Origin of the sequence: Nitrosomonas nitrosa (genome assembly GCF_003051105.1) — a bacterium.
In the GTDB taxonomy this organism is placed as follows: domain Bacteria; phylum Pseudomonadota; class Gammaproteobacteria; order Burkholderiales; family Nitrosomonadaceae; genus Nitrosomonas; species Nitrosomonas nitrosa.
Window position 1 is genome coordinate 115,343 of record NZ_QAOO01000002.1, and the last position, 57,671, is coordinate 173,013.

At 50.0% G+C, this 57,671-nt stretch carries 48 protein-coding genes, 2 tRNA genes, 1 pseudogene and 1 riboswitch (1 of these 52 cut by a window edge); of the genes and pseudogenes, 39 read left to right on the forward strand and 12 right to left on the reverse strand.

Annotated elements, in window-relative coordinates; all coding sequences use genetic code 11:
- Both carB and greA read left to right on the forward strand, forming a co-directional pair.
- On the forward strand, nucleotides 1-1,650 hold the 3' portion of the coding sequence (gene carB / locus C8R30_RS01500; RefSeq protein ID WP_107789371.1) for a carbamoyl-phosphate synthase large subunit. The gene continues 1,548 nt to the left of window position 1, outside the view; the window shows 1,650 of its 3,198 coding nt (coding positions 1,549-3,198); its start codon lies beyond the left edge, outside the window; the stop codon is at nucleotides 1,648-1,650.
- Between the two features lie 222 nt (nucleotides 1,651-1,872).
- Complete coding sequence (gene greA, locus C8R30_RS01505) at nucleotides 1,873-2,349, forward strand: transcription elongation factor GreA (protein ID WP_090665732.1); 477 nt, start codon at nucleotides 1,873-1,875, stop codon at nucleotides 2,347-2,349.
- 137 nt (nucleotides 2,350-2,486) lie between these two features.
- On the opposite strand, the gene C8R30_RS01510 is transcribed toward greA, so the two are convergent.
- Entirely contained in the window at nucleotides 2,487-2,810 is a 324-nt protein-coding gene (locus C8R30_RS01510; RefSeq protein ID WP_090665730.1) for a YhbY family RNA-binding protein, read from the reverse strand.
- A 41-nt stretch (nucleotides 2,811-2,851) separates the two neighbouring features.
- Here C8R30_RS01510 and C8R30_RS01515 point away from each other — a divergent pair, with 41 nt between their 5' ends.
- The 6 genes from C8R30_RS01515 to cysG all read left to right on the forward strand — a co-directional run bounded on the left by C8R30_RS01515 (nucleotide 2,852) and on the right by cysG (nucleotide 10,667).
- Nucleotides 2,852-3,472 carry an RlmE family RNA methyltransferase gene (locus C8R30_RS01515; protein WP_107789372.1) on the forward strand — a complete coding sequence of 207 codons (621 nt, stop codon included), beginning with the start codon at nucleotides 2,852-2,854 and terminating at the stop codon, nucleotides 3,470-3,472.
- Nucleotides 3,473-3,633: 161 nt separating this feature from the next.
- On the forward strand, nucleotides 3,634-5,538 hold the full coding sequence (gene ftsH, locus C8R30_RS01520) for an ATP-dependent zinc metalloprotease FtsH (RefSeq protein WP_090665727.1): 1,905 nt from the start codon (nucleotides 3,634-3,636) through the stop codon (nucleotides 5,536-5,538).
- 129 nt (nucleotides 5,539-5,667) lie between these two features.
- Complete coding sequence (gene folP / locus C8R30_RS01525; RefSeq protein ID WP_090665725.1) at nucleotides 5,668-6,483, forward strand: dihydropteroate synthase; 816 nt, start codon at nucleotides 5,668-5,670, stop codon at nucleotides 6,481-6,483.
- A 29-nt stretch (nucleotides 6,484-6,512) separates the two neighbouring features.
- Nucleotides 6,513-7,877: a phosphoglucosamine mutase gene (gene glmM, locus C8R30_RS01530; protein WP_090665723.1), complete on the forward strand. Its 1,365-nt coding sequence runs from the start codon at nucleotides 6,513-6,515 to the stop codon at nucleotides 7,875-7,877.
- 183 nt (nucleotides 7,878-8,060) lie between these two features.
- On the forward strand, nucleotides 8,061-9,011 hold the full coding sequence (locus tag C8R30_RS01535; RefSeq protein ID WP_090665822.1) for a PstS family phosphate ABC transporter substrate-binding protein: 951 nt from the start codon (nucleotides 8,061-8,063) through the stop codon (nucleotides 9,009-9,011).
- Nucleotides 9,012-9,257: 246 nt separating this feature from the next.
- Nucleotides 9,258-10,667, forward strand: coding sequence for a siroheme synthase CysG (gene cysG / locus C8R30_RS01540; RefSeq protein ID WP_090665721.1), 1,410 nt, complete (start codon nucleotides 9,258-9,260; stop codon nucleotides 10,665-10,667).
- A gap of 11 nt (nucleotides 10,668-10,678) precedes the next feature.
- Here the strand turns inward: cysG and sbcB are convergent, their stop codons facing one another.
- The 4 genes from sbcB to metK all read right to left on the reverse strand — a co-directional run bounded on the left by sbcB (nucleotide 10,679) and on the right by metK (nucleotide 15,991).
- Nucleotides 10,679-12,151 (reverse strand): exodeoxyribonuclease I, encoded by a 1,473-nt coding sequence (gene sbcB / locus C8R30_RS01545; protein WP_090665718.1) that lies wholly within the window; start codon nucleotides 12,149-12,151, stop codon nucleotides 10,679-10,681.
- A 49-nt stretch (nucleotides 12,152-12,200) separates the two neighbouring features.
- Complete coding sequence (gene metF, locus C8R30_RS01550; RefSeq protein ID WP_107783169.1) at nucleotides 12,201-13,046, reverse strand: methylenetetrahydrofolate reductase [NAD(P)H]; 846 nt, start codon at nucleotides 13,044-13,046, stop codon at nucleotides 12,201-12,203.
- Between the two features lie 206 nt (nucleotides 13,047-13,252).
- On the reverse strand, nucleotides 13,253-14,659 hold the full coding sequence (ahcY, locus tag C8R30_RS01555; protein ID WP_107783170.1) for an adenosylhomocysteinase: 1,407 nt from the start codon (nucleotides 14,657-14,659) through the stop codon (nucleotides 13,253-13,255).
- Nucleotides 14,660-14,676: 17 nt separating this feature from the next.
- A riboswitch (S-adenosyl-L-homocysteine riboswitch) is annotated at nucleotides 14,677-14,756 on the reverse strand.
- Between the two features lie 71 nt (nucleotides 14,757-14,827).
- Nucleotides 14,828-15,991, reverse strand: coding sequence for a methionine adenosyltransferase (metK, locus tag C8R30_RS01560; protein WP_090665820.1), 1,164 nt, complete (start codon nucleotides 15,989-15,991; stop codon nucleotides 14,828-14,830).
- 218 nt (nucleotides 15,992-16,209) lie between these two features.
- Between metK and gltX the strand changes: the two genes are divergently transcribed.
- From gltX to hemB, 7 genes are all read left to right on the forward strand, one after another.
- Complete coding sequence (gene gltX / locus C8R30_RS01565) at nucleotides 16,210-17,604, forward strand: glutamate--tRNA ligase (protein ID WP_107783171.1); 1,395 nt, start codon at nucleotides 16,210-16,212, stop codon at nucleotides 17,602-17,604.
- Between the two features lie 53 nt (nucleotides 17,605-17,657).
- Nucleotides 17,658-17,733 (forward strand) — tRNA-Ala (locus C8R30_RS01570).
- A 29-nt stretch (nucleotides 17,734-17,762) separates the two neighbouring features.
- Nucleotides 17,763-17,838 (forward strand) — tRNA-Glu (locus C8R30_RS01575).
- 86 nt (nucleotides 17,839-17,924) lie between these two features.
- On the forward strand, nucleotides 17,925-18,914 hold the full coding sequence (locus tag C8R30_RS01580) for a biotin--[acetyl-CoA-carboxylase] ligase (protein ID WP_090665712.1): 990 nt from the start codon (nucleotides 17,925-17,927) through the stop codon (nucleotides 18,912-18,914).
- Between the two features lie 11 nt (nucleotides 18,915-18,925).
- Nucleotides 18,926-19,681 carry a type III pantothenate kinase gene (locus C8R30_RS01585; RefSeq protein WP_107789373.1) on the forward strand — a complete coding sequence of 252 codons (756 nt, stop codon included), beginning with the start codon at nucleotides 18,926-18,928 and terminating at the stop codon, nucleotides 19,679-19,681.
- A gap of 10 nt (nucleotides 19,682-19,691) precedes the next feature.
- Entirely contained in the window at nucleotides 19,692-20,318 is a 627-nt protein-coding gene (gene yihA / locus C8R30_RS01590; protein WP_107783173.1) for a ribosome biogenesis GTP-binding protein YihA/YsxC, read from the forward strand.
- Between the two features lie 178 nt (nucleotides 20,319-20,496).
- Nucleotides 20,497-21,504: a porphobilinogen synthase gene (gene hemB, locus C8R30_RS01595; RefSeq protein ID WP_107789400.1), complete on the forward strand. Its 1,008-nt coding sequence runs from the start codon at nucleotides 20,497-20,499 to the stop codon at nucleotides 21,502-21,504.
- A gap of 48 nt (nucleotides 21,505-21,552) precedes the next feature.
- Here hemB and C8R30_RS01600 read toward each other — a convergent pair whose 3' ends face one another.
- The gene (locus C8R30_RS01600; RefSeq protein WP_107783247.1) at nucleotides 21,553-23,868 is read right to left on the reverse strand and encodes a penicillin-binding protein 1A; all 2,316 of its coding nucleotides are present in this window, start codon (nucleotides 23,866-23,868) and stop codon (nucleotides 21,553-21,555) included.
- Between the two features lie 245 nt (nucleotides 23,869-24,113).
- On the opposite strand from C8R30_RS01600, the gene C8R30_RS01605 reads away from it, so the two are divergent.
- Genes C8R30_RS01605 through C8R30_RS01625 form a run of 5 tightly spaced genes read left to right on the forward strand, consistent with a single transcriptional unit; the run spans nucleotide 24,114 to nucleotide 29,102 of the window.
- Nucleotides 24,114-25,211 (forward strand): pilus assembly protein PilM, encoded by a 1,098-nt coding sequence (locus C8R30_RS01605; protein ID WP_090665706.1) that lies wholly within the window; start codon nucleotides 24,114-24,116, stop codon nucleotides 25,209-25,211.
- Nucleotides 25,208-25,795, forward strand: coding sequence for a PilN domain-containing protein (locus tag C8R30_RS01610; protein ID WP_107789374.1), 588 nt, complete (start codon nucleotides 25,208-25,210; stop codon nucleotides 25,793-25,795). Before C8R30_RS01605 ends, C8R30_RS01610 begins: the two co-directional genes overlap by 4 nt.
- Nucleotides 25,796-25,813: 18 nt before the next feature.
- On the forward strand, nucleotides 25,814-26,440 hold the full coding sequence (locus C8R30_RS01615; protein ID WP_107789375.1) for a type IV pilus inner membrane component PilO: 627 nt from the start codon (nucleotides 25,814-25,816) through the stop codon (nucleotides 26,438-26,440).
- The gene (locus tag C8R30_RS01620; protein WP_090665700.1) at nucleotides 26,437-26,967 is read left to right on the forward strand and encodes a pilus assembly protein PilP; all 531 of its coding nucleotides are present in this window, start codon (nucleotides 26,437-26,439) and stop codon (nucleotides 26,965-26,967) included. Before C8R30_RS01615 ends, C8R30_RS01620 begins: the two co-directional genes overlap by 4 nt.
- Entirely contained in the window at nucleotides 26,964-29,102 is a 2,139-nt protein-coding gene (locus tag C8R30_RS01625; protein WP_107789376.1) for a type IV pilus secretin PilQ, read from the forward strand. Before C8R30_RS01620 ends, C8R30_RS01625 begins: the two co-directional genes overlap by 4 nt.
- Nucleotides 29,103-29,135: 33 nt before the next feature.
- On the opposite strand, the gene trmL is transcribed toward C8R30_RS01625, so the two are convergent.
- Both trmL and C8R30_RS01635 read right to left on the reverse strand, forming a co-directional pair.
- On the reverse strand, nucleotides 29,136-29,606 hold the full coding sequence (gene trmL, locus C8R30_RS01630; RefSeq protein ID WP_090665695.1) for a tRNA (uridine(34)/cytosine(34)/5-carboxymethylaminomethyluridine(34)-2'-O)-methyltransferase TrmL: 471 nt from the start codon (nucleotides 29,604-29,606) through the stop codon (nucleotides 29,136-29,138).
- Nucleotides 29,607-29,615: 9 nt separating this feature from the next.
- On the reverse strand, nucleotides 29,616-30,281 hold the full coding sequence (locus C8R30_RS01635) for a ComF family protein (protein ID WP_258191907.1): 666 nt from the start codon (nucleotides 30,279-30,281) through the stop codon (nucleotides 29,616-29,618).
- Between the two features lie 150 nt (nucleotides 30,282-30,431).
- Here C8R30_RS01635 and bioB point away from each other — a divergent pair, with 150 nt between their 5' ends.
- Genes bioB through bioD form a run of 5 tightly spaced genes read left to right on the forward strand, consistent with a single transcriptional unit; the run spans nucleotide 30,432 to nucleotide 34,970 of the window.
- Complete coding sequence (gene bioB / locus C8R30_RS01640; protein WP_107789378.1) at nucleotides 30,432-31,451, forward strand: biotin synthase BioB; 1,020 nt, start codon at nucleotides 30,432-30,434, stop codon at nucleotides 31,449-31,451.
- A 5-nt stretch (nucleotides 31,452-31,456) separates the two neighbouring features.
- Entirely contained in the window at nucleotides 31,457-32,623 is a 1,167-nt protein-coding gene (gene bioF / locus C8R30_RS01645) for an 8-amino-7-oxononanoate synthase (protein WP_107789379.1), read from the forward strand.
- A 12-nt stretch (nucleotides 32,624-32,635) separates the two neighbouring features.
- Nucleotides 32,636-33,394, forward strand: a complete 759-nt coding sequence (gene bioH / locus C8R30_RS01650) for a pimeloyl-ACP methyl ester esterase BioH (protein WP_107789380.1) — start codon at nucleotides 32,636-32,638, stop codon at nucleotides 33,392-33,394.
- Entirely contained in the window at nucleotides 33,384-34,265 is an 882-nt protein-coding gene (gene bioC, locus C8R30_RS01655; RefSeq protein ID WP_090665685.1) for a malonyl-ACP O-methyltransferase BioC, read from the forward strand. Before bioH ends, bioC begins: the two co-directional genes overlap by 11 nt.
- Before the next feature lie 39 nt (nucleotides 34,266-34,304).
- On the forward strand, nucleotides 34,305-34,970 hold the full coding sequence (gene bioD / locus C8R30_RS01660) for a dethiobiotin synthase (RefSeq protein ID WP_107789381.1): 666 nt from the start codon (nucleotides 34,305-34,307) through the stop codon (nucleotides 34,968-34,970).
- Nucleotides 34,971-34,983: 13 nt separating this feature from the next.
- On the opposite strand, the gene pip is transcribed toward bioD, so the two are convergent.
- On the reverse strand, nucleotides 34,984-35,946 hold the full coding sequence (gene pip, locus C8R30_RS01665) for a prolyl aminopeptidase (protein ID WP_107789382.1): 963 nt from the start codon (nucleotides 35,944-35,946) through the stop codon (nucleotides 34,984-34,986).
- 161 nt (nucleotides 35,947-36,107) lie between these two features.
- Here pip and C8R30_RS01670 point away from each other — a divergent pair, with 161 nt between their 5' ends.
- From C8R30_RS01670 to C8R30_RS01685, 4 genes are read left to right on the forward strand one after another with little or no spacing between them, the layout of a single operon-like run.
- Nucleotides 36,108-36,365: a hypothetical protein gene (locus C8R30_RS01670; protein WP_420812378.1), complete on the forward strand. Its 258-nt coding sequence runs from the start codon at nucleotides 36,108-36,110 to the stop codon at nucleotides 36,363-36,365.
- On the forward strand, nucleotides 36,358-37,515 hold the full coding sequence (locus C8R30_RS01675; RefSeq protein ID WP_107789383.1) for a patatin-like phospholipase family protein: 1,158 nt from the start codon (nucleotides 36,358-36,360) through the stop codon (nucleotides 37,513-37,515). The genes C8R30_RS01670 and C8R30_RS01675 overlap by 8 nt, the downstream gene beginning before the upstream one ends.
- 5 nt (nucleotides 37,516-37,520) lie before the next feature.
- Complete coding sequence (locus C8R30_RS01680) at nucleotides 37,521-38,243, forward strand: TerC family protein (RefSeq protein ID WP_090665677.1); 723 nt, start codon at nucleotides 37,521-37,523, stop codon at nucleotides 38,241-38,243.
- A 40-nt stretch (nucleotides 38,244-38,283) separates the two neighbouring features.
- Nucleotides 38,284-38,709 (forward strand): universal stress protein, encoded by a 426-nt coding sequence (locus C8R30_RS01685; RefSeq protein WP_090665675.1) that lies wholly within the window; start codon nucleotides 38,284-38,286, stop codon nucleotides 38,707-38,709.
- Here the strand turns inward: C8R30_RS01685 and C8R30_RS15700 are convergent.
- The gene (locus C8R30_RS15700; RefSeq protein ID WP_146162667.1) at nucleotides 38,702-38,941 is read right to left on the reverse strand and encodes a hypothetical protein; all 240 of its coding nucleotides are present in this window, start codon (nucleotides 38,939-38,941) and stop codon (nucleotides 38,702-38,704) included. The genes C8R30_RS01685 and C8R30_RS15700 overlap by 8 nt on opposite strands.
- 11 nt (nucleotides 38,942-38,952) lie before the next feature.
- Between C8R30_RS15700 and C8R30_RS01690 the strand changes: the two genes are divergently transcribed.
- Complete coding sequence (locus tag C8R30_RS01690; protein ID WP_107789384.1) at nucleotides 38,953-41,328, forward strand: GspE/PulE family protein; 2,376 nt, start codon at nucleotides 38,953-38,955, stop codon at nucleotides 41,326-41,328.
- 97 nt (nucleotides 41,329-41,425) lie between these two features.
- Nucleotides 41,426-41,650: a hypothetical protein gene (locus tag C8R30_RS01695; protein ID WP_146162668.1), complete on the forward strand. Its 225-nt coding sequence runs from the start codon at nucleotides 41,426-41,428 to the stop codon at nucleotides 41,648-41,650.
- Between the two features lie 291 nt (nucleotides 41,651-41,941).
- On the opposite strand, the gene C8R30_RS01700 is transcribed toward C8R30_RS01695, so the two are convergent.
- Together C8R30_RS01700 and glnE are read right to left on the reverse strand one after the other, a co-directional pair.
- A complete protein-coding gene (locus C8R30_RS01700) occupies nucleotides 41,942-42,385 on the reverse strand; it encodes a pilin (protein ID WP_107789386.1) in 444 nt (147 codons plus the stop codon).
- A gap of 190 nt (nucleotides 42,386-42,575) precedes the next feature.
- Nucleotides 42,576-45,389 (reverse strand): annotated as a pseudogene (gene glnE / locus C8R30_RS01705) (bifunctional [glutamate--ammonia ligase]-adenylyl-L-tyrosine phosphorylase/[glutamate--ammonia-ligase] adenylyltransferase); the annotation flags it as partial.
- A gap of 376 nt (nucleotides 45,390-45,765) precedes the next feature.
- Here glnE and C8R30_RS01710 point away from each other — a divergent pair.
- From C8R30_RS01710 to pssA, 8 genes are all read left to right on the forward strand, one after another.
- Nucleotides 45,766-49,641 (forward strand): YhdP family protein, encoded by a 3,876-nt coding sequence (locus C8R30_RS01710; protein WP_107789388.1) that lies wholly within the window; start codon nucleotides 45,766-45,768, stop codon nucleotides 49,639-49,641.
- A 182-nt stretch (nucleotides 49,642-49,823) separates the two neighbouring features.
- Nucleotides 49,824-50,669, forward strand: a complete 846-nt coding sequence (locus C8R30_RS01715) for a carbon-nitrogen hydrolase family protein (RefSeq protein ID WP_090665813.1) — start codon at nucleotides 49,824-49,826, stop codon at nucleotides 50,667-50,669.
- A 24-nt stretch (nucleotides 50,670-50,693) separates the two neighbouring features.
- The gene (tldD, locus tag C8R30_RS01720; protein WP_090665665.1) at nucleotides 50,694-52,142 is read left to right on the forward strand and encodes a metalloprotease TldD; all 1,449 of its coding nucleotides are present in this window, start codon (nucleotides 50,694-50,696) and stop codon (nucleotides 52,140-52,142) included.
- Between the two features lie 305 nt (nucleotides 52,143-52,447).
- On the forward strand, nucleotides 52,448-54,151 hold the full coding sequence (locus tag C8R30_RS01725; RefSeq protein WP_090665663.1) for an acetolactate synthase 3 catalytic subunit: 1,704 nt from the start codon (nucleotides 52,448-52,450) through the stop codon (nucleotides 54,149-54,151).
- 2 nt (nucleotides 54,152-54,153) lie between these two features.
- Nucleotides 54,154-54,645, forward strand: coding sequence for an acetolactate synthase small subunit (ilvN, locus tag C8R30_RS01730; RefSeq protein WP_090665661.1), 492 nt, complete (start codon nucleotides 54,154-54,156; stop codon nucleotides 54,643-54,645).
- A gap of 263 nt (nucleotides 54,646-54,908) precedes the next feature.
- Nucleotides 54,909-55,925 carry a ketol-acid reductoisomerase gene (gene ilvC / locus C8R30_RS01735; RefSeq protein WP_090665659.1) on the forward strand — a complete coding sequence of 339 codons (1,017 nt, stop codon included), beginning with the start codon at nucleotides 54,909-54,911 and terminating at the stop codon, nucleotides 55,923-55,925.
- Nucleotides 55,926-56,061: 136 nt separating this feature from the next.
- Nucleotides 56,062-56,709, forward strand: coding sequence for a phosphatidylserine decarboxylase (locus C8R30_RS01740; RefSeq protein ID WP_090665657.1), 648 nt, complete (start codon nucleotides 56,062-56,064; stop codon nucleotides 56,707-56,709).
- 111 nt (nucleotides 56,710-56,820) lie between these two features.
- Entirely contained in the window at nucleotides 56,821-57,606 is a 786-nt protein-coding gene (gene pssA, locus C8R30_RS01745) for a CDP-diacylglycerol--serine O-phosphatidyltransferase (RefSeq protein WP_090665655.1), read from the forward strand.
- The last annotated feature ends 65 nt before the right edge of the window (nucleotides 57,607-57,671 follow it).

Below are 57,671 nucleotides of genomic sequence, written 5' to 3' on the forward strand. Positions count from 1 at the left end.
TTACGCCCAGTCTACAAGCATGTCGATACCTGCGCGGCAGAATTCGCTACCTCTACAGCCTACCTTTATTCTACATATGAGGAAGAGTGCGAGGCGTATCCCAGCAATAGGAAGAAAATTGTCGTGCTAGGTGGCGGACCTAATCGAATTGGTCAGGGAATTGAATTTGATTATTGTTGCGTTCATGCTTCACTCGCCTTGCGTGAGGATGGATATGAAACTATCATGATCAATTGCAATCCGGAAACAGTATCGACTGATTTCGATATTTCCGATCGGCTGTATTTTGAGCCACTGACGCTGGAAGATGTGCTCGAAATCGTTTTGATAGAAAAGCCCCAAGGCGTGATTGTACAATATGGCGGCCAAACGCCACTCAAGCTGGCGAGAGAACTCGAAGCAAACGGGGTTTCTATCATAGGGACCAGCCCGGACAGGATAGATTGTGCTGAAGATCGTGAGCGTTTTCAGGAAATGCTCCATCAGCTAGGGTTAAAGCAGCCTCCTAATCGTACCGTGCGAAGTGCCGAGGCGGCACTATCAGCCGCAAGTGATATCGGTTACCCGTTAGTTGTTCGCCCTAGCTATGTGTTAGGAGGGCGCGCCATGGAAATTGTCCATGAGCAACGGGATCTCGAACGTTATATGCGTGAAGCAGTCAAGGTATCCAATGACTCCCCCGTTTTGCTTGATCATTTTCTCAATAATGCCACCGAAGTCGACGTGGATGCCATATTCGACGGAGAAACCATTTTCATTGGTGGGATAATGGAGCACATTGAGCAAGCTGGCGTTCATTCTGGCGACTCTGCATGTTCATTGCCTCCTTTCAATCTCTCTGCAGTCATGCAAGATGAATTGCGTCGACAAACCGAGTTGATGGCGCGCTCGCTTGATGTAAGAGGATTGATGAATGTGCAATTTGCTATACAGGATAATGTTGTTTATGTACTAGAGGTAAATCCTAGGGCGTCACGGACGGTGCCGTTCGTTTCCAAGTCGATAGGTATTCCACTTGCAAAAATTGCGGCACGTTGCATGGTTGGTAAGAAGCTGGTGGATCAGGGTGTGATAAATGAGATTCAACCCGCATATTATTCGGTGAAAGAAGCCGTTTTCCCATTTGCCAAGTTATCAGGAGTTGATACGATATTAGGGCCGGAAATGAAGTCCACTGGCGAAGTAATGGGTGTAGGGGCGACTTTTGCTGAAGCATTTGTTAAATCCCAGCTTGCTACCGGTGTAAAACTTCCTGTTTCAGGTAAAATTTTTATCAGCGTTCGAGAAAGCGATAAGCCTGAAGCCGTCAATATTGCCAAAAAATTTGCAATGCTAGGTTTCACAATTTATGCTACTCAAGGCACTGCAGCAGCGATAGCTGAGGCAGGTTTGGTAGTCAATAAAATAAATAAAGTCGCTGAAGGTCGCCCCCATATCGTGGATATGATCAAAAATGGAGAAATTTGTTTGATCATTAATACAGTGGCAGATAAGCGTAGCGCTATCCAAGATTCGTATTCGATCCGGCATGCGGCGCTACAAGCGCGAGTAACCTATTACACAACGATGGCGGGCGCTCGGGCTGCCTATATGGGAATTGCTAATATGCGTGAGCTACAAGCCTATAATTTTCAAAAGCTTCATACATAAGGATGCATCTAAAATTCAAAACTTTAAACAAAACGAGGTGCGAGCGAAAAATGTTAGCAATGGTAGTGCAGCGTATATCATAGGTTTGGAAGCATTTTTGTGAGTAACTAAGCATTGTGATGAAATTTAGATTTCTAGAAATGTCCTTAATAAAACTTAATAAAGGATGACCAAACTTCGAATGAGTAATAGAAAACAAATGCTGAAAGGTAGAAAAGTATTATGAGCCCAGTTCCATTGACCGTGACTGGCGCAGAAAAGCTGCGTGCAGAATTACATGAAATGAAGACCGTACAACGACCCGCTGTTATTGCTGCGATTGCAGAAGCGCGAGCCCATGGCGATCTTTCTGAGAATGCTGAATATGAAGCAGCAAAAGAAAAGCAGGGGTTCATTGAAGGACGCATCGCTGAGCTGGAGAATAAGCTCTCAAATGCTCAGATAATCAACCCTGCATTGTTGAATGCGGATGGTGCTTGTGTATTTGGCGCGACGATTGATCTCAAGGATCTGGATAGCGACACGATTGTAACTTATCAGATTGTTGGCGATGATGAAGCCGATATTAAGGAAGGGAAAATTTCTATCAGCTCTCCTATTGCGCGCGCTTTGATCGGTAAGTATGCTGGCGATATCGCAGTAGTGGAGGCACCAGCCGGCATCAGAGAATATGAAATTTTGGATGTAAAATATATCTAAATTTCAATTGCGAAAAATTTTTTATAGAGCGGCAAGTCTTTGTGTTTCATGCGGCTCTATTTCATAAAAATGAGATTAAATTACTACGGCAAGGCTTGCGTGCTAGACAATTCGATTTGTTAGTATCGGAGAGCTCGCTATTTTCTGGTAATACCCCTATGAGTGGACTCGGTAGTTTCCTCCTTAGCATCCGCTTCAGGGCGATAAATGATCAAAATCTTACCAATGTGATTGATAGGAAAGGCATTCAATCGCTGACAAATTTCTTCGAGTAATGAAGCTCTTGCTTTCCTGTCTCCACTCAGTACTTTGATTTTGATAAGCTCATGACTCGAGAGTCCTCGATCGAGTTCATTTATTACGCCGATAGATAGGCCCTCTTTACCGATGATTACGACTGGATTGATGTGATGCGCACGCGCAAGAAGCGATCGGCGCTGGGAAGTATTCAGTTTCAACATACACTTAACGTTCCTAAAAGTTTTATTTTACTACTTATTTAATGAAGCCTGCTAAAACTAGCAAAGCGTGGATGGCCGAACATGTTAATGATGTTTTTGTTAAACGCGCAAAAAAAGAGGGCTATCGATCGCGTGCAGCTTATAAACTGATGGAGATCGCAGAGCAAGATCGGCTCTTTAAGCCGGATATGAACGTTGTCGATCTTGGCGCCGCTCCAGGTGGTTGGTCTCAAGTCGCTGTTGAGAAAGTCGGAAAACGTGGAAAAGTGTTTGCATTGGATCAATTGGACATGCTTCCCTTGCCTGGTGTTACATTTATTCAGGGTGATTTTAGTGAAGAAGCTACACTGAGGAAGCTTAGCGATAACCTAGGCGACTGTCTGATAGATTTGGTTATTTCTGATATGTCACCGAACATTGCGGGTATCAGCGTTAGCGATCAAGCAAAAAGCGCATATCTTGCTGAACTTGCACTATTGTTTTCTAAGGAGAAATTGAAACCTGGTGGGAGCTTTCTTGTCAAATTTTTCCAAGGAAGTTATTTTGATCATTATCTGAAGGCTATGCGATCAAGTTTTAAGACGGTGGTTATTCGCAAACCTAAAGCATCACGCGATCGAAGTAGCGAACTATATATATTGGGGTTAGGAAAAATCTGCTAGACTGAATAGACGTTGTGTAAAAATGCGGCGATTGTTGAGTTTTGTATCCAGATACTTTCGTATAACCGGTTTTGTCACAAAATATTACTAAATAGGATTAGAATGAAAAGATCGACCTTCTGGTATTTTAGATACAATAAGGTGCAAACCAAGGAGCTATCATGAATAATTTAATTAAAAATATGGCGATTTGGCTGGTAATTGCGTTGGTGCTCATGACAGTATTCAACCAATTCACAGTACGTCAATCAGTACAAGCGCCAATGGAATACTCTCAGTTCATCAATGAGATGAATCAAGGCAGGATCGCAAAAGTGATTATTGATGGACGCACGCTTAAAGGCACTAAATCGGATGGTCGTCAATTTATTACTTATGCGCCATCCGACCCTTGGCTGGTCAGCGATCTGTTAAGAGCGGGTGTCATTGTCGAAGCCAAACCAGAAGAAGAGCCTTCAATGTTGATGAGCATATTCGTTTCCTGGTTTCCAATGTTGCTGCTGATCGCAGTCTGGATTTTCTTTATGCGCCAAATGCAAGGTGGCGGAAGAAGTGGAGGCGCGTTCTCATTTGGCAAAAGTAAAGCCAGAATGCTGGATAAAAATAGTAACAATATAACTTTTGCCGATGTTGCAGGATGTGAAGAGGCGAAAGAAGAGGTAGCTGAATTAGTTGAATTCTTGAGGGATCCGACTAAGTTCCAAAAATTGGGCGGGCGTATTCCGAGAGGCGTATTAATGGTCGGGAACCCTGGAACAGGGAAAACATTGCTAGCTCGTGCGATTGCGGGTGAGGCAAAAGTACCTTTCTTCAGTATTTCTGGCTCGGATTTCGTTGAGATGTTCGTGGGTGTCGGTGCATCTAGGGTGAGAGACATGTTCGAACAAGCCAAAAAACATGCGCCATGCATTATTTTTATTGACGAAATTGATGCAGTCGGTCGTCAACGTGGGGCAGGTTTGGGTGGCGGCAATGACGAGCGTGAACAAACATTAAATCAGTTATTGGTAGAAATGGATGGTTTTGAAGGCAATATGGGCGTGATCGTGATTGCTGCAACCAATCGCCCAGATGTATTGGATCCTGCCTTGCTTCGTCCAGGTCGCTTTGATAGACAGGTCACCGTGCCGCTTCCCGATATTCGGGGCCGTGAGCAAATTCTTCAGGTTCATATGCGGAAAGTGCCGATTTCTCCAGATGTGCATGCGGATATTATTGCGAGAGGCACACCTGGTATGTCCGGCGCAGATCTTGCCAACTTGGTTAATGAGGCAGCGTTATTTGCAGCCCGTTCAAACAAACGATTAGTCGATATGGAAGATTTTGAACGTGCAAAAGACAAGATACTCATGGGCACCGAGCGCCGTTCGGTAGTTATGCCGGAAAACGAAAGACGAAATACGGCATACCATGAATCGGGGCATGCAGTCGTGGCTTATCTTTTACCTAAAACTGATCCGGTACATAAAGTTTCGATTATTCCGCGTGGCAGAGCATTAGGTGTGACCATGCAATTGCCTGCAGAAGACAGATACAGCATGGATCGAGAGCAGATTTTGCAAACGATTGCGGTCATGTTTGGCGGACGCATTGCGGAAGAGTTATTTATGAATCAGATGACCACGGGTGCTTCCAATGACTTTGAACGAGCTACTGAAACGGCTAGAAGAATGGTTACACAGTGGGGGATGTCGGATACACTTGGGCCAATGGTCTATGGTGAGAATGAAAGTGAAGTGTTCCTGGGTCGCTCGGTAACCACCCATAAAAACGTGAGTGAAGCCACCATGCAGAAAGTGGATATGGAAATTCGCCGTATCATTGACGAACAGTATACGCTTGCTCGGAGGCTGCTCGAAGAGAACAGGGACAAGGTCGAAGCCATGACAAAAGCTTTGCTCGAATGGGAAACCATTGATAGCGAACAAATTAAAGATATCATGGAAGGAAGGCCACCACGTCCTCCGCAAGCACCGAAATCTTCTACTTCACCCAAAGAAAAAGAGGGTAAACAATCTTCAGATACGATTGCAACTGAACCCCCTGCACAAGAAGCTGAAGTATAACAAACCTATTTATCACTAAATCAATGGTCTGCGTATGTAGAATATACGCAGACTTTTTTTTTAGAATCGTGTGCGTTATTCTTATTTAACCGAATTATCTTTTTTCATCCACTGCCCCAATCACTTCAAATGAAACTGATCGATGGCCCCAATATTATGGGGATCATTAATGTAACGCCTGATTCTTTCTCAGACCATGGTTTGTATGCTACGACGGAAAAGGCAATTGAGCATGCGGATCGCCTAATTGAAGAAGGTGCTGATATTTTGGATATTGGCGGAGAATCAACTCGCCCTGGCAGTATGGCTGTAGATCTTGAAGAAGAACTACGCAGAGTTATTCCAGTTGTTGAGGCCTTATCTAAAAGAAATATCCCACTTTCTGTCGATACTTCGAAACCTGAAGTCATGCGAGCAGCGATTAGGGCTGGTGCTAGTATCATAAATGATGTGAACGCATTGCAAAAACCGGGTGCATTAGAAGTGATCGCAGAAAGCAATGTTCAGGTTTGTTTGATGCATATGCAGGGAGAGCCAAGAAGTATGCAGAATAATCCCCAATATGCAGATATCGTTAATGAAGTGAGAAGCTTTCTGCAGCATCGTATGGATATTGCCTGTCGAGCTGGCATAGGGCTTGATCGGATAATCATCGATCCTGGGTTTGGCTTTGGAAAAACGTTTCAACATAATATAGAACTGTTTCAACATCTCGATCAATTTACAAAGCTGAATGTGCCCGTTCTGGTCGGCTTATCGAGGAAATCTATGTTGGGAACGATAACGGGTAATGACGTGGATAACCGAGTGCATGCCAGTGTTGCAGCCGCCTTGCTTGCGATTGATAAAGGTGCCAAAATTCTGCGTGTGCATGATGTCAAGGCAACCAAGGATGCTGTTCTGGTTTATAACACACTGAATGGAAACCCTATTCCAAGAAATTAATTTCGTGTACTGAGGATCATTTTTGTAAAATGAGTAAAAAATATTTTGGAACGGATGGCATTCGTGGGCGTGTTGGTAAATATCCAATTACGCCTGAATTTATAATGCACCTCGGTTACTCAGCAGGGAAGGTATTAGCTGCTTCCGACTGGCATCTTGCAGTAAATGATCGGCCCACAGTGTTGATCGGCAAGGATACGCGGGTATCAGGCTATATGTTGGAATCAGCGCTGGAGGCAGGCTTCTCGGCAGCCGGTGTTGACGTATTATTGTCAGGCCCATTACCTACTTCTGCAATAGCTCATCTTACCAGAGCGCTTCGGTTACAAGCAGGAATCGTTATTTCAGCTTCTCATAACCCATTCGAAGATAATGGTGTCAAATTCTTCTCTCCTCAGGGAACTAAATTACCTGATGATATAGAAATTCAAATTGAAGCGGGATTAAATGATCAAATTCAAACTATGCCATCCGCAAAGCTTGGGAAAGTGCAGCGTCTCAATGATAAAACAGGCCGCTATATTGAATTCTGCAAGAGCACCTTTCCTTATTATTTAGATCTTCGTGGATTGCGTATCGTAGTGGATTGTGCACATGGCGCGGCCTATCATATCGCGGGTGAGGTCATGCGTGAATTAGGTGCTGATGTGATTACAATTTGTGCCGAACCAGATGGTTTTAATATCAATTATGAGTGTGGCGCGACCCATATGGTAACGATCCAGAATGCAGTCAAGCAGCATGAGGCTGATCTGGGTATCGCATTGGATGGCGATGCTGACCGGGTGCTGATGGTCGATAAAGAAGGGGTTATCTACGATGGTGACGTTTTGCTTTATATCATTGCAAAACATCGGCAGCAGAATAAATTTTTGAAAGGGGGCGTGGTTGGTACGCTCATGACAAACCTGGCTGTGGAGAAAGCGTTTAAAGAGCTCGGTATCCCTTTTTTGAGAGCCAAGGTTGGTGATCGCTACGTACTCGAACTGCTACTAGAAAATAATTGGCAATTGGGTGGGGAAAGCTCGGGGCACATCGTATGTCTCGATAAGCATACTACAGGAGATGGCATTATTTCCGCATTACAAGTCCTATATGCGTTACGCGATAGGTGCATGTCATTGGCAGAATATACACAAGAAGTTGTTCTTTATCCTCAGCGATTAATCAATGTCATCACACATAACAATTTTGATTTTCATAACAACCCTAGCGTCAAGAACTCGGTAGCGCAAGCGGAGCGTGATCTTGGAAATGAAGGGCGGATACTGCTGCGTGCATCTGGTACGGAACCTTTGATCAGAGTAATGGTAGAGGGTAAGGTAAAACAGAAAGTGGATTACTGGGCAGAGCAGATTGCAGATGCTGTGAGGCAAGGTGCTGATGCTCACTAAATCAATTTCAATCCCCTTTCTGTTTAATTGTCATATTTCTGTAATATTTATGAACTAGTATTCATTGCCGGTTTAATCTAGCTAAACAAGATTATCAATAATTTATACGGATAGCCACCTAGGGAGGTATTTTCTTTGAAATCATCTTTACTCAGCATTTTTTCTTTTGCGATCGCTTTGGCAATGGCTATGGGCAACAATGCAGTCAATGCGCGACCTATAGTGACGATTGATGGCTCAAGTACGGTATACCCAGTTACTGAAGCGGTTGCAGAAGATTTTCAGATTGCCCAAAAAGGCAAAATCAGAGTAACTGTCGGCATATCAGGTACAGGTGGTGGTTTTAAGAAATTTTGCCGGGCGGAAATTGATATTGTCAATGCATCCAGACCTATCCTGCACTCTGAAATGGAAGCTTGTAGAGCTGCGGGTGTTCAATATATTGAAATGCCGATCGCGTTCGATGCGCTGACTATCGCAGTCAATCCCCATAATACCTGGAGCAGGACAATGACGGTGGAAGAGCTGAAGAAAATATGGGAGCCTTCAGCACAAGGTAAAATAACAAAATGGAATCAAGTTAATCCTGCTTGGCCGGACGAGCGCATCAAATTGTTTGGTGCAGGTGCGGATTCGGGTACATTTGATTATTTTACTGAAGCGATTGTTGGAAAAGCCAAATCGAGCCGTGGTGATTTTACCGCTTCCGAAGATGATAATGTACTCGTCCAGGGTATCGCCAGTGATCGTCATAGCCTCGGTTTTTTTGGTTTTGCTTACTATATCGAGAATCGAAATAAAGTGAGTGTTGTCGCAGTCGATAGCGGAAAAGGCGGCGTTATTCCCTCACCAGAGACGGTAGAAAATGGCAGCTACCAACCATTATCCCGGCCCATTTTTATCTACGTAAATGCAAAAGCGGTGGATAAGCCCGAAGTGAATGAATTTGTAAATTTTTATATGAAGAATGCGCCTACTTTAGTTAAAGAAGTAAAATATTTTCCGCTGCCTTCTGAGGCCTATCAACTCAATCTTGATCATTTGAGAGAAAGGAAAGTCGGAACGGTATTTGAGGGGGAAAGTAAAATAAACCTTAACATTGAAGAGCTGCTGAAATTGGAACGGCGACTATAAAGAATAACAGCCTAACAGCCTAACAGCCTAACCGCTTGATCGAAGTTTCCCAGACATTTTGAAATAAGCGTTGCAGTAGGCCAAAACCAAGTATAAAAGTAACACCCCATAATGGGGTGTTACTTTTATTTTTATGAGTGTTAGCTAATAATGATTCATAAGATTTCTTAGGGGCTTAGAACTGGTGAAGAGTGGGATTAGATTTTAACTTGCAAACGCTAAGAAGTATGAAAACTCAGCTGCACTATGGATTTTTTACCAATTTTTCTTAATATCAGGGATCGAGACTGCCTGGTTGTTGGTGGAGGTGACATTGCCGCCAGAAAAACAGCGCTATTATTGAAAGCAGGTGCCCGAGTCAGGATTGTTTCGCCTACCTTGAGTGATGGTCTGAATACCCATCTTCAGCAAGGCCGTATCTCTTATGATGCAGAGCCTTTTGATCCTACCAGGCATCTGAACGGCGTTGCGCTGGTTATTGCTGCCACAGACGATTGTTCTGTGAATCAACTCGTTTCAGAAACCGCAAAGCGGCTGGGTATTCCTGTCAATGTGGTTGATAACCCCGCGTTGTGCTCATTTATCATGCCGGCCATTTTAGATCGCTCCCCTATGCTGGTCGCTATTTCTAGTGGAGGTGCATCGCCTGTGCTCACGAGGTTGCTACGCGCACGGCTTGAAACACTGATACCAGAAGCATATGGCCGGCTAGCCAAATATGCAGCTAAATTCCGTGAGCAGGTCAAGCGCCGTATTAGTTCATCGGCGAAACGGCGGCTATTTTGGGAGAACATTTTACAGGGCCCCTTTGCGGAACTGATCTTTTCAGGAAAAGATCGAGACGCGCAAGCTTATCTAGAGCATGTGCTTGAGAATGAAGTGGATGCCCTGCCTCAAGGAGAGGTCTACCTTGTAGGGGCAGGCCCAGGTAACCCTGATTTACTCACTTTTCGCGCCATGCGTTTAATGCAGCAGGCCGATGTAGTCGTATACGATCGTTTAGTCTCGCCAGCGATTCTCGATATGGTCAGGCGTGATGCAACCCGTATTTATGCGGGCAAAGAGCGTGACAAGCATGTACTGCCACAAGAGTCCATCAACCAGCTCTTGGTGAGGCTTGCTAAAGAAGGCAAGCGAGTATTACGGCTGAAGGGAGGGGATCCATTTATATTTGGGCGGGGTGGTGAAGAGATCGAAACACTCTCTGATCATCGTATTCCTTTTCAGGTGGTCCCGGGTATTACTGCTGCATCGGGTGTGGCTTCTTATGCGGGTATTCCGCTCACCCATCGTGATTATGCGCAGTCTTGTATTTTTGTCACAGGACATCTAAAAAATAACCGCATCGATCTGGACTGGCCGGCTATTGCAAGACCCCAACAAACTATCGTGATTTATATGGGGCTGCTTGGATTACCTCTACTCTGCAAGAAACTCATTGAACATGATTTGCCAGCATCACTGCCAGCAGCCATCGTGCAGCAGGGTACCACGTACAATCAGCGTGTCGTGGTGGGTACACTTGAAACGTTACCCCACCTCGCTCTAGAGGCCGACTTGGTTCCTCCAACACTTATTATTGTGGGGGAGGTCGTGAAATTGCACCAAAAACTCACCTGGTTCGAGCCAGCAAGCAATATAGACGAAATTGAGTAGGTCAAACACAACTACACATTTTCTCTCGTCGCTGAGAAATGCCATGGGATATCGTTTGCTGCAGCTAATTCCTTACCCCATGTTTCTATAGCATCCAATACCCGCCAAGCAGCGGCATTGTCAGCATATACCTTGCGTAAGTTCGCTATTTTTTCGACAAATTCAGTGAGCGTGATGCTACTGCCACTATTTTTCTCCATGAGATGCTGGCGGCAGATTGCTTTCCATTGCGATAGCTCGTCTGCAGATAGGGTATCTGGCCAATGACGTGCCCGGTATCGGAATAACAATTCATGGAGGCGTTGGTCTTGGAAATCAAAGCAATTTTGTGCAAGCTGGGAAGGGGATGCATCGCGTACTGATGCCATTAGAAGCCGATCTCTCTCATCGAAGAAATCATCGTAAAGTGCTAAATCGACATCTCTTGATAGTTCGAACGTCGTGCTTGAATAAGCCTGTGCCACGCGCTGCATGAACGCTGTATTTCTATGTATTTGCTGCCAATGTCGCGTGCAGGCTGCCAAATCGAGCGCTATTCTAGATTGTGACGCTCGATCGAGAACATTCTGAGGTGCCAACGCTGGACATTTGTTTATTTTGACAGATTTAACAGGCAAGCGAGGAATGTTGTCTGGTAATGCTGATCGCGGAGTGAACAAGCAGGCGGCAAGTTCATCGACATTCATTTCTATAAAAGGGCTGGGATCGTGCCGCAAATCGTAAACCAGGATACTATTGGGGTTCCCTCGCTCTGCGAGCATTGGCATGATCAGCGTGGTGCAACCTGTTTCGGCGGGATACATGCGCGAAGTATGGATCACGGGAGTATGATCGACTAAATCGAGCAATGAGGCTGCTTTGTGCTTACTGCGCAGTTGATACAGCCAAGCGTATAGGCGTGGTTGCCTTTCACGCAGTAAGCGAGCAAGCTGGATGGTTGCTCTCACATCCGATAGAGCGTCGTGAGCGGCATCGTGATGAATAGCATTGGCGGTTGTTAAATCTTCGAGACGGAAACTTGGCTTGCCATCGCCATTCAAGGGCCAAATGATGCCATCGGGTCTCAGCGCATAAGTCATGCGCACCAGATCGATAAGATCCCAGCGCGAATTTCCCTGTTGCCACTCCCGCGCATAGGGATCGTAGAAGTTGCGATAGAGCGTGAAACGGGTAACTTCATCGTCGAAGCGCAACGTATTGTAACCCACACCACAGGTTCCAGGCTGAGCCAATTCATTGTGGATATGAGCGATAAATTGCGGTTCGGGGAGTCCACGTGAGTCTGCCAATTGTGGTGTGATTCCCGTTAGCAGGCAAGCCTCGGGCTGAGGCAACCTATCCTTGCTAGGCTTGCAATATATTACCAGCGGGTTGCCGATTTCATTGAGCGACTCATCGGTTCTTAATCCTGCAAATTGAGCTGGCCGATCACATCTCGGGTCAGAACCGAATGTTTCGTAGTCATGCCAATACAGCGTCATCATCGCGGATATCTCTGTGGATTAAGCCATCGAGGTGGCAGGTCAATAGGGTTTATAGGCCAAGACGCTGCCAAATTTTTGTCGTTAATACAGCGGAATTCAGTGTATAAAAATGAAGGCCTGGGGCGCCTGCTTTAAGCAAACGCTCACATAGCTCTGTGACGACGTCTAAGCCGAATGCATGGATGGAAGCGATATCATCGCCGTAGCTTTCCAACTTTTTTCTGATCCAGCGAGGGACTTCAGCACCACAGGTATCTGCAAACCTCACTAATTGAGAAAATTTGTTGATTGGCATAATGCCGGGGACAATAGGGACATTCAGATTGGCCGCCTCGCACATGTCCACAAAGTGGAAATAGGCATCAGCATTATAGAAAAACTGCGTGATAGCGGAATCTGCACCCGCTTCTATTTTATTTTTGAAATTTTTGAAATCTTCTTGAGCAGAGCGGGCTTGCGGGTGATATTCCGGGTAGGCGGCGACTTCCATGTGGAACGTATCGCCAAATTCCTTGCGGACAAAGGTCACGAGCTCATTGGCGTAACGGAATTCTCCAGGTTGCGCCATACCAGAAGGTAAATCCCCGCGCAACGCAACAATATGGCGAATACCGCTTTCCTGGTATTTTTTTAGAATCGAAAAAATGTTTTCACGCGTCGAGCCGATACAGGAAAGATGGGGGGCGACGGGATGTCCTTCTGCGAGTATTTCGGACACGGTTTCAAAGGTACGGTCACGTGTAGACCCCCCCGCTCCAAACGTGACCGAGAAGAATTTCGGATTGAACTGAGCTAACTGCTTGCGCGTAGCCCGTAATTTCTCTATTCCTTCCGGGGTTTGGGGTGGAAAGAGCTCAAAACTAAACGTAGGTGAAAATGCTTTTTGTGATCTCAACTTGATGTATGTATCTTCACGACAATGTTAAATAAGGGGTGGTAGCAGGACGCTATGGATAAAGAGTGTCTCTAAAAACCGATATTTCTTCACAATACCTCGTTCTCGCAGAAAAATTCGCTTACCCACCGCAATCATAAAGCTGAAAAGCAAGGGCAGTATAAAAGTTTACCTGCTCAAAAAGAATCTCTGCCCTTTACATCAGATTAATAGCGGTAAGCCTCTGGCTTATAAGGCCCATTTTTATCTAGGTTGAGGTACCGCGCTTGTTCGTCGGTCAATTCAGTCAACTTGGCGCCCAGTTTTCCAAGGTGAAGACGCGCCACTTTCTCATCCAGATGTTTAGGCAGTACGTAAACTTGTTTTTGATAGCTATCCCCATTTTGCCAGAGTTCGATTTGGGCCAATACCTGGTTGGTAAATGAGCTAGACATAACGAAAGAAGGGTGGCCTGTCGCGCATCCCAAATTGACCAGCCGCCCTTGTGCCAACACGATGATTCTGCGGCCTGTCGGGAAAATGACATGGTCTACTTGAGGCTTGATATTCTCCCATGGATATTGCTGAATTGAAGCGATATCGATTTCTGAATCGAAATGGCCGATATTGCATACAATCGCCTGGTTTTTCATCTTGAGCATATGATCATGGTGAATGACACGCAGATTGCCAGTCGCAGTAATAAAAATATCGGCTTTGTCGCACACATCATCCATGGTGACCACGCGATAACCCTCCATCGCCGCTTGTAGCGCACAAATGGGGTCGATCTCTGTGATCCAGACGGTGGCTCCCAAACCCCGTAATGATTGTGCGCACCCTTTACCTACATCTCCATATCCGCATACGACAGCAATTTTACCGGCAATCATGACATCGGTTGCTCGCTTAATTCCATCCACCAAAGATTCACGGCATCCATACAAATTATCGAATTTAGATTTTGTCACGGAATCGTTGACATTGAAGGCAGGGAATGGAAGGGTGCCTTTTTTCTGCATTTCGTATAAACGATGAACGCCAGTAGTGGTTTCCTCGGTGACACCACGGATACGGGCAAGTTTTTCCGAGTACCAGTTCGGTTGGCGACTGATGCGTGATTGGATAGCAGCAAAGAGTGCGCGCTCTTCCTCATTAGTAGGGTTTGCGATTGCCGTAGGATCTTTTTCAGCTTTGCTGCCGAGGATCAATAATAAAGTCGCATCGCCACCATCGTCCAGAATCATATTGGCGTGACGCTTATCCCCCGGCCATTCGAAAATAAGGTGAGCGTATTCCCAATACTCTTCCAAAGATTCGCCTTTGTAAGCAAATACCGGAATGTTTTTTGCAGCGATTGCAGCAGCGGCATGGTCCTGGGTCGAGAAAATATTGCAGGAAGCCCACCGGACTTGAGCGCCTAAAGCAACCAGTGTTTCGATCAATACCGCAGTTTGAATCGTCATATGCAAAGAGCCAGCGATACGCGCGCCTGCTAACGGTTGCCGGCCAGCATACTCTTCACGCAAAGCCATAAGCCCAGGCATCTCTGTTTCCGCGATGGCGATTTCTTTTCTTCCCCACTCAGCGAGGGAAATGTCGGCAACTTTATAATCAGTCAATTGGCCGTTCATAGTTGATTTCTCCTGAAAATGAACGAGCGCCGTTGTTACACTTTCCGCATAAACCGAGCCTCACGAACTGTGATTCGTTGCAGCGCTCCTCAGTTTATGGGAATAAATTTAAGCTTTTATCGGAATACAAACCTTTTTGGAAAATTTTAATTGAATTGTGTCGGTCGATTAGATTCCGGCTTCAGCCCGCAATAGGGCCGCTTTGTCAGTTTTTTCCCAAGTAAAATCAGCATCTTCTCGTCCAAAGTGTCCATAAGCTGCCGTTTTCGCGTAAATAGGACGTAGCAGATCGAGTGTATGGATAATTGCTTTTGGACGTAAATCAAAATGGTGTTCGATAAGCTCGATCAGTTTCTCCTCAGGAATTTTTCCCGTGCCAAACGTTTCAACCATTAAAGAGACGGGACGTGCGACGCCGATAGCATAGGCCACTTGGACTTCACATTTGCTCGCAAGACCAGCGGCAACGATATTTTTAGCAACGTACCGACCTGCATACGTTGCTGATCGATCTACCTTGGAAGGATCTTTGCCAGAAAAAGCCCCGCCTCCGTGATGGGCGGCTCCACCATATGTATCGACAATGATTTTACGGCCAGTTAGCCCGCAATCTCCCATCGGTCCACCAACGACGAAACGCCCGGTAGGATTGATCAGGTATTTGATGTGATCGCTGATCATTTCCTGCGGAAGCACCGGCTTGATGATCTCCTCGATGACTGCTTCGGTGAGCTCTGCGTGAGTTATTTCGGGATCATGTTGAGTGGATATAACGACAGTATCGATATACTGGGGTTTGCCATCGATATATCTGACGGATACTTGAGATTTGGCATCGGGACGCAACCAGGGTAATCGCCCATTCTTTCTCAACTCCGACTGTTTTTCCACCAAACGATGCGCGTAATAAATCGGCATAGGCATTAATTGAGGCGTTTCATTGCAAGCAAAACCAAACATGAGTCCTTGGTCGCCTGCACCTTGATCCATTTCCTCTTCTTTACTGCGATTGACACCTTGGGCGATGTCGGGCGATTGCTTGTTGAATGCCGTTAGAACTGCGCAGGTATTTGAATCGAAACCGATATCGGAGCTGGTATAGCCAATTTTCTTGACAGTCTCGCGCGCGATTACATTGTAATCAACCGATGCATGTGTTGTAATCTCGCCTGACAAAACGATTAGACCCGTACTGCACATCGTTTCGCAGGCTACCCGTGCATTTGCATCTTGACTCAGAATGGCGTCCAGCACTGCATCGGATATTTGATCGGCTACTTTATCAGGGTGTCCTTCGGAAACGGATTCAGAAGTAAAAAGGTATTCGCTCATGTTTTTCTTGATATTTTTAAAGCTGCTCAGTATAACAAATTGTATGAGGTTAAATAAAAGAATAAGAAGGGTGGCATGTGTTACCAAATAAATGAAGAATAAACGAAGAATACTTTTTCTCTGCTGATCAAGCTGAACCGTCAAGCGGAGATATCACTGAAATTTTATGGAGTGATCGCTATTAGCTCCTCATTAACACAACTCACAACATTGTCATAATGATACGTACACGATTTGCTCCGAGCCCCACTGGTTATCTACATATTGGAGGGGCGCGGACTGCCCTTTTTTCATGGGCATATGCTCGCAAACATGGTGGCCAATTTGTTTTAAGGATTGAAGATACCGATCTCGATCGTTCCACCCAGCAATCGGTACAAGCGATACTGGATGGTATGGCGTGGCTGGGGCTGGATTATGATGAAGGCCCCTATTATCAGATGCAGCGAATAGCGCGCTATCATGAAATTGCTGAGCGTTTGCTGCAAGAAGGTTTGGCCTACCGTTGCTATGCGAGTAAAGAGGAGTTGGATCTGCTACGAGAGCAGCAACGTGCCGCCGGATTGAAACCGAGATATGACGGACGTTGGCGTGATTCTAAGCAAACACCGCCCGCTGGGGTTAAGCCAGTGATACGTCTAAAAAACCCTTCCGATGGTCATGTCGTGTTCGAGGACCTCATCAAAGGCAAGATCACGGTCGCTAACAATGAACTGGATGATCTGGTATTGATCAGGAGTGATGGTACGCCTACATACAATTTTGGCGTGGTCGTGGATGATCTCGATATGAATATCAGCCATGTCATTCGTGGTGATGATCATGTCAACAATACACCCCGTCAGATAAATATTCTGAAAGCGCTAGGCGCGCCCGTCCCTCAGTATGCGCATGTGCCGATGATATTGGGTGCGGATGGCGAAAGACTTTCCAAGCGGCATGGTGCAGTCTCCGTGCTCCATTATCGCGAAGAAGGTTACTTGCCTAAGGCCTTTGTCAATTACCTGGCGCGGCTGGGTTGGTCGCATGGCGATGAAGAAATATTCAGCGTCGATCAATTGGTTGAATGGTTTGATCTGACAGCAATCAATCGCTCTCCTGCAAAATTCAATCCGGAAAAATTGCGCTGGCTCAATCAGCATTACCTTAAAAATGAGAATGACTTGCATCTCGCCCAACTGGTCAAACCGTTTCTTGAAAAAGATAATTGTCCGATGCGTGATGAGGATTATCTGTTGCAGGTGATTCAATTGCTCAAAGAAAGAGTGAGTACCGTGAGTGAGCTTGCCGATGCGGCTGTCTATTTTTTTCGTCCGCTTGAACCGTCTCATGAACTCAAGGCGCAATTTTTCAATCAAGAAGCAAAACCCCTCTTGCTTGCATTAATCGATAAATTGGATGCGCTCGAAGTTTGGAATCGCGAATCCATACATGAGGCCATCAAGAATACGGCAACCGCATTCAATGTGAAGCTGCCCAAAATTGCCATGCCTTTACGCGTCGCTGTGACCGGTGAAGCGCAGACACCCTCGATTGATGCAATATTGGCATTACTGGGCAAGAATGAGGTACTCGCACGCATGAAGCAGCAAATTAACCAGTTTCAGGATTGATCTTTGGCTTTACAACGGTAAGGTGCGCCAGTATAATCCACTCTCCTTCAGTCGGGGGTATAGCTCAGCTGGGAGAGCGCTTGCATGGCATGCAAGAGGTCAGCGGTTCGATCCCGCTTATCTCCACCAGTTTCTCTCGATATTTATTATTTTCTGTAGTCCCCATCGTCTAGAGGCCTAGGACATCACCCTTTCACGGTGAGTACAGGGGTTCGAATCCCCTTGGGGACGCCAAATGCTAAAACGACCAGGTTATTATCGGATTGGCTACTAGCCAGATTACCTAAAAGGTTTCTTCCCTCTTTTTACCAGAACGGAATGTGAAAGCGCTGACATTTGCTATTTTGAGACATTTAAGTGATGGCGAATTTCATTCCGGCACGACACTTTCTCAAATTCTAGGCGTGTCACGAGCAAGTATCTCAAATGCACTGCAAAATCTGGACCAATTTGGCTTGATCATTCATAAGATCCAAGGGCGTGGCTATCGCTGGGTTAATCCTGTGCAGTGGCTCGATCGCGAGAAGATTCGAGCTCATCTTGCGCAAGAAGCAGATTACTTTCGCATCCAGATTTTGGATATAACGCAATCGACTAATACACTGATGCTCGATGGCATAGCGAGAAATCTTGCGAGCCATAATGAACTTATCCACGTAGTGGCTGCTGAATTGCAAACGGGTGGACGAGGTCGCCGTGGACGGCAGTGGCATACCGGCTTAGGAGATAGCCTGACTTTTTCCATGGCATGGCAATTTCAGCGAGGTGTGAATGCGCTTTCTGGCTTGAGTTTGGCGGTTGGCGTGGCAATCGTTCGGGCATTGGCGTCAGTCGGGATCAACGAGGTAACGCTGAAATGGCCTAACGATCTTCTGTTTAATTTTAAAAAATTGGGAGGGGTGTTGATTGAGCTACAGGGCGATATGCTCGGGCCGGCAACCGCGGTCATCGGCGTTGGAATTAACCTGCGACTGCCTGCCTACCTCAGGAACAGGATAGACCAAGAAACGGCCGATATCGAGGCTATTATTCATACGTTTCCAGATCGGAATCGGCTATTTGCCGCGCTGTTGACAGCGTTGGCTGAAACACTGAGGATATTTGATCAGCAAGGGTTTCACTATTTTAGAGATGAGTGGGTACGATGCCATGCTTTTGAAGATAAACGGATTGAATTGTATTTGCCTGATGGTACCGTGGAACAGGGTGTTGTGCGGGGCGTGGCGGCAGATGGCTCGCTAGTGGTCAGCACAGTAAAGGGTGAACAAAGTTTCAATGGCGGGGAGATCAGCTTGCGCCGAGTAAGCTGAGAAGCGTGTTCATGCCCTATTTGCTTGTCATCGATTCAGGGAATACTACCATCAAATGGGGGGTACATGATGGGCATGACTGGTACAAACAAGGGCGTATTGCGCAAACCCAGCGAGAATCGTTGAGCGCTGTTTGGCGGTTATTACCGACACCTTCATCCATTGTTGTCTCCAATGTGGCGGGGCCTTCTGCAGAATCGGCTTTGCGTGACGTGCTGTCTGTCTGGAAGATTATTCCCCATTGGGTGACGGCTACTCCCCGTCAGTGCGGTGTGGTAAATCAATACATGGAGCCTGCGCGGCTGGGCTGCGATCGTTGGGCTGCCTTGATTGCAGCCTGGAACATGAAGCGGCAAGGCTGTCTCGTCATCAATGTCGGGACTGCCATGACCGTGGACGTCCTTTCGGATCATGGGGAATTTTATGGCGGAATCATTTTGCCGGGTTTTGCGTCAATGAAACAGTCGCTAACTCAGCAGACAGCGCTATTAACATCGGCAGAGGGCTGTTTCCAGGCATTTCCCAATACCACACACAATGCTATCCACAGTGGAATCATCCATGCTTTGACCGGCGCTATCGAACGGATGCATGCGCTCCTGCTAGCCCGCCTGGGTCACGATAGGCCACTGGAATGTGTTATTAGTGGAGGAGGCGCTGCTTTGTTGCGCCCGCATATTAAAATACCGACTATAATGATCGATTATTTAGTGCTTGAAGGGTTAAGGGTCATTGCTCAAGAAACCACCCCTATCGCTTCATCATAAGAACAAGCGCATGTCTTTATTCCAGAATATTCATTTCTATACGACGGTCAATCATTTGAAAGATCTTCCGCCTGCTACGGGAGTCGAAGTGGCTTTTGCAGGCCGCTCGAATGCTGGGAAATCGAGTGCCATCAATACGCTCACGAGACGTAGCCGTCTTGCTTACGTGAGCAAAACACCCGGCCGCACCCAGCATATTAATTTTTTTCAACTTGCTAATGGCCATTTTCTGGTTGACTTGCCTGGTTATGGCTACGCCAAGGTTCCCCACGCGATTCGTCAGCATTGGGAACAATTACTCAGTACTTATTTGCAGACACGCGCCGCCTTATATGGCATGGTTCTGATTATGGACATTCGCCATCCATTGACGCAGCTTGATTTGCAGATGCTAGAATGGTTCTCCTTAACCCAAAAACCGATCCATATTCTATTAACTAAATCGGATAAACTGAGTCGTGCCCGGGCGATGCAAACCCTGAAAGAAGTGAAGCATTTTTTGAATGAGCATTATCCCCAATGTTCGGTGCAGCTTTTTTCCAGTCTGCTGGTAAGCGGCGTTGATGAAGCAACTGACCGCCTGACGAGTTGGTTCGAGGCGAGTCATAAAGGAAACAACGAGACAATCACAAATTAAAGGCAAAAAAAAACCCCGGTTAAAGGGGAAAAACCGGGGGGGAATCGCCTTATACCAAAGGCCTCGCCTCAGGGAGGGAAGGCGAGAGACGATCAATAACGCATCGCCTAACCATATGAAAGACAATTTCCTGGTAAGTTCCCTATGAATGTTATTTTTTATTTTATATGAGTTGATCATGTCATTTATGAGTCACTTTCCACAAAAAAGAATGCGACGCTTGCGTCGTGACATATTTTCCCGCAGCTTGGTACGAGAAAATCATTTGCGTGCCGATGATTTGATCTATCCTGTATTCGTTCTCGATGGGAAAAAGCGCAAAGAAAAAGTGGCCTCGATGCCGGGAGTTACACGATTAAGTATCGACCTGCTCTTGCCACAAGCAGAAAAGTGCTTGCGACTGGGGATTCCAGCAATTGCTATTTTCCCAGTGATTGACGCTTCACTAAAGAATCTGACTGCTGATGAGGCGCTCAATCCTGACGGCTTGGTACCCCAAGTGGTTAGCCAGTTGAAGAAAAATTTTCCGGAATTAGGCGTGATTACCGACATCGCGCTTGATCCCTACACCAGCCACGGTCAAGATGGATTGATCGATGCCAGTGGGTATGTGATGAATGATGAAACGGTCAGGGTTTTGGAACAACAGGCGGTAGTGCACGCTCGAGCGGGTGCAGATATCGTCGCACCCTCGGATATGATGGACGGGCGGATAGCTGCGATACGCGCGGCGCTAGACAGCAACCAATTTATTCATACCCGCATCCTGGCTTATTCAGCCAAATACGCTTCCAGCTTTTACGGGCCATTTCGTGACGCGGTCGGCTCAGCTGCGAATTTACTTGCTGGCAACAAGTATACTTACCAGATGGACCCCGCCAATTCGGATGAAGCATTATGGGAAGCGGGCCTGGATTTGCAGGAAGGTGCGGATATGATCATGATAAAACCGGGTCTGCCTTATCTCGATATCGTCCGCAGGATAAAGGAAAAATTTGGCGCGCCAACGTTCGTTTATCAAGTCAGCGGTGAATATGCCATGCTCAAGGCGGCGGCGATGAACGGTTGGCTGGATGAAGAGGCGTGTGTCATCGAATCCCTGCTGTCATGCAAACGCGCAGGGGCCGATGCCATATTGACTTATTTCGCCATGGATGTCGCAAGCTGGCTAAGAAAGAATTTGTAATACGCTAAAAGTGCCTGAGAGGCAGAGAAACTTCGTTTTCATGGCCTCTCAGAACAATCGATCCCATAGCTCTTCGATTGCATCGAATTCTTCAGTAGGTAACTCAGCTTCGGGAGGGAGCTGCTCATGAAAAAAGTATTCATTTATCGCGCCTCCCTGCTCTCTGAGGCCTGTTTCTGGGTTGATCCGGGCGGTTATGATACCTTTCGGCGGAGGATAGGTTGCAACAGGGATATCTTTTAGTGCTTTTTCCATATAGCTTATCCAAATAGGAAGCGCAACCCGTCCGCCTGTTTCGTTTCTGCCCAATGGCTTGGGTTCGTCATAACCTACCCATGCAACCGTAACGATATCTTTTTGATAACCGCAAAACCATGCATCAATGAAATTACTGGTTGTCCCCGTTTTTCCGGCAATATCGTTCCGTCCCAATCGTTTTGCCGAAGTGGCGGTTCCTCGCTGAATGACATCCTGCATCATGCTCGTCATTAGAAATGCATTGCGGGGATCGATGACTTGCTTGGCATTTATTCCAGCAACATGAGGTTGAGCCTGCTCGAGAATTCTTCCTTGATCGTCTTCAATTCTGGCTATGAAATAAGGATAAACACGGAAACCGCTATTGGCGAAAGTGGCGTAGCCGACAGCCATCTGCATCGGCGTGGCTGAACCAGCGCCTAGTGCCATGGGGAGGAAAGGAGGATGGCGATTGCTGTCAAAGCCAAAGCGAGTAATGTAATCTTGTGCGTAGCGAATGCCAATGGCCTGGAGAATACGTATGGATGCCAGGTTTTTAGATTGCGCCAGCGCAACGCGCATGCGGATCGGGCCGCTAAACTTGCCATCGAAATTCTTTGGTTCCCAGGATTTGCTGCCTGTTTGTGCCGCATCGAAAAATAAAGGCGCATCATTGATGATCGTGGCAGGCGTAAATCCTTTCTCTAACGAAGCGGAATAAATGAAGGGTTTGAAACTGGAACCAGGCTGCCGCCATGCTTGCGTGACATGGTTAAATTGATTGTGGTTGAAATCGAATCCTCCAATCAACGCCCGAACCCTCCCGTCATTTGGGTCGATCGATACGAGCGCTGCTTCAACTTGTGGAAGCTGAACGATTCGCCACAAATTTTTTTCATTTTTCTGGATTCGAATAACGGCACCCGGGCGGATGCGTTTGTCACCCAATTTAGGATCGTTGGCGAGAAATTTTTTGGCAAATGTAAGTCCCTCTCCTGAAATTCGAACAACTTCCCCATCCTTATGGAATGCGTCGACAGCATTCGCATTAGCTGACAACACGACTGCAACTTGAATATCGTCGCTATCATGAAATGGTTGCAGTGCTTCTTCCAGATTTTTTTTGAGGTCATCATCGTTGACAGGGAGCGTGATAAATGCCTCGGGGCCGCGGTAGCCATAACGATGATCGTAGTCCAGCACACCTTTGCGCAGTGCATGGTAAGCGGCTTCTTGATCGGGTTTGCTGACCGTCGTATAGACTTTTAACCCTCGTGTATACGCTTCGTCGCCAAAACGTTGGTAAATAACCTGGCGTGCCATTTCGACCAGGTAATCGGCAGGCATTGCATAGTTTCGTGTTTGACGATGAATAGCCACCGGCTGCTTCTCGGCCATGGCAAATGCTTCGCTGGTAATCATACCGAGCTCGTGCATTCGCCTTAAAACATAACGCTGACGTATTTTTGCACGTTTCGGATTAACGACGGGGTTGAACCGCGAGGGAGCCTTGGGCAGCCCTGCGAGCATGGCAGCTTCGGCTAAATTGATAGCGTTCAGTGGCTTACCGAAGTAGGTCTGAGCCGCGGCTGAAAAGCCGTAGCTTCTTTGGCCGAGGTATATTTGATTAATGTAGAGCTCCAGGATTTTATCTTTGCTCAAACTGTGCTCAATCTTGAATGCAAGCAGGGCCTCGCTGAATTTCCTGGTCAAGGTTTTTTCCTTGGTCAGGAAAAAATTACGCGCGACTTGCATCGTTATGGTACTTGCGCCTTGCAAGGCGCCGCCCCCCACAAAATTGGAGTAGGCCGCCCGTAATACCCCAATGTAATCGACGCCACCATGTTGGTAAAAGCGATCGTCCTCAGCAGCGAGGATGGCTTGCTTGAGAAAAGTGGGGGTTTCGTCGATTCTAACAAAATCCCTGCGTTCTTCTCCGAATTCACCGATCAGCAATCCCTCCGCGCTATATATCCGTAGCGGGATCTTGGGCCGGTAATCTGTCAGCACTTCCAGGGAAGGCAGGGTGGGAATGATGACAAGTGCAGCGAAAACGATGAGCAAAATACCGATCGAACTGATTGCCAGCACTGCTAGAAAAGGGTAGGTCAGCCAACGAAATATCATGAGAAGCAAATTAAGTAGGTGAGATAAAAAATTAAATTCAATCTCTCATTATAGAGGGTATATCTACTGTTTTTATACAAATCAAGCTGCTTGAGAATTTGTCAGAATGTGACTTAGTTCAGTGATACGTAAAAAAATAAGTCCAGAACCTGTAAAGGTTGCAATGAAGAATATCGTTATATAGGTGAGTTCTTTATCCTGGTGATGAAACCGTTCAACTTTAAGGTATCGTTTCCCATAAAGCAATGTTGAATAAACGTTTTGATTTTAATTTTTTCCCCACGCGATCATCCCGCCTCTTGGGTGTGGATATCAGCTCATCCTCCATAAAAATGGTCGAGCTTGCCATGGTGAATAAAAATAAAGGCTTGTTGTGTCTGGAGCGCTATGTCATAGAGCCGATTTCCAAAGAAGCCATCCTGGATGGCAGCATCAGTAACCTGGAAGTTGTCGGAGAGGGCATCCGGCGCGCCTGGCAGCGCATGGGGACGAGGGTCAAGCATATCGCGCTTGCACTTCCTGCTGCGGCTGTATTTACCAAGCGGATTAACGTACCGGCGGGTCAACGTGAAGATGATCTGGTTTTTCAAGTTGAAACCGAAGCCAATCAATATATTCCTTTTGCATTGGATGAGGTCAATCTGGATTTTCAGGTGGTGCGACCTGTACCTGAACATCCAGACGAAGTCGAAGTGATGATTGCCGCGTCACGCAAAGACAAAGTGGAAGATCGGGTTGCAGCCGCTCTGATTGCGGGGCTAAAAACTGAAATCATGGACGTCGAGCATTTCGCCGCGCAAGCAGCATTCGAGTTGATTGAACGTCAGTTACCCGACGGGGGCAAGGATCAAGTCATTGCACTAATCGATATCGGTGCGAACGTAACGCATTTGAATGTGCTCCACAATGGCGAGTCCATTTATTCCCGTGATCAACCGTTTGGCGGTATCCAGTTAACCCAGGAGATTCAGCGCCACTTCAACTTGTCCTATGAGGAAGCGGAGACAGCAAAGCTCAAGGGGAATTTGCCCGATAGCTACGCGACCGAAGTACTCCAGCCTTTCTGTGAGGCGCTTGTGTTGGAGATTACCCGCGCGCTGCATTTTTTTTATACTTCGACCGCTTATACCCAAGTTAACTATATTTTTCTTTCGGGCGGCTGTGCACCGATCCCTGGCTTGGACGAAATCGTGGCCGAGCGCGCCCATGCGATTACTAAAATTGTCAATCCATTTACCAGCATGGAATTGTCCAATCGTATCGCCCCGCGGCAATTAAAAGCGGATGCGCCCTCGCTGATGATTGCTTGTGGGCTTGCAATGCGGAGCTTCGATCCATCATGATACGCATCAATTTGCTACCTCACCGCGAAATCAAACGCAAAGCAAAACAACAACAGTTTGCCGTACTGGCTGGGATCACATGCCTTCTGGGGGCGGCGATTGTCTGGGGTGGAGATGAAATGATCTCCGGCAAAATCGAATACCAGAATGAGCGTAACCGCTATTTGCAGGGGCAGATTGCCATCCTTGACAAACAGATTGAAGAAATTAAACAAATCAAGCAGCAAATTGATGAAATGCTGGCGCGCAAAGAGATCATAGAAACACTCCAAGCCAATCGGACCCATGTCGTGCATATATTGGATCAGGTTGCCAGGTTGATGCCGGACGGTGTTTATCTCAAGAGCATCAAACAGACCGATCAGCACATTCACCTATCCGGTTACGCGCAATCAAATGCTTGGGTGTCGACGCTCATGCGAAATCTCGATGCATCGTCCAGGTTTGAATCGCCCTTATTGATCGAAATTAAGGCAGTGACCGTCAACAATGCGCGTTTGAACGAATTTGACCTGAAGGTGAGGCTGGTGGAGCCTTCGGATAAGCAGGCGAATGAGCTTATATCATCGAATAGTTATAATTAGCTGAAGAGGTTGATTGCAATGAATTTATTGGAAGAGCTGCGATTGCTTGATCCCAATGACCCAGGTAGTTGGCCGGCCCCGATCAAGGCGGGGACATTGGCCATTTTGCTGACCGTCATCATCGTTATCGGCTACTTGCTCATTTGGCAAGGGCAATGGGAAATCTTGGAAAACGCAGAGAACGAGGAAACAACCCTTAAAGAAACTTATCTGATCAAAAAGAGAAGTGCCGTCAATTTGGATAGCCTGCGGCAGCAGTTACAAGAAATTGAGCGCTCGCTCAGCGTGATGCTCAAGCAATTGCCGAACAAATCGGAGCTCGATACCTTGTTGGTGGAGATCAATCGGGCGGGCCTGGGCAGAGGGTTGCAATTCGAACTTTTCAAGCCTGCTGCTCATGAAACGATCAAGGAGTTTTATGCCGAGCTACCCGTGACCGTCCGGGTAACAGGCAGCTACCATGACATCGGCGCTTTTGCCAGCGATATATCCCGCATGCCCCGCATCGTCACACTCAACGATATCGATATCGCGCCTGGTAAAGAGCAACATCTGGTGTTGAATGCCACCGCGAAAACATTTCGCTATCTCGACGAGGACGAACTCCTGCAGCAGAGTAGCCAGAATAACGGGGAGAACAAATGATCAAGCAGCTCCGCTTTTCATTGTTGCTGTGTGCGTTGTTATTCATCGTTTCTGCATGCAGTGAAGGCACCTACAGTGATCTTGAAGAATTTGTAAACAAATCGGGTGAGGGCTTACAAGGTAAGGTTGATCCGCTTCCGGAAATTAAATCGTTCATCCAATTTACTTATCAAGCCTTCGATATTCCGGATCCTTTCAGCCCCCGTAAAAACCAAGTCAAGGAAAGCCGCAATATGCTCCAGCCCGATCTAAAACGACCTAAAGAATTGCTGGAACAATTTCCGCTGGAAAATCTGACGATGGTAGGCACACTGCAGCGAGACAAACATATTTTTGCGTTGATCCGAACCGCTGACAATACGGTGCACCGGGTCAAAATTGGCAATTATTTGGGCCAGAATTACGGGTTGATTACCGGTATTTCCGACACGGAAATCAAATTGAAAGAGATCGTCCAGGACAGTGCCCATGAATGGACCGAGCGTTTCAGCACGCTGATGTTGCAAACCCAGGAGCAGAAAATATGAAACGATCGATAGCAAGCAAGTTTTTTCTAGGCTGGGGATGGGCGGCGCAATGGGTGATGTTGTTGCTATTTTGCCAGTGGCCGGTTTTTGCCACAGACAGATTTATGCAGGAAACATTGCTAGACCGGAATAGCATCAATGAAATCGATGTAACCCGTCAACGAAACAGACAAATTATTGTGAAAGTAGCGCTGGATCAGCCGCTTGCGGCGCCACCCGCGGGCATCACGCTCACTCAGCCCGATAGGATTTTTTTCGATTTTGCCAACACAGTGAATGCGCTAGGCAAAAACATACATGAAGTGGGCGAAGAAGATTTGCGAAGTATTCACTTTGCGCAAACCGATCATCGCACCCGCATGGTAATGAACCTGTCAAAACCGATGACCTATGAGACCCGGGTGAACGGAGACCATTTGCTCATCGTGCTGACTGGAATGGGTTATGCCGAAGCAAGCCCTGCAGCGCCTCCTCCCGTCAGCAGCCCTCTGGCCGATAGGCAGGAAAGGCAATTGTTGAGTTTGCAAGATATCGACTTCAAGCGTGGGCCGAATGGAGAAGGCCGCATCGAGGTCGATCTCTCGATGCCGGGTGCGGGAATCGACGTTCGCCAGCAGGGTAATCGTATTGTCGTCGAATTCCTCAAAACCTATTTGCCGCCAAATTTAGAACGACGTCTGGATGTGGTGGATTTTGCCACACCGGTACAAATCATCGAGACTTCGATAAAAGAGCACAATGTGCAGATGGTGGTCGAGCCTAAAGGGCGCTGGGAGCATACTTCATTTCAAGCAGGTACCAAATTCGTATTGGACGTTAAACCGGTTGCCGAAAACGGAGATGTTCCCGTACACAAAAAATTGATTACCGGGGGCTATACCGGTGAGAAGCTTACGCTCAATTTTCAGAACGTGGAAGTACGCGCGATATTACAAGTGCTCGCTGATTTCACCAATCTGAACATCATTGCGAGTGATTCCGTGAAAGGTTATCTCACTTTGCGTCTGAAAGATGTGCCCTGGGATCAGGCATTGGATATCGTATTGCAGTCGCAAGAGCTCGATAAGCGCAGAGTAGGCAATGTTATTTTTGTCGCGCCGCGGGAAGAGCTGACTGCCCGCGAGAAGCTCGATCTGGAATCGCGCCAGCAGATAACCGAATTGGAGCCGTTGCAAACCGAGACATTCAAATTGAATTATCGAACGGCAAGTTCGATCCCGCTCAAGGGTATTTTAAGCCAACGCGGAACCGTAGAGATCGACGATATCAGCAATACCCTCACGGTAACGGATGTCCCGGCCAGGCTTGCCGAGGTCGCCAAGTTTCTTGCGGGGCTCGATACCTCCGTACGGCAGGTGATGATCGAAGCACGCATTGTCGAAGCGACAGATTCTTTCAGCCGTAACCTGGGTGCACGGTTCGGCGTGCAGAATGCAAGTCGGATCGGGGGCCGGAACCTTGGTATTTCCGGCAATCTCGACAGTTCCAGCGCCTTGGCTGCAGGCGCGCCGCCTGGCGGTGGCCAAAATCTCAACGTGAATTTGCCGGCGGCAGCCGTTGCAGGTGCGGCTGGCGGGCCAGCGGCGCTGGGACTGAGTCTGATCAAAATCAACAATGGTTCATTGATCAATTTGGAACTATCCGCACTGGAGACGGATAGCAAAGGCAGAATCATCGCCAGCCCGCGACTGGTCACCGCCAACCGGGTGGAGGCAACCATCGAACAAGGAACAGAAATTCCGTTCCAGATTGTCAGCCAATTGGGTAGACCGCAGATTCAATTCAAAAAGGCGGTACTGGCGCTCAAAGTAACACCCCAAATCACCCCTGATGACAATATCATTATGAGGCTGCAAGTTAATCAAGATACGCGCGGTACGGATACCCCTGCCGGACCGGCAATCGATACCAAGCAAATCACTACGGAAGTATTGGTGGAAAATGGGGGTACTGTCGTGATCGGCGGGATTTTCGAACGTACGGAGCGGCAAACGACCAACAAAATCCCCTTTCTGGGCGATGTACCTATTCTCGGTAATGTTTTCAAGAATAGCGCTCGCCGAGATGACAAACGGGAATTGCTGATTTTTGTGACCCCGCGTATCTTGAATGACAATTTGAGCGTGATGCAATAACGGTGCTTGATCGATTGCGGTAACACGCCCTGATCAGGTTTCTTCCTTCACGCTGAACCCGAGTTGCCGCCAAGCTTCATAGACCACGATGGATACCGCATTGGCCAGATTCAGGCTGCGGCGTCCTGGCAACATCGGAATGGATAAGCGATGGTCATCCGGAAAACGTTCCAGTACTTCCTTTGGCAATCCGCGGCTTTCCGAGCCAAACAGAAAAGCATCGTGCGGGGAATAACTGACTTGATCATAGCGTCGTTTCCCTTTGGTCGTTACAGCGAAAAGACGACGATCAGTCAGGCTGTGGCGACATTCCTCCCAGTTGGTATGTAATGCGAGATGGGCAAATTCATGGTAATCCAGTCCGGCGCGTAACAACTGCTTGTCGTTCAGCTGAAAACCCAGTGGCTTGACCAGATGCAGCGTTGCGCCGGTATTGGCGCAGAGCCGGATGATATTGCCGGTATTGGGCGGAATCTCAGGTTGATAGAGAATGACGGCCAGCATAGGATGGATTCATGAAAGCGGTGGATGGGCAGCGACGCCGTGCAAGGCAGGGGAAGGTGCTCGGGCAATGACCCAGATGCTGATTTCGCTGGCCCCTTGCTGGCGTATTGTTTTTGCCAGTTCATGCAAGGTTGCGCCGCTGGTCATGACATCGTCCAGAAGGGCAACATGTTGACGCTCGAGGCAAGTGGTGCAGGTAAAAGCATGGCGCACGTTGCTGTGCCGTTTTTTCCAAGGCAGTGTCGTTTGAGAGGGCGTGTCCTTGTTGCGAACACATACTTGGGGCAGCAAAGGAATACCCATACGTCTGGAGAGCTGACGGCCAATTTCCGCAGTCTGATTAAATCCCCTTTCTTTCAGCTTGTTCGTGTGCAACGGCACCGGAATGATGCAATCGGGCAGGGGAAAGGCAAGCAGTTTGGGGAGCAGCAGATCGGCTAAAATGGGCGTCAAGGATAGGTCACCCCGATATTTCAACCTGTGAATCAGTGCGTCGACCGGGAAAGCATACTGCAAGGCAGCGAATGCGCGATCCCATGCAGGAAGCGCTGTCAGGCACGCGCCACACAGGCGCGAGTCCTTCGAGGGCAGTAAGCATCCAGGGCAATGATCCGTTATCCAATGCGGCAGGCTGTCCTGGCACGCGTCACATAAATTACCCTCGCAAGCGGCCAAGCAAAGTGTGCAGTGCCTTGGCCGGAACAGATGCTTAAAATTTAATCGCTTGTTTAAAAATGATGAAAGAAAATTTGACAATTAAAGCTCGATCCTTGATGATGCCGGGCACGCAATTATAGAGAGAATAAGGTCATCTGACTGCAAATTATGATTGAATCTAGCACGAAACCGGCAAAATCCACTTCCATTGACAGAACGGCGGCACTTGGCGCCCAGTGCGGCCATGCCCATGAGAGGTCTACGTGGCAGATTACGCAAGTCCAGTCGCTACTGGATATGTCCTTTAACGATTTGATACACCAGGCACAGACTGTTCACCGGCAATATCATGATGCGAACACCATTCAGTTATCTACCCTGATATCTGTCAAAACAGGCGGCTGCCCCGAAGACTGCGGCTATTGCCCACAAGCCGCACGCTATCATACCGGTGTCGAGAACCAGGATATGCTTTCATCCGATACCGTGGTCGAGGCGGCGCTGGCAGCCAAAGCCGAAGGTGCGACGCGTTTCTGCATGGGCGCGGCCTGGCGCGGGCCCAAGCAACGGGATATCGACCGCATGACCGAAATCATCGAAGCCGTGAAAGCGCTGGGGTTGGAAACCTGCGCGACGTTGGGAATGCTGAAACCAGGCCAAGCCGAGCAACTCAAACAGGCTGGATTGGATTATTACAACCACAACCTGGATACTGCACCCGAATTCTATGGTGAAATCATCACCACGCGGGATTACCAGGATCGCCTCGATACGCTCGAGCAAGTCCGCAAGGCCGGTATCCATGTCTGCTGCGGCGGCATTGTGGGAATGGGAGAATCCCGGCTGGCACGCGCCGGTCTGATCGCGCAGCTGGCAAACATGGATCCTTATCCCGAATCGGTACCGATCAATTATCTTGTGCAAGTCGAAGGCACGCCCCTTTATGGCACGGAAGCGCTCGATCCCTTCGAGTTTGTGCGGACCATTGCAGCTGCGCGCATCACCATGCCCAAGGCGATGGTCAGATTGTCAGCCGGTAGACGGGAAATGTCCGAAGCGGTGCAAGCGCTGTGTTTTCTAGCAGGGGCCAATTCGATCTTTTATGGAGATAAGTTGTTGACGACGGGTAATCCGGAAACCGACAGCGACAAAGCGCTGTTTGAAAAACTGGGGTTAAACGCCTTATAAAGCCTATGGCGACAGATCTCTCCGCTCGACTGAGCGCGCATGAGAACAAAGGGCTTTACCGCAAGCGGTTGACGCTCGAAGGCCCTCAAGCGACGGATGTCACGATTGACGGCAAACGCTACCTCGCTTTCTGCAGCAATGACTATCTCGGTCTCGCCAACCACTCGGCGTTGATCGAAGCGGCCTGTCACGGTGCACGAACCTATGGCGTGGGTTCGGGTGCTTCACATTTGATCACGGGGCATTCCTCGGCCCATCACGCGCTCGAACATGCATTGGCGCAATTTGTCGGCTTGCCGCAGGCGTTGCTGTTTTCCACCGGATACATGGCCAACATGGCAGTGATCACGGCTTTGGTCGGCAGGGGCGATGCCGTCTTTGCGGACAAACTCAATCATGCTTCGTTGAATGACGCCATCGTGCTTTCGCGTGCGACTTTCACGCGTTATCCCCATCTCGAGCTCGCACGGCTGGAACGGTGTCTGGCAGACACAAAGGCTAGCCGCAAGCTGGTGGCAACCGATGCCGTGTTCAGCATGGATGGCGATATTGCGCCCGTTGCCGAGCTCTTGGCGCTTTGTGAACGCTATGATGCCTGGCTATTGCTCGATGATGCGCATGGTTTCGGTGTGCTCGGCAAACAGGGGCAAGGGATTCTGCATGCTGTCGACGGATTCGATCTGCAATCGCCGCGTCTTATTTATATGGCTACGCTGGGCAAAGCCGCGGGCGTGTTCGGTGCTTTCGTGGCAGCGCAACCCGAGGTGATCGCGGCGCTCATCCAGTTTGCGCATAGCTATGGCTACACGACGGCGACGCCGCCCTTATTGGCGCACACCTTATTGACCAGTCTGTCATTGATCGAACGAGAAGTCTGGCGGCGGGAAATATTGACGGCGCATCGGCTGCGCCTGAGCCGGGGGCTGCAATCGTGCCGCTGGCCGCTGCTGCCATCGGCAACACCGATTCAGCCGCTGCGAGTCGGGCAGAGTGAGGAAGCAGTTCGTTTAAGCGCAGCGTTGCGTGAGCAAGGCATACTCGTGCCGGCAATCAGGCCACCCACCGTACCTAAGGGGCAAGCGAGGCTGCGTATTTCGTTATCGGCCGCCCATAGCAAGGAAGACGTCGATCGGTTGATCGAAGCGCTACACGCTGTGGCGGGTAACGTTTAGCGTGCGTGTGATATGAACCGTCTGCACGTGGAAAGGATGGGAGCGGGCCCTGATCTGGTGATGATCCATGGCTGGGCCATGCACAGCGGCATTTGGAATGGTGTGCGCGACCTGCTGGCTGCACGTTACCGTCTGCATCTGGTCGATTTGCCTGGGCACGGGCAGAGTCCCGCTTGGGCATCGTATTCTTTTGAAGAAATCACTGACAGCATTGCACAGATCTTGCCCCGGGACAGTATCGTATGCGGTTGGTCGCTAGGTGGGCAGATCGCGATCCAACTCGCTTTGTCCGTGCCGCAACAGGTGAGCAAGCTTGTACTGGTTGCGACCACGCCCTGCTTCGTCAAGCGGGACGATTGGCCATGGGGAATGGAGGCGCTGACGCTCCAGCTTTTCAAGGAGAACCTGGAACGCCATTATGCGCAAACGCTGAATCGATTCTTTACCTTGCAAGTCAACGGCAGCCATGACATGACCCATGTGCTTGCGCAATTGCGCAGCTATTTTTTCCAGCATGCGCAGCCCGATGAGCAAGCCCTCAGAGCGGGGTTGCAGCTATTATTGACCAACGATCTGCGCACAGTATTGACCGCAGTGGCGCAACCGGTAGTGCTGCTGCATGGTGAAAACGATGTCATCACCCACGTCGATGCGGCCAGATGGATGCAGCGGCAGTTGCCTGATGCCCGTTTTATCGGTTTCCCGCATTGCGGCCACGCCCCCTTCTTAACTTATCCGGATCAGTTTATAGCGAATCTATATGATTTATGACCATATTCTAGATAAGCGCCAGCTCCGCCAAGCGTTTGAGCGTGCAGCAACGCGCTATGACCAGTCTGCTGTTCTGCAGCGCGAAGTATGCGAACGCATGCTGTCGCGCCTCGATTACATCAAGTATACGCCGGAGCGGGTGCTGGACATGGGCAGCGGTACCGGCTATGGCAGCCGCAAGTTACACGAACGCTATCCGCGCAGCCAAGTGGTGGCAGTGGATATCGCGCATGCCATGCATCTCCAGGCACGTCCTCCGCTACCTCGCTGGCAGCAATGGCTACCGCTGCCAAAGCGCGCCGTGACGCACTATGTGGGCGGAGACGCCGAGCAATTGCCCTTGCGGGAAGCCTGTATAGACATGATCTGGTCAAACTTGACCATTCAATGGTGCAACGACCTCAAGCAGACTTTCGCGGAGTCGCGCCGTGTGCTGAAAAGCGGGGGGTTGTTGATGTTCAGTACGTTCGGACCGGATACCTTGAAAGAATTGAAGCAGGCATTCAAAGCAGCGGACAAATTTAGTCATGTCAACCGCTTTACGGATATGCACGATATCGGCGATCTGTTGGTGCATAGCGGCTTTGCCACACCCGTGATGGATATGGAATACATCACGCTCACTTACGATGATGTCATGGGGGTGCTGCGCGATCTCAAGGCCATCGGTGCGCACAATGTGACTGCAGGCAGACATCAGGGACTGACCGGCAAGGGCGTATGGCAACAGGTCATAGCGCAATATGAAACATTCCGTCATGCCGGGAAGTTGCCCGCGACGTTCGAGGTGGTTTACGGTCATGCCTGGAAACCCGAGCCACGGCAAGCGGCGCTCAAACCCGAGACGCGGCGCAAACTTGGGTTGGAATGATGCAAGCAGCACTGGCTGCAGATCGATGAGCGGATCGCGATGCCTGCAGGGTACTTCGTAACCGGAACGGACACGGGCGTAGGGAAAACCTTAGTGAGCTGTGCCTTGCTGCATGCGTTCGCCCTGGCTGGCAAAACGGCAATCGGCATGAAACCGGTCGCGGCCGGATGCGAAGCGGGTAAATGGCTAGACGTCGAGCAGTTGATCGCCGCGAGTACCGTCTCGGCAGCGCGCGAGTGGATCAATCCCTATGCGCTGGTGCCACCGATTGCGCCCCATATTGCAGCGAAGCAAGCGGGTGTCACGATCGATCTCGCCGTCATTCAGCAAGCTTTTTACGCGTTGCAGAAAACAGCCGACAGGGTGATCGTCGAAGGTGCCGGGGGATTCCTGGTGCCACTCGGCGACCGGTACGATACCCGCGATCTGGCGTGCGCACTGGGCCTGCCCGTGGTGCTGGTGGTCGGCCTGCGCTTGGGGTGCCTCAATCACGCCTTGCTGACGGCACAGGCTATCCAGTCAAGCGGATTGCCGTTGGCGGGCTGGGTCGCCAACCAGATCGATCCCGCTATGGCGAGCCTTGCAGAAAACATTGATACGCTGCAGCAGCGGCTCGCTGGCCCGCTGCTGGGCGTGCTGCCATTCCGTGAACAACCCGATGCAAAAGCGTTTGCCACGCAGCTCGATACGCGCTTGCTCGGTTAACTAGGATTGATCGTTAGCGTGCCGCACCGAGCACTACTTTGAATTTTTCGGTCGCCTGTACGAGGGCGGCGCGAATACCGGGTTCCCATGCCGAGTGGCCAGCGTCTTCGATAACGGTATATTCAGCCCGGGGCCATGCCCGATGCAAATCATCCGCACTGACGATCGGGCAAACAGCGTCGTACCGGCCCTGCACGATGATGGCCGGGTGGTCGTGCAGCGTGTGAATGTTATCCAGCAAGGCATTCTCCGGCAGGAAGATACCGTGCACGAAATAATGCGCTTCCATGCGCGCCAGTCCTAGCGCTACCGTATCGCCTGTAAAATATTCGACTGTTTCCGGGCTGGGCAGTAACGTCGAGCAGCTCCCCTCGTATCGTCCCCAGGCACGGGCCGCTGGCATATGGACGGCAGGATCGGGATCCATCAGACGGCGATAGTATGCCGATAAAATATCGTTTCGTTCAGAGGCGGAAAGGGGCGCGACGAAGTCATGCCACGCCTCGGGAAAGAAGTGACGCAATCCGTAGAGAAACCAGTCGATCTCGCTGTTACGGCACAGGAAAATTCCTCGCAGAACAAAGCCGAGACAACGGGACGGGTGAGCCTCGCCGTAGGCCAGGGCCAAGGTGCTGCCCCAGGAACCGCCAAATATGAGCCATTGTTCGATACCGAGATGCTGTCTTAATGTTTCGATATCCTGAATCAGGTGTGGCGTGGTATTGTCTTGTATCTCGCCCAATGGGGTGGAACGGCCTGCGCCACGCTGATCGTAAATGACGATACGGTAGTAGGCAGGATCGAAGAAGCGGCGGTGATTAGGCGTTGATCCAGCGCCCGGGCCGCCATGCAGAAACAGCACCGGAATGCCGTTTGCATTACCCGATTGCTCCCAATAAAGGGTATGCCGTGCATCGAGCGGGAGCATGCCGTGATGAGTCGGTTCAATTGCGGGATAAAGTTCAGTGCGGTTCATATCATCCTATTGTTTGGGTGCGATTGATTTGCCAGTTTAATGGATGCGGCGAAACTGGAAAAGCAGAACAATTGAACGCGATCTTTGCAATTTGCCCAAGGAGCGGACTTGTTAGAGTACAGCCTTGATTGATACAGTATACCTAGCCGGAGGAAACGATTATGATGCATACCCATTTAAAAGAGCGCGAAATTTCGATGCTGCGCGCGGAAATTGAAATGCTGATGACCGAGCGTCAAAGCCTGCTGAAAATAGCCGGTGCCGCAGCACAGCTTGTTGCCAAGATCGATAGTAAAACACTGCCGCAGAATGCACGTGAATGTGCCAGTGAGTTATCGGCGAGCTTGAATGAATTGACAGAAGAAACACTCAGCGATGCACTTGAAAAGGTAAGGAAGAAGTCGACCCACAGTGAATGAACCGAATCATATAACGCCATTCTCCAGGCTAGGGCTGGTCTTGACGGGCGGGGGCGCCCGTGCTGCTTATCAGGTAGGGGTTTTACGGGCAATTGCAGAAATGTTGCCACCGCATACGCATTGTCCCTTTCCAATCATTTGCGGCACTTCTGCGGGCGCCATCAATGCGGCTGGGCTCGCCATGTCGGCTATCCATTATGCGACGGGCGTCCAGCAACTGGAAGCGGTATGGAGCAATTTGCATGTCGATCAGGTTCACCGCGCTGATTTCCTGGGCGTGACCCGCAACACCTTCCGCTGTATCGGCTCGCTCTTGTCGAGCGAGTTGGCCAAAACGCCTTTCGCTTTACTGGATAATTATCCGTTAAGACAATTGCTGGGTTGCCGATTGCCCTTCCGCGGTATTCAAAGAAGTATTCGGATGGGCGCGCTCCGCGCACTGGGCGTCACGGTCTGGGGCTATACATCAGGGCAATCGGTCACTTTCTACCAAGGTGATAAAAGTATCCTGCCTTGGAGCCGCGTGATGCGAGTCGGTGTGGCGGCGCGTATCGGTATTCAGCATTTGCTGGCCTCTTCGGCCATACCTTTGATTTTTCCGGCCGTTCGCCTTAACCGCGAGTATTTTGGCGACGGCTCCATGCGGCAGCTTGCGCCACTGAGCCCCGCTCTACATCTCGGGGCGGACCGTATCCTGGTGATCGGCGTCAACAAACGAAGGGACACCCCCGTTGAGCGCGTCAAGGTCACAAGTTACCCTCCCGTCGCACAAATTGCCGGCCATATGATGAGCAGTATTTTTGTCGATAGCTTGGAAGTCGATCTGGAGCGCTTGCAACGCATCAATGAAACGTTGTCGCTTATTCCACCCGAGGCGAGAAAAGAAGGCAGCATTTCACTGCGCCCGATTAAATCCATGGTGATTTCGCCGAGCGAAAGCATCAATGAAATCGCGCGCGAGCATGCGCAATCCCTGCCGCGAACCATGCGCTATCTTTATCGCGCGGTCGGCGGGTTGGCACCCAGCGGGTCGAGATTGCTCAGCTATGTGTTGTTTGAAGCCTCTTATTGCCGCGCGCTTATCGATCTAGGTTATCGTGATACCTTGCAACAACAAAAAGAAATCCTTGATTTCATAACTCCCTCCTAAACAATATGGCATTTTCTGATCCTCAATTCTGGCTGGCGGCATTGCAAATCGTTGCAATCGATCTGGTACTCGGCGGCGATAATGCTGTGATCATCGCGTTGGCTTGCCGGAGATTACCCGAAAAGCAACGTAATTTGGGCATATTCTGGGGTGTGTTTGGCGCGATTGCCATTCGTATCATCCTGGTATTCTTCGCCATCAACCTGCTGGCGCTGCCTTATCTGAAACTGATCGGGGCAATGCTGCTGGTCTGGATCGGGATCAAGTTACTGCTGCCCGAGCCGAGCGAGCCAACGCATGAAGTCGATGCCAGCGTCTCGCTAATGGGTGCAATCAAAACCATTATCATCGCCGATGCCGTCATGAGCCTGGACAATGTAATCGGTATCGCGGGGGCTGCCAGAGGGGATCTGACGCTGGTTATTTTTGGTTTGCTGGTCAGTGTTCCGATCATCGTCTGGGGAAGTAAACTGGTAATGAAGCTGATGAATCGTTTTCCTATCGTTATTTTTATCGGTGCGGGGCTGCTTGGCTGGATTGCGGGCACTATGGCCATTACCGATAGCGTTACCATAGATTGGGTCAATGCGCATGCCGCTTTCTTGCATTGGGTCATGCCGGTTGGCATGGCGTTGACGGTGATCCTTGCCGGAAAGTGGTTGACAGCCAGGGCGCAGAAACGGGAAATCGCCCTGGTCGACCTCACGGACGATACGCCTAAAAAGTAATCGCTTGCGATGAACAACATAATTAATAGGAGTACACATCATGCTAAAAATGCTGCTGCCGATAGATGGTTCGACTGCCTGCAACAATGCGGTCAGCCAATTCATTGAATTGCTCGGCTGGTATAAAGAAGTACCGGAAATCCATTTGCTGAATGTGCAGTTTCCCTTTCATGGTGATGTTTCCCTATTCGTTGATCAGGAAAGCATCAAGCAGTATCACCTGGACGAAGGGTTGAAGGATTTGAACAAGGCGCGTGAGCTGCTGGATCAGGCGGGGATCGCCTATCAATACCATGTGGTGGTCGGGGATGCGGCAAAAATGATCGTGCAATTCGCCACGGAGCACGCATGCGATCAGATCGTCATCGGGCCACGCGGGCTCGGTACCGTCCAAGGGTTGCTGCTTGGCTCGGTTGCCAGCAAATTGATCCATCTTTCGCCGATACCCATTTTATTGATCAAATAACGGGAAATAGGCGGTATTCCCTTTCTATTGTTGAGTATGCCCTGGTGGCAAGTACGGTTAAATAGAGGGTAAGCAAGTCACCACGCCCGTCATCCGGGCAAGCTGTTGCCACGGTTGTTCGAAGCGGCTGGTGTAAGCCAGCAGGTGACAAGCTGATGCCTGACAAGCGGGCATCGTGACCCTCCTGCAAGGGGGCGTCGAGTAGCTTTGAAGCCAAGCTTTTTGAATACATACCCTATCGCCATGAACGTACAAATCGAACTCGAACCGCAAACAAATCAACTTCCTGCAATGGCCGATCAATCGCATTTCCCGCAGCGATTGGAAGCGATCATCAACAAAATCCAGGCGGTCAGCAGCCTGGATGAAATCTTCGTGGAGGTGAGCAGAGCGCTGCGCGCGCTGTTCAATGCGGATCGCCTGACCGTGTATACGCTCAGCGAGGACGGCTCGTATCTGCTGTCGCGTGTCAATTTGGGGAACGGCTGCTTACAAAACCTGCGACTGACGCTTGACGAAAACGACATCATCGCTTTTGTCAGCCTGAGTAAACAAACCCTTAATTTGAAAGATGTTTACGACCGGCAAGAATTGATCGCCGTCAATCCGCAATTGAATTTTCCGAAGGATGCCGACAAGCGAACCGGCTATCGAACCAAGGAAATGCTGTTGGCCCCCATACTCAATGCGCGTGACAACACGCTGCTGGGTCTGGTGCAAGCAGTCAACCATAACGGACAAGGTCCTTTTCCACCGCTGTACGTGGAAGGTATGAGCGCAATTTGTCAGGCATTGGCCATCGCTATCCGCCAGCGCCAGCAGCAGCAACTCCTGACAAAATCGAAATACGATTACCTGGTCACGAGCGCAGCGATCACCGCCACCGACCTCGAGCTGGCAGCGCGGCTGGCGCGCGAAAAGGGCTGCGACCTGGAAGATGTGCTGATCGACGAATTCAAAATCAAACCGGCGCAAATCGGCCAAGCTTTATCGAATTTCTTCAATGTGCGCTATGAGCCGTACCGTGCCGACCGGAATAAGCCGTTCGACGTGCTGAGAAACCTCAAACGGGATTTCGTCGAAAGCAATCAATGGCTGCCGATCGATGAAAGCAAAGAAGGGCTGGTGGTGTTGACGCTCGATCCGGAGAGACTCAAAGCGTTACGCATCGTCAATCAGATTTTTCCGCGGCATCACATTGTTTACACGGTCAGCACCGAACGGGAATTCAAAGCCACGCTGGATTTGTTTTACGGTGCAAATAACGGCGAGATCAGCAGCGTCAATATCAACGAAATGTTGTCCGATCTCGAAGACAATGTGGAAGAAGCCGTAACGGTTGACGAGACTTCGGAGGCCTCCGAAAACGAGCTCGTCAAACTGGTCAACAAGATCATCATGGATGCGCACAAAATGGGGGCTTCCGATATCCATATCGAACCTTATCCCGGCAAGGAAAAAACCAAAATCCGTTTCCGCAAAGACGGCACATTGCTGCCGTATATCGAAATTCCGGCGGGTTACCGCAATGCGTTGGTGACCCGCATCAAGATCATGTGCGATCTGGATATTGCCGAGAAGCGCAAGCCGCAGGATGGCAAAATCAAATTCCGGAAATACGCCCCGCTCGATATCGAATTGCGGGTCGCGACCCTCCCTTCCGCCGGCGGATTGGAAGACGTCGTCATGCGTATCCTGGCGGCAGGGGAGCCGATCCCGCTGGAAAAAATGAATTTTACCGCCCGTAACTTGCAAGAACTCAAATCGATCATCAGCAAACCCTATGGGCTGTTTTTCGTATGCGGCCCGACCGGTTCGGGTAAAACGACGACGCTGCATTCGGTGCTGAAACACCTCAATACGCCCGAAACCAAGATCTGGACGGCCGAGGACCCGGTGGAGATCACGCAGAAAGGATTGCGGCAGGTGCAAGTCAATGTCAAGGCAGGGCTAACCTTCGCTGCGGTGATGCGATCCTTTTTGCGCGCCGATCCGGACATCATCATGGTCGGCGAAATGCGCGACAAGGAAACCACCAGCATCGGCATCGAAGCCTCCTTGACCGGTCATTTGGTGCTGGCGACCTTGCATACCAACAGCGCACCGGAATCGGTCATCCGCTTACTCGATATGGGCATGGACCCCTTCAATTTCTCCGATGCGTTACTCGGTATCCTCGCGCAGCGGCTGGCCAAGCGGCTGTGCAAATGCAAAAAGCCGCACTCTGCCAGCCGGGAAGAACTGAAGGCGCTGTTGATCGAATATTGCGATGAACTGAAGTATCTCGAGCATTTCAAGGCGAATCCCGAAGCGGCCTACCAGGAAATCGAAAGCCGCTGGCTGCAGGAGTATGGGGGCGAAAACAAGCAAATCACCTTGTACCAGCGTGTCGGCTGCGATGATTGCAACGGTACCGGGTATGCGGGACGGGTCGCGCTGCACGAACTGCTGACCGCCACTGACGCACTGAAAAAAAATATCCAGGAACATGCGCGCGTCGCGGAAATGCTGGTAACCGGGCTGAACGACGGCATGCGCACTTTGAAACAAGATGGAATCGAGAAAGTGCTGCAAGGCATGACCGATATCCATCAGGTGCGGGCCGTGTGTATCAAGTAAGGGGCGGTCACCCTCGGGCATTGCGCTGGCGTTTGATCGAGATAAGTTTTTCCAAGGCGCTCTCCAAAACGGAACGATTATCCGCAGTGCGATGCAGGTGGAGCGAGCGAGGCATCTGGCAACATCAATACTGTGGGCGCATTTGATTCGGGATGAAACCGACGACCGCGCGCATAGGGATGATGTCCTTATCAATCCAGTCAAGCACGGGTTGGTCAAGCGGGTTGTGGGCTGGCCGTATTCCACCTCGCATCGGTGGCTAAAGCTGGGTGTTTACCCTGCGGATTGGGACTGGCGGTGCAGAAAAAGAGTTGGATTATAAAGATTGATAGCTGTGCGTCTCTGTCTTTATCGAGCGTATTGCACTAGATATTCGATAAGCACATATCTGGCGCAATGCCTGTTGGTTATTTGCGTTTTGCGCGTAGGTTGAACTCAAAGCGATACCAAGCGATAACAATGCGGTGTTTGTTTTCCGCGTCGTAAAACAAAAAACCACCCGAGGAAGTGACCTTGGGTGGTTATGTGTAGGGCAATAAGCAAAGCGCATTGCACTCGAAGTTTGGTAAGGAGCCCTCTGGTGCAATGCCCGATGGTTATTACCTTACGCGGGTTACGATGCAGCAGGCGCCGCGCGGCAATTTGCAGGTACGTGGTTGTTGCTGCCAGCGGTTCGCTGGCAGCCCCAAGTAATAGTACTACCCGCTGCACCAGGCGCATTAGGGGTGAGTACTAACGTTACACCACCAGCAGCAGCAGTAGTAGCTACAGTAATTGCACCTGTAGCAGGTGTGCAAGACATAGAAGCCACATTACCAATAGTAGCTGTGATTGCTGTCACTCCGAGGCAAGCATCTGCAGGTAAGGTGCCGCCATTAGAAGAAATATTCTCACTGACTGTAGTTTTTGCTGCAGATGCAACACTAACCGCCTCAGAAACACGAGCTCTTATTGTATAGTCCTGATAAGCCGGAATCGCCACCGCCGCCAAAATACCGATAATAGCGACAACGATCATCAACTCTATCAGGGTAAAGCCTTTTTGCATTTGTTGCATGGTGTATCTCCTTTGGTTTGAAAAATAACACGTGTCGTGTCATGAATTTAAAACGGGCCCATGTGTGCAATCATTGTTGCTAAAAAGCATGGTGCTGAGACTATAACGGCTGCCCCTGACAAAAAGTTTAGCTATAAATTGAACGATGATTTGGGCGCTATTCAGTGATTTGGTCGGCGTGAGGCAGGGCTTATCCGCCGAACACTTCTTCCCACAGTTGCAGCACGGCCATGCGTGCGTGGCTGAGGTGTTCGGCTTCGATGCGGGCGTAACCGGCCGATTTTTCTTGGGAGGTATTGCCGCCGGCCAGCTCGGGGTCGGTGTTGAGCCGCAGGCGGTGCTGCAGGCGGCGGAATTCACGGTAGGCGGTGAGCACTTGCTGGGCGGTCTCGGCCGGAATGAGGCCGAGTTCGCCGGATAGTTTCAGCAGCGCGATATTGCCGATGTTGCCGGTCAGTTGGGGATAGCGGTGCGCGTAGCCGAGCACCAGGTACTGCACGATGAATTCCACGTCGATGATGCCGCCGCGGTCATGCTTGATATCGAACAGCGGGGTGGGGTTGGGGTGCGCGTTCAGCATTTTCTCGCGCATCTTCAGGATTTCTTGCCGAAGCGGGGCGAGGTCGCGCTGTTTGCATAAAATTTCTTTGCGGACTTGTTCGAACAGGGCGCCGACTTGCTGATCGCCCGAAATGTAGCGGGCGCGTGTCAGCGCCTGGTGTTCCCAGACCCAGGCTTGTTCGTGCTGGTATTGGCTGAACGCTTCGATGGAGCAGGCCAGCAGGCCGCTGGTGCCATTGGGGCGCAAGCGTAGATCGGTTTCATACAAGACCCCGGTCGAGGTGTGGCTGGTGAGCCAGCTATTGATGCTTTGGCTCAGCTTGGTGTAAATCTCCAGCGCATCGGGGTGGTTGTCCTTGAACAGAAAGATGATGTCGAGATCCGAAGCGTAACCGAGTTCTTTGCCGCCGAGCTTGCCGTAGCCGATGATGGCGAAGGCCGGGCGGTCGCGATGCTTTTTTTTGAGCCCCTGCCAGGCGAGGTTGAGCACGTTGTCGAGTATCAGGTCGGCCAGTTCGGTGAGGTGATCGCTCAACGTTTCCAGCAGCAGCTTGCCCTCCAAATCGATCGCTAGCAACTGAAACACCTGGGCATGCTGGAAGTGGCGCAAAACGTCCATTTGCCATTCCGTAATGTTGCTCTTGGGGCTGTTGGCGTGGGTGAGTTGGTACATGAGCTCCCGCCTGAGTGCGGGCCAATCCGGCAGTTGGTAGAGGCCGCGCGGCGTGAGCAGTTGATCGAGCAGGATGGGGTGGCGGCCGAGGTAGTCGGTGGCCCATTGGCTGGCGCTGACCAGCTTGGTGATCCGCGGCAGGGTCTGCGGGTGCTCCAGCAATAAAGCCAGGTAGGCGGTATGCTGGCTGATATGCTCGAGCAGTTGCAGCATGCGCTCCAGCGTCGATTCGACCGGCGGAAATTGGGCGATCGCCTCGACCAGGATGGGCATCAGCGATTTGATCTTGCGCTGGCGGGCGGGTGGCAGTTGCTGAAAAAAATAGCTGCCATAAAATTGCTGGATTCTGGCCGAAATTTTGCCAGGTTCGGTAAAGCCCAAGGTGGTGAGCTGGCTGGTGGCGGCGGCCACTTGCGTGCTGTCATCCGCGTGCTCCTGCCAGAGGCTGGTGAGAATGTCATGCGCGGGTGATTTGCGCGGCGCGGCGAAAATGAGTTCGAAGTGCCGCGTGACGTGGCTGCGGTGGATATCGAGCTGCTGCAGAAAATCGGCAAAACTAGGATAACCCATGGCTGCCGCGATCAACGCTTGATCGAGCGGATCGTCGGGTAGATTCTGGGTTTGCTGATCGTCTAAATATTGCAGCCGGTGTTCCAGTTTGCGCAGAAAACGATAGGCGTCGATCAATTCGGTAATGGTTTGCGCGGGGATAGGCTGTTTCTGCTGCAGCCGTTGCAGCGTGGCGAGCGTGGGGCGGATGCACAAATCGGCATCGCGTCCGCCCCGTATCAATTGGAAGACCTGCGTGATGAATTCGATTTCGCGTATGCCGCCAGGGCCGAGCTTGATATTGTCATGCATTTCCCGGCGGTCCACTTCTTTGCGCAGTTGCGCGTGCAGGCTGCGCATGGCTTCGTAGGCTTCAAAATCCAGGTATTTGCGAAACACGAAGGGGCGGGTGATTTCTTCCATCAGGACGGCCGTGGCGGCGGCAGGGCCTGCGATGACCCGGCTTTTGAGCCAGGCGTGCCGTTCCCATTCCCGTCCCTGCGTGGCGAAATACTCTTCCAGCATGGCGAAGCTGATGGCCAATGGGCTGTTCTCACCGTGCGGCCGCAGTCGCATGTCGACCCGGAATACATAGCCATCTACCGTATAATCGTTGAGGCTCGCAATCAGCTTGCGGCCGAGGCGGGTAAAGAAATCGTGATTGGCAATCGCTTTTCGCCCATTGGTTTCTCCATCTTCCGGGTAGATGAAAACCAGATCGACGTCGGAGGATACATTGAGTTCGCCGCCGCCTAATTTGCCCATGGCCACGACTAACAATTGCTGTGGGGTGGCGCTTTTTTCACCGATCGGTGAACCAAACTGGTCGGGCTGAGTCAGCCAGTTATGGTACTGTTCGAGTGAACAACGGATGGTCACTTCGGCCAAGTGGGTCATGGTGGTCATGACTTCGGTCAGATCCGCCATGCCGGCCAGGTCACGGATCGCCAAGCGCAGCATAACCCGTTTGCGCAGGATGCGTAACGTGCTGCGCAGCAGGGATTCGTCCAAAGAGGCGTTTGCGCAGGCGGCATCGAGGTGGGTGAGCATTTCCTCGCGCGAAAACGGACGATGCAGATGAACCAACAGGTCATTGCGTAACGCCGGTTCGCTGTCCAGCTGGCGTTGTGCGTAGCGGCTAAAGCGCAGTGCCTGTTCGAGCTTGGCTTCTGCCGATGAGTCGACTGTGTCGATGGATGGTTTCAAGGTTAAAATAGACTCCCATAAATTTTTTGTCGATCCTGTTGATCGTTGCTTCTATATGCAAATGAGATGGTTTCTTCGCAACGGATTTCCGAATCACTAGCATGACAGGTTATGATACCTGCTAATACGCTGTTGTTGCCGAATGCCGACCTCGATCCATTGCCCATTCCAATCCCAATCCGGCTTGGTCGTTTCGACTCGCCGTATTGTGGATGCGGCTTGCAGCTTGTCTGTGCCTCATGTGTGAGGGGGTTAGGTAATTGCGGCCATAGCTCAAGGAATCGTTATGAAGTTTCGCCAGCGCTGGGTTGAGCGGCGTTAATGACGGTGTTCTGCTTCCTCTAAGTCATTTATTCCGGAATAAGACAAAGTTTTTGCCATAAGATCACTGATGATGCTTTCTTTTTTCAAGCGATCTGTTTTCGCTTTACGCTGGCTCGGGTGGGCCCTATTCGCGGTCGTCATGTCCTTCTGCTTGCTGCTGCTGTTGCTGCGTTATTGGCTATTGCCCGATATCGAGCGGTATCGCCCGCACATCGCGGCAGCGATTTCTCAGGTGGCGGGTCAGCAGATCAGTATCGAGCGGATCGATGCCAATTGGGATGGCTTGCGTCCGTATTTGCAGCTGCATGGGGTGCGCGTGCATGATCGATACGGCTCGCTGGTGCTGATATTGACTGAATTGGATGGTACGTTTGCCTGGCGGTCATTGCTGTATGGTGAATTGCGGTTTCGCGCAATCCGGATCGAGCGGCCGGTGCTGATCGTACGGCGCGACCTCGATGGCGTGCTGCATATTGCGGGGGGAATGTTCGATCAGGATGAAGCGGATACCGGTTTTTTTGATTGGCTGCTGCGTCAACGCCAATTGATCATCAATAACGCCGATGTCTTTTGGCTGGATGAGCTGCGTGCCGCGCCGGTGTTGTATCTGAATGCGGTCAGTTTGCTGATGCGTAATCAAGACGGGCTGCACCGTTTCGGTTTGCGCGCTACGCCGCCGGCTGAGGTGGCTGCGCCGATCGATATTCGCGGTGAATTTACGGGGGTTTCAGTGAGCGCCAAGGATAGATGGCGCGGCCGCTTGTTCGCTCAACTGGATCATGTCGATCTCGCGGTATTGCAAACTTGGCTGCCCTTTCCCAATAGCCTGCAATTTGATCATGGCAGCGGAGCATTCCGTGCCTGGATCGGGGTGGATAGCGAGTCTGTCACCGGCTGGACGGCCGATATGAATTTTAACGAAACGCGCCTGCACTGGGCTGGCAGCTCGCCCAAGCTCGATCTTGGGCATGTGCGCGGGCGAGTCGGCTGGAAGAAGTACGATGACGGTGAGCAATCCGGTGACGAATGGTTTGTTCAGCAACTGAGTGTTGCCATCCAAGACCGGCGATTCATCAAACCCATGAATATCACATGGCAGCGAAAAGCGGGCGGCGAGACGGATTCATTAGAAAATGCGCTGCGGATCGATGACCTGGACGTGAGTGCGCTGACATCGCTCGCGCATCATTTGCCGATCGCATCGGCCATGCAGCAGCAAATCGCGCGCTGGTCTCCTCAAGGCATCATCGACCATGCGCAGCTCGCTTGGCAAGGCGATTGGCAAGCCCCGCGCGTTTTTGACGGAAAGGTGAGTTTTCGTAAACTGGCCGTCAATCAGCTCGGCAAAATCGCTGCGGTCAGCGGAATCAGTGGCAGTATCGAAATGACCGAACAGAATGGTGCGCTCAGCCTCGATTCAGATAAGGTCAGCGTGACCTGGTCCGGTGCAGCGGGGGAGTCGATCGAATTCGACCATGTCGCCGCGCTCATCGATTGGCAGCAATTCTCGGATCTGGCGTTGACGGTGTTTGAGTTGCATCGTGTCTCGTTTGCAAATAACTACATCGCGGGGACGATGCATGGGCGCTATCAGGATCGTTCCGGTCAATCCGGCGCGATCGACCTGGGGGGGGAGCTGACTTATGCGGAAGCGGGTTATCTCAGCAGGTATTTGACCCGTCTGGTTAACCAGGAGAAACCACCCAGTTGGCTCGCCAATTCAGCGATAACGGGATGGTTGGATGATTTCCAGTTTTATGTGCGGGGCGATGTGAACCAATTGTTTGCGGGTCAGCGTCAAAGCCAAGTCGTGAAGTTTTCGACGAAAATCACCGATGCCGCCGTGAAACTGCCGGATGGCTGGCCGGCTATGACGGGAGTGCGGGCCGCTGTTTCACTCGAGGATCGCCGTTTGAAAATGACCGTGCATCAAGCAAAAGCGGGGGAGATCGCTTTAAAAAATGCGCGATTGCAGATCGAAAATATCTCCGCGCCTGATCCGGTTTTGCGGGTTTCAGGCGTGGCGGAGGGTGCGACGCAACATATCATCGATTTGGTCGAGAAGGTGCCGCTGAGTGGGCGTGCGGCGACCGGTTTTCCCAGTCTGGGCAAGGTAAGCGGCAATGGAAAATTACAATGGGAGGCGACATGGCCGTTGGGTCCACCACAAGCCGGGCGAGCCCTCGATCTACAGGGGCGCTATGAATTGATCGATAATGAAATCGATCTGGAGGATGGCTTTGCGTCGCTGAGCAAGCTCAATGGGACGCTTGCGTTCACCCAATCGACCGTATCGATCGCAGGGCTGAAGGGACAAGCGCTAGGTGGCCCCATGACAGTCGACGTGACGACATTGCCCGGCGGCGAGCTGCGCATCGCTGCGGCGGGTCAAGTCGACTTTGATCGTTTGCATGCTTTGAACCCCGGCAAACCCACCACGCCTTTGCAATTATGGTTGCAATTTCTGCGGGGGGCTACCGATTGGTCGGCTGTGTTCGATATGAGCGAAAAAGGTGTGGGCGTTAAGCTTGAATCGACCTTGGCAGGCGCTGTTTCTTCACTGCCTGGGCCGTTTTCCAAATCGGCCGCGGAAAGAGTCCCGTTCAGTTTTGTAAGAAATTTAACCGATTTAAATCAGGAGGTTTTGCAATTTCGTGTCGGTGAAATCATGACGGCCGAGATTCGGCGTACCCGTGATGAAGACGGTCACTTCATTCCCGTGCGGGGTGTGATGAGTTTTCAAACGGTACCGGAGGAGCTGCCCGTGGCCGTCATGACCAAGGTGCATGGTGCGATTTCCTCGCTGGAGTGGGATCGATGGCAGGCACTGTTCCGTCGGCATGACGAGATGGTTGCGCTATCGGGGCGGCAGGGGCGAGGGGTCAAGGCTTTGTTGACCGACCGGATTGTGTTCGATCTCGATATCGGCAGGCTCGATTTTCTGGAAAGCCGTTTCAACGCCTTCAGCTTCCGTGCGGATAAGCAGGGTTTTCTGTGGGATGCAACGGTCGTGAGCGATGAGGTGGTTGGCAAGATAGCCTGGGATGGCGGCGTAAAGCGTAAGGCGGTGGCGCGCCTAAAAAAGTTGGCCATGCCGGAAGCAGTGCCCGATCCTCATATGACCGAGGAGAAAAGGAATCAGCCGAAAAACTGGCCTACCATCGATCTCCAAGCCGAAGCGTTGTTCGCCAAAGAAAAGCCACTGGGCGAACTGATATTGTTGGCGCAGCAGCAGCGTGATGGCTGGCATATCGATAGCTTGCGCGTGACCCATGCGGACAGTTCTTTTTCGATGCAGGGTGTATGGCAGAATCAGCGTGCGCCGTTTCAGATGCAAGCCGAGATCCGATTGCAAGCCAATAATATCGGGAAATTTCTGACACGTGTAGGCTATCCAGGGCGTATTGCGCGCGGAGAGGGTAAACTGGAAGGTTCACTGACGTGGCAAGGCGAACCTTTTTCCCTTCATTTTCCTTCGTTATCTGGCAAACTGAGGGTGGCGGCGCAGCGCGGACAATTTACCAAATTCAGGCCTGGAATGAGTAAATTGCTCGGGATTTTCGATCTAAAATCCATTCCCCGCAGACTGACATTGGATTTTTACGATGTATTCAGTCAAGGTTTTGGTTTCGAAGATATATTGGGCGATGTTAAAATTGAAAATGGGGTGGCGGAAACGCATGAGTTGCAGATTGCCGGAAGCGCAGCTTACCTTGCTGTGAGCGGTGAGATAAATTTAGTGGAAGAAACACAGTCACTTCTGGTTAAAATGTTCCCTTCGCTCGGATTGGCTACGCCGGTTGTGGGCATCGCATCGATGATCGCAAATCAGTCGCTGAAAGATCCATTTGATCGTGTTTTATTTAATGAATATGCTATAACAGGAACATGGGATGAGCCCGTTGTCGTTAAATCGCAAAGTGCGCCAGAATCAAAAGAATGACGACCGGCTTGGAGGCATCTTGAACATTATGGGAACAGCAAGCCGATATCGCTTGCTCGAGGGGGAGGAGTTATCTTGAATTGCTTGAATATCTTTGTGAGCAAGATCGATTTCTTGCTTGAAGCGAACCGCTTTAATTAATGGTGCTGGAGGACGAGATGTCGAGCCATTCGGATACGTTGATGGAATCATTGTCAGAAAACGGCAATGACAATAATAGGGGGGTGCGGGTCGCGGCTGTTCAAATGGCTTCCGGACCCAGCGTTGCGGCCAATTTGGAAGAAGCGTTACGCCTAATCGAGTTGGCGGTATCGCAAGATGCAAAGCTTGTTGTCCTGCCGGAGTATTTCTGTATTATGGGGTTGCAGGATACCGATAAGCTGGAAGTTCGAGAGCAACCCGGCAATGGAATGATCCAATCTTTCCTCAGCGAGACGGCCAAGCGGTTTGGCATTTGGCTGGTTGGCGGTTCTGTGCCATTAGTGTCACACGTGCCTGATAAGATTTATAATAGCTGCCTGGTTTATGATGATCATGGCAGGCTGGTCGCCCGTTACGATAAAATTCATTTGTTCGGGCTCGCGCTGGGGAATGAACGCTTTGCGGAGGAGAGAACAATCAAGGCTGGCGACAAAGTCGTCGCGCTCGATTCACCATTTGGCCGGATTGGGCTGTCGATTTGTTATGATCTTCGCTTCCCCGAGCTTTATCGCATCATGGGAAAAGTCGATATCATCCTTGCGCCCTCGGCTTTTACGGCCATCACGGGCAAAGCCCATTGGGAAACGTTGATTCGTGCGCGTGCCATTGAGAATCAGGCGTATGTGATCGCACCTGCGCAGGGGGGGTTTCATGTTAGTGGGCGCGAGACCAATGGAGACAGTATGATCGTCGATCCCTGGGGGGGGGTCATAGATCGCTTGGCGCGTGGGCCAGGGGTTGTGGTCGCTTCGCTGGATCAAGCCTATCAATCCAGCGTCCGTGCAAGCCTGCCTGCGTTAGAGCATCGTTGCTTGTATCCATGCTAGCCTTAACCTAAATTTAATTTGAAGATGAACGAATCCTTTACTATCGCCGATCATTGCCTGCTGATGCCTTACGAGCTTGATACCAACCGGTTACATCAAGTATTTGGGCAGATGCTTGCCCATCAGATCGATTATGCAGATCTTTATTTCCAATATGGTCGTTCCGAGGGGTGGGTGCTCGAAGAAGGTATCGTCAAATCGGGCAGCTTCAATATTGATCAAGGCGTGGGTGTGCGGGCGATCAGTGGTGAGAAAACGGCATTTGCCTATTCCGATGAAATCAGTCTGAATGCTTTGGAATCGGCTGCAAAGGCAACACGCGCCATTGCGCATCAAGGCAGTGCCCAGTCTGTGCAGATCGTTAACAAGGTGGCGCGTTATCCAAGCCAATCGCTCTATCTTCCTCAGGATCCGATTTCGGCTTTCAAAGACAGCGATAAAGTCGCTTTACTGGAAAAATTGGAAGGATTTGCACGCGCAGTCGATAAGCGCGTTATCCAGGTCATGGCATCGCTGGCAGGGGAGTACGAGGTGGTCATGGTTGCGCGCAGCGATGGCTTGCTTGCGGCCGATGTGCGGCCTTTGGTGCGAATGTCGTTGCAGGTGATCGCTGAGGAGAATGGTCGGCGTGAGCAAGGTGTCGCAGGCGGGGGTGGGCGATTCGATTATGCCTATTTTACTGATGAAATTTTAGCCGATTATGCTCAAAAGGCAGTGCACCAGGCAATCGTGAATCTCGATGCAAAACCGGCCCCAGCTGGGACAATGACGGTGGTGCTGGGAAGTGGCTGGCCAGGTGTGCTGCTGCACGAAGCGATTGGTCATGGATTGGAAGGCGATTTCAACCGGAAGGGAAGTTCTGCTTTTTCTGGCCGCATTGGTGAACGTGTGGCTGCGGATGGCGTGACGGTGGTCGATGATGGTACGATTGCTCGCCGCCGTGGATCGCTCAATATCGACGATGAAGGTAACCCGACACAATGCACGGTATTGATCGAAAATGGCGTACTCCGAGGTTATTTGCAAGACAACCTGAATGCGAGACTTATGAATCAACCGCTTACCGGCAATGGCAGGCGGGAGTCGTTTGCGCATATTCCAATGCCGCGGATGACCAATACCTATATGCTTAACGGTAATAAGCATCCGGAAGAAATCATCGCATCGGTAAAGCATGGTTTGTATGCTGTCAACTTTGGAGGGGGGCAGGTCGATATCACCAGCGGTAAATTTGTCTTTTCCGCGGCCGAAGCCTACATGATCGAGAATGGAAAAGTGACTTATCCAGTCAAAGGTGCAACCTTGATTGGCAATGGACCGGATGTGCTGACGCGTGTTTCGATGATAGGCAATGATATGGCGCTCGACCCCGGAGTAGGTATGTGTGGAAAGGAAGGGCAGAGTGTGCCGGTGGGAGTGGGGCAACCGACTTTGCGCGTGGATGGGTTGACGGTGGGTGGGACAGGCGGCTGACGATTTGTTCTGAACCATTCACGCAGAACAGATGGTATTGATTCCCTTGGTTGGTTGCGCTACGGTTTGATCATTGTGTGTTGTTTTTTTGATGATTGGGTGCGATGTAAATTAATTGAAGGTGTGCCCAGGAATAGGTATAAAATCGAAAGAGTGGATGCGAGCTTAAAATAACGCGGTAAATTGGCCCACTATTTTGAACAGACGAGCGTAGATGCCTGCTGAGAGTAGCTGTATCCAGTTCAGCAGGCTGAGTTTTTTTTATTTTTCAGATAATTGATTTTTGATACCAGGATACACAAAGTATGAGTGTGGAACTAACAGGCGCCGAGATTACGGTGCGTTGCCTGCAGGAAGAAGGCGTAGATTATATTTTTGGCTATCCTGGCGGGGCAGTGTTATTTATTTATGATGAGCTTTTCAAGCAAGATAAAGTAAAGCATATTTTGGTTCGCCATGAACAAGCGGCGCTCCATGCTGCCGATGGCTATGCGCGATCTAGTCATAAAGTAGGTGTCGCTTTGGTGACGTCTGGCCCAGGCGTGACCAATGCCGTGACCGGCATCGCGACAGCTTATATGGATTCAATTCCATTGGTGATTATCAGCGGACAAGTCCCAACAGCTGCAATTGGTCAAGATGCTTTTCAGGAAGTCGATACGGTAGGGATTACACGTCCGTGTGTGAAGCATAATTTTTTGGTGAAAGATATCACTGAGCTTGCCTCAACGATCAAAAAAGCTTTTTATATCGCGTCTACAGGACGGCCTGGCCCCGTTCTGGTTGATATCCCAAAAGATATTACTCAGCAGAAGACGGTGTTTTCTTATCCCAACAGCGTCAGCATGCGGTCTTACCATCCCGAAGTCGATGACAATTCCCGGCAAGTGAAGAAAGCTGCGCAACTGATACTGGGTGCAAAACGGCCCATGGTTTACACGGGCGGGGGCGTGATATTGGATAATGCGTCGGAAGAGTTGACCAAGCTCGTGCGCTATTTGAATTTTCCCTGTACCAACACCTTGATGGGGCTGGGAGGTTTTCCTGCCACGGACAAGCGTTTTGTCGGTATGTTAGGCATGCACGGCACCTACGAAGCCAATATGGCGATGCAGTATTGTGATGTGCTGATCGCCGTGGGGGCGCGTTTCGACGATCGGGTCATCGGCAATCCTAAGCATTTTTACAGTGAAGAGCGGAAGATCATCCATATCGATATTGATCCCTCGTCGATTTCCAAGCGCGTCAAGGTGGATGTGCCTATCGTGGGAAGGGTATCTCAAGTTTTGAATGAGTTGATTACGCTCATCAAGGCGAGCAAGGAAGAGACCGATGCGCACGCAATCAAGGAGTGGTGGAAGCAAATCGATTTGTGGCGCGAGCGTGATTGCTTGCGGTATGACCGTGCGAGCGCGGTCATCAAACCACAAATGGTCGTGGAGAAGCTTTATACGGTTACGAAGGGTGATGCGTTCGTTACATCGGATGTGGGACAACATCAAATGTGGGCGGCGCAGTTCTACTCATTTGACAAACCGCGGCGCTGGATCAATTCGGGGGGGCTCGGCACCATGGGATTTGGGCTTCCTTCGGCGATGGGCGTGCAAATGGCGAATCCCAACGGCGTTGTCGCGTGTATTACCGGAGAAGCCAGCATTCAAATGTGTATACAGGAGCTATCGACCTGCAAACAGTATCAGTTACCTATCAAGATCATCAATTTGAATAATCGCTATATGGGTATGGTACGCCAGTGGCAGGAATTCTTTCATGGCAACCGCTATTCGGAATCTTACATGGACGCCCTTCCTGATTTTGTCAAGCTGGCTGAGAGTTATGGCCATGTAGGTATGAAAATTGAGAAGCCGGAAGATGTCGAAGGTGCATTGAAAGAAGCCTTTAAACTCAAAAAGCGATTGGTTTTTATGGATTTTATCACTGACCAAACGGAAAATGTGTTCCCGATGGTACCGGGTGGTAAAGGTCTGTCTGAAATGATTCTGGTGTAAGCATGCGACATATAATTTCTTTATTGATGGAAAACGAGGCGGGTGCCTTGTCTCGTGTGGCAGGGTTGTTTTCTGCGCGAGGCTATAACATTGAATCGCTGAGTGTTGCGCCGACAGAGGATCCTACTTTATCGCGTATGACGTTGGTCACAGTCGGTTCGGATGAGGTGATCGAGCAAATTACCAAGCAACTGAATAAATTGATAGAAGTCGTCAAAATTGTCGATTTGAGCGAGGGGGACCACATCGAGCGAGAGCTCATGCTGGTGAAAATAAGAGCCATTGGCGGCGACCGAGAGGAAGTGAAACGATTGGCCGATATTTTCCGCGGCAATATTATTGATGTCACCGATAAGTCATACACCATCGAACTGACGGGCACAAGCTCGAAGCTCGATGCTTTTCTCGATGCGATTGAGCGGAATATGATTCTGGAGACGATACGGACCGGCGCATCGGGTTTGGGACGTGGAGAGCGCATTCTGAAAGTATGAAAGGATAATGACTAAAAGGTGCCTTTAAAAATTCAGGGTTTTAAACAAGACGAGGCGAGAACAAAACATGTTGACGCAGCCCTATGAGGGATGGGTAAGAAAACATTTTTTGTAAGCAGCGATGAAATTGTGACGAAACAGGGATTTTTAGCGATGCCCTAAACAGGTTTATTGCCTCCGGTGCGGCGGGCAGTAAGCTTTTTTACTTTTTTTAATTTTAATGATTTATAGCGCCACCTATATATTAATCAAGAAGGAGCAGAATGAAAGTTTATTACGATAAAGATGCTGACTTATCTCTCATCAAGAATAAGAAAGTCACGATCGTCGGTTATGGTTCACAAGGGCATGCGCATGCCAACAATTTGCGTGATTCGGGTGTCGAAGTCACAGTAGGCTTGCGTAAAGGCGGCGCATCTTGGGTTAAAGCAGAAACAGCTGGTTTTACAGTAAAAGAAATTGCGCCTTCGATTCAGAATGCGGATGTGGTGATGCTATTGCTGCCTGACGAGCAAATAGCAGCGATCTATCAATCAGAAATCGAAGCCGGCCTAAAAAATAATGCGACACTGGCGTTTGCGCATGGTTTTAACATTCACTATGGTCAAGTGATTCCGCGTGAAGATCTCGATGTGATTATGATTGCGCCTAAGGGGCCGGGGCATCTGGTGCGATCGACCTATACGCAGGGCGGGGGGGTTCCTTCATTGATAGCGGTCCATCAGGATAAATCGGGCCGAGCACGTGATCTGGCGTTGTCCTATGCGGCGGCTAACGGCGGTACACGCGGTGGTGTGATCGAAACAACCTTCAAAGAAGAAACGGAAACTGATTTATTTGGTGAGCAGGTGGTGCTGTGTGGCGGTCTTACGGCATTGATTCAGGCAGGTTTCGAGACGTTGGTGGAAGCGGGCTATGCACCCGAAATGGCCTATTTTGAATGCCTGCATGAAGTCAAACTGATCGTCGATCTGATTTACGAGGGTGGAATTGCCAATATGCGCTATTCGATATCCAATAACGCCGAATATGGCGATATCTCCCGCGGGCCGCGGATTATTACGGATGAAACCAGAGCCGAGATGCGCAAGATTCTGCGTGAAATTCAGACGGGTGAGTACGCGCGGGAATTCATCCTCGAGAATCGTGCCGGTGCACCCATGCTCAAATCAAGCCGCCGTCTCGCTTCTGAGCACCCTATCGAGACGGTAGGTGCAAAATTGCGGGATATGATGCCGTGGATCAAGAAAAACAAACTGGTTGATCAAGTTAAAAATTAGCAAGTTAAAAATTAGCGGCGGAAAACGCGCGGGGGAATTATCTCAGCATTTCTTCCCAAGATTGATTTAGAATATTAATTTTATCAACCCGATATCGTTATTCCGATATCGGGTCCGTCTTCTCAAGAATTTACTCATGTCATCTTATCCTCATCCTATCATAGCGCGTGAAGGCTGGCTTCATATCGCGATCGCATTTTCAGTGGCATTACTGGTTCAGTTAACATTCGGTTGGTTGTGGGCATTACCCTTCTGGTTGGTGGCGCTGTTTGTGTTACAGTTTTTTCGTGATCCGCCGCGTGCCATTCCACTCCAAGCCAATGCCGTGCTCGCACCGGCAGATGGGCGCATTGTTGCCGTGGAAAAAACGCATGACCCTTTTCTTAACCGGGATGCGGTCAAAGTGAGCGTATTCATGAATGTATTCAATGTTCATTCCAATCGTAGTCCTGTTGACGGTGTGCTGCGTGACCGCTGGTATTTCCCAGGTAAATTTCTCAACGCTAGCTTATCCAAGGCCTCACTCGAGAATGAGCGCAACGCTCTTTGGATAAAAACAGAGAAGGGAGTGGATGTGACTTGCGTGCAGGTGGCGGGGTTGATTGCGAAGCGTATTTTGTGTGATAGCAAACCCGGTGATCATCTATCACGCGGGCAACGTTTTGGATTCATTCGTTTTGGTTCGCGCGTTGATGTTTATCTTCCACCGGAAACCAAAATCAATGTCAATATTGGCGATAAAGTCTACGCAACCTTGACGATACTCGGAGAGTTACGTGGTTAATTCGATTTTCAATGTTGTTACTACCTAGCAAATTGATAATAGACTTCATGGCTATTTTTCGAGTTAACTTTACCCCGCCCTGGTACAGGGCTCGCTGATCATTCCGAATATATGCATGAGCCGAATTCAACACGTTTTGTGCTGAAATCCCGACTGAGACGGCGGGGCATTTATTTATTGCCCAATCTGTTTACCACTGCGGCATTGTTTGCAGGCTTTTTTGCTATCGTGCAAGCAATGAATGACAACTTCGAGTATTCCGCGATTGCAATTTTTGTCGCAATGGTATTGGATGGTCTGGATGGACGGGTCGCGCGTCTCACACATACGCAGAGCGAGTTTGGTGCCGAATACGATAGCCTGTCGGATATGGTTTCGTTCGGGGTTGCGCCGGCGCTGGTCGTCTATGCCTGGGCATTGAAAGACTTGGACAAATTGGGTTGGATTGCTGCCTTTATCTATTGTGCCTGTGCTGCGTTGAGGCTCGCCCGTTTTAACACCAATATCGAGGTTGTCGATAAACGCTACTTTCAGGGGTTGCCTAGCCCGGCTGCGGCTGCGTTGATTGCCGGATTGGTGTGGGTTGCGTTGGATTTTCAAATAGCAGGGGTGGACATCAAGTGGATAGTATGGGTCGTTACTTTGTTCGCTGGGCTGACGATGGTCAGCAATTTGCCCTACTATAGCGGTAAGGAATTTAATTTACGAAGGCGCATGCCCTTTGTTTCAATTCTGATATTGTTGTTGTTCTTTTTTGCATTGATTCCGAGTCACCCACCGGTCGTGCTATTTGGATTGTTCTCGCTCTATGCGCTATCTGGTTACTTCATGAAATTATGGCAGTTGCGAAAAAGCAAAAATAACGATGGCACGCAAAACCAGGATGGTGCTGAATGATCTTGTTATTGCGGAAATGCCGAAAACGTTTTATATTCTTCGCTATGAAACCTTTTGCGGCTCAT

Bases quoted from the DNA above. Each gene is read 5' to 3' on its own strand.
- greA (WP_090665732.1), top strand. From the start codon at position 1,873: ATGAGCCCAGTTCCATTGACCGTGACTGGCGCAGAAAAGCTGCGTGCA.
- C8R30_RS01510 (WP_090665730.1), bottom strand. From the start codon at position 2,810: ATGTTGAAACTGAATACTTCCCAGCGCCGATCGCTTCTTGCGCGTGCG.
- C8R30_RS01515 (WP_107789372.1), top strand. From the start codon at position 2,852: ATGAAGCCTGCTAAAACTAGCAAAGCGTGGATGGCCGAACATGTTAAT.
- ftsH (WP_090665727.1), top strand. From the start codon at position 3,634: ATGAATAATTTAATTAAAAATATGGCGATTTGGCTGGTAATTGCGTTG.
- folP (WP_090665725.1), top strand. From the start codon at position 5,668: ATGAAACTGATCGATGGCCCCAATATTATGGGGATCATTAATGTAACG.
- glmM (WP_090665723.1), top strand. From the start codon at position 6,513: ATGAGTAAAAAATATTTTGGAACGGATGGCATTCGTGGGCGTGTTGGT.
- C8R30_RS01535 (WP_090665822.1), top strand. From the start codon at position 8,061: ATGGCTATGGGCAACAATGCAGTCAATGCGCGACCTATAGTGACGATT.
- cysG (WP_090665721.1), top strand. From the start codon at position 9,258: ATGGATTTTTTACCAATTTTTCTTAATATCAGGGATCGAGACTGCCTG.
- sbcB (WP_090665718.1), bottom strand. From the start codon at position 12,151: ATGATGACGCTGTATTGGCATGACTACGAAACATTCGGTTCTGACCCG.
- ahcY (WP_107783170.1), bottom strand. From the start codon at position 14,659: ATGAACGGCCAATTGACTGATTATAAAGTTGCCGACATTTCCCTCGCT.
- metK (WP_090665820.1), bottom strand. From the start codon at position 15,991: ATGAGCGAATACCTTTTTACTTCTGAATCCGTTTCCGAAGGACACCCT.
- gltX (WP_107783171.1), top strand. From the start codon at position 16,210: ATGATACGTACACGATTTGCTCCGAGCCCCACTGGTTATCTACATATT.
- C8R30_RS01585 (WP_107789373.1), top strand. From the start codon at position 18,926: ATGCCCTATTTGCTTGTCATCGATTCAGGGAATACTACCATCAAATGG.
- yihA (WP_107783173.1), top strand. From the start codon at position 19,692: ATGTCTTTATTCCAGAATATTCATTTCTATACGACGGTCAATCATTTG.
- hemB (WP_107789400.1), top strand. From the start codon at position 20,497: ATGTCATTTATGAGTCACTTTCCACAAAAAAGAATGCGACGCTTGCGT.
- C8R30_RS01600 (WP_107783247.1), bottom strand. From the start codon at position 23,868: ATGATATTTCGTTGGCTGACCTACCCTTTTCTAGCAGTGCTGGCAATC.
- C8R30_RS01605 (WP_090665706.1), top strand. From the start codon at position 24,114: ATGTTGAATAAACGTTTTGATTTTAATTTTTTCCCCACGCGATCATCC.
- C8R30_RS01610 (WP_107789374.1), top strand. From the start codon at position 25,208: ATGATACGCATCAATTTGCTACCTCACCGCGAAATCAAACGCAAAGCA.
- C8R30_RS01615 (WP_107789375.1), top strand. From the start codon at position 25,814: ATGAATTTATTGGAAGAGCTGCGATTGCTTGATCCCAATGACCCAGGT.
- C8R30_RS01620 (WP_090665700.1), top strand. From the start codon at position 26,437: ATGATCAAGCAGCTCCGCTTTTCATTGTTGCTGTGTGCGTTGTTATTC.
- C8R30_RS01625 (WP_107789376.1), top strand. From the start codon at position 26,964: ATGAAACGATCGATAGCAAGCAAGTTTTTTCTAGGCTGGGGATGGGCG.
- trmL (WP_090665695.1), bottom strand. From the start codon at position 29,606: ATGCTGGCCGTCATTCTCTATCAACCTGAGATTCCGCCCAATACCGGC.
- bioB (WP_107789378.1), top strand. From the start codon at position 30,432: ATGATTGAATCTAGCACGAAACCGGCAAAATCCACTTCCATTGACAGA.
- bioF (WP_107789379.1), top strand. From the start codon at position 31,457: ATGGCGACAGATCTCTCCGCTCGACTGAGCGCGCATGAGAACAAAGGG.
- bioH (WP_107789380.1), top strand. From the start codon at position 32,636: ATGAACCGTCTGCACGTGGAAAGGATGGGAGCGGGCCCTGATCTGGTG.
- bioC (WP_090665685.1), top strand. From the start codon at position 33,384: ATGATTTATGACCATATTCTAGATAAGCGCCAGCTCCGCCAAGCGTTT.
- bioD (WP_107789381.1), top strand. From the start codon at position 34,305: ATGCCTGCAGGGTACTTCGTAACCGGAACGGACACGGGCGTAGGGAAA.
- pip (WP_107789382.1), bottom strand. From the start codon at position 35,946: ATGAACCGCACTGAACTTTATCCCGCAATTGAACCGACTCATCACGGC.
- C8R30_RS01670 (WP_420812378.1), top strand. From the start codon at position 36,108: ATGATGCATACCCATTTAAAAGAGCGCGAAATTTCGATGCTGCGCGCG.
- C8R30_RS01680 (WP_090665677.1), top strand. From the start codon at position 37,521: ATGGCATTTTCTGATCCTCAATTCTGGCTGGCGGCATTGCAAATCGTT.
- C8R30_RS01685 (WP_090665675.1), top strand. From the start codon at position 38,284: ATGCTAAAAATGCTGCTGCCGATAGATGGTTCGACTGCCTGCAACAAT.
- C8R30_RS15700 (WP_146162667.1), bottom strand. From the start codon at position 38,941: ATGTATTCAAAAAGCTTGGCTTCAAAGCTACTCGACGCCCCCTTGCAG.
- C8R30_RS01690 (WP_107789384.1), top strand. From the start codon at position 38,953: ATGAACGTACAAATCGAACTCGAACCGCAAACAAATCAACTTCCTGCA.
- C8R30_RS01700 (WP_107789386.1), bottom strand. From the start codon at position 42,385: ATGCAACAAATGCAAAAAGGCTTTACCCTGATAGAGTTGATGATCGTT.
- C8R30_RS01710 (WP_107789388.1), top strand. From the start codon at position 45,766: ATGATGCTTTCTTTTTTCAAGCGATCTGTTTTCGCTTTACGCTGGCTC.
- C8R30_RS01715 (WP_090665813.1), top strand. From the start codon at position 49,824: ATGGAATCATTGTCAGAAAACGGCAATGACAATAATAGGGGGGTGCGG.
- tldD (WP_090665665.1), top strand. From the start codon at position 50,694: ATGAACGAATCCTTTACTATCGCCGATCATTGCCTGCTGATGCCTTAC.
- C8R30_RS01725 (WP_090665663.1), top strand. From the start codon at position 52,448: ATGAGTGTGGAACTAACAGGCGCCGAGATTACGGTGCGTTGCCTGCAG.
- ilvN (WP_090665661.1), top strand. From the start codon at position 54,154: ATGCGACATATAATTTCTTTATTGATGGAAAACGAGGCGGGTGCCTTG.
- ilvC (WP_090665659.1), top strand. From the start codon at position 54,909: ATGAAAGTTTATTACGATAAAGATGCTGACTTATCTCTCATCAAGAAT.
- C8R30_RS01740 (WP_090665657.1), top strand. From the start codon at position 56,062: ATGTCATCTTATCCTCATCCTATCATAGCGCGTGAAGGCTGGCTTCAT.
- pssA (WP_090665655.1), top strand. From the start codon at position 56,821: ATGCATGAGCCGAATTCAACACGTTTTGTGCTGAAATCCCGACTGAGA.